At 66.1% G+C, this 55,352-nt stretch carries 59 protein-coding genes (1 of these 59 running past the window's edge); 40 read left to right on the top strand and 19 right to left on the bottom strand.

The window, feature by feature from the left end; all coding sequences use genetic code 11:
• The 6 genes from ftsY to BEMPMBAN_RS02645 all read left to right on the top strand — a co-directional run.
• Positions 1-995, top strand: a 995-nt coding sequence (ftsY, locus tag BEMPMBAN_RS02620; RefSeq protein WP_159228834.1) for a signal recognition particle-docking protein FtsY, incomplete at its 5' end; no start/stop codon positions are given.
• 240 nt (positions 996-1,235) lie between these two features.
• Positions 1,236-2,588, top strand: a complete 1,353-nt coding sequence (locus BEMPMBAN_RS02625; RefSeq protein ID WP_200845848.1) for an ammonium transporter — start codon at positions 1,236-1,238, stop codon at positions 2,586-2,588.
• A 33-nt stretch (positions 2,589-2,621) separates the two neighbouring features.
• The gene (locus tag BEMPMBAN_RS02630) at positions 2,622-2,960 is read left to right on the top strand and encodes a P-II family nitrogen regulator (protein WP_159228836.1); all 339 of its coding nucleotides are present in this window, start codon (positions 2,622-2,624) and stop codon (positions 2,958-2,960) included.
• Positions 2,961-3,041: 81 nt separating this feature from the next.
• The gene (locus BEMPMBAN_RS02635; RefSeq protein WP_159228837.1) at positions 3,042-5,516 is read left to right on the top strand and encodes a [protein-PII] uridylyltransferase; all 2,475 of its coding nucleotides are present in this window, start codon (positions 3,042-3,044) and stop codon (positions 5,514-5,516) included.
• A 69-nt stretch (positions 5,517-5,585) separates the two neighbouring features.
• Complete coding sequence (ffh, locus tag BEMPMBAN_RS02640) at positions 5,586-7,154, top strand: signal recognition particle protein (protein WP_159228838.1); 1,569 nt, start codon at positions 5,586-5,588, stop codon at positions 7,152-7,154.
• Positions 7,154-8,233: a metal-dependent hydrolase family protein gene (locus BEMPMBAN_RS02645; RefSeq protein WP_159228839.1), complete on the top strand. Its 1,080-nt coding sequence runs from the start codon at positions 7,154-7,156 to the stop codon at positions 8,231-8,233. The genes ffh and BEMPMBAN_RS02645 overlap by 1 nt, the downstream gene beginning before the upstream one ends.
• Before the next feature lie 76 nt (positions 8,234-8,309).
• On the opposite strand, the gene BEMPMBAN_RS02650 is transcribed toward BEMPMBAN_RS02645, so the two are convergent.
• Together BEMPMBAN_RS02650 and BEMPMBAN_RS02655 are read right to left on the bottom strand one after the other, a co-directional pair.
• Complete coding sequence (locus BEMPMBAN_RS02650) at positions 8,310-9,146, bottom strand: D-alanyl-D-alanine carboxypeptidase (RefSeq protein ID WP_159228840.1); 837 nt, start codon at positions 9,144-9,146, stop codon at positions 8,310-8,312.
• Between the two features lie 79 nt (positions 9,147-9,225).
• Positions 9,226-10,119: a D-alanyl-D-alanine carboxypeptidase family protein gene (locus tag BEMPMBAN_RS02655; protein ID WP_159228841.1), complete on the bottom strand. Its 894-nt coding sequence runs from the start codon at positions 10,117-10,119 to the stop codon at positions 9,226-9,228.
• Positions 10,120-10,164: 45 nt separating this feature from the next.
• Here BEMPMBAN_RS02655 and BEMPMBAN_RS02660 point away from each other — a divergent pair, with 45 nt between their 5' ends.
• Positions 10,165-10,584, top strand: a complete 420-nt coding sequence (locus BEMPMBAN_RS02660) for a nuclear transport factor 2 family protein (protein WP_159228842.1) — start codon at positions 10,165-10,167, stop codon at positions 10,582-10,584.
• A gap of 5 nt (positions 10,585-10,589) precedes the next feature.
• On the opposite strand, the gene BEMPMBAN_RS02665 is transcribed toward BEMPMBAN_RS02660, so the two are convergent.
• Entirely contained in the window at positions 10,590-11,081 is a 492-nt protein-coding gene (locus BEMPMBAN_RS02665; protein WP_159228843.1) for a nuclear transport factor 2 family protein, read from the bottom strand.
• 221 nt (positions 11,082-11,302) lie between these two features.
• Between BEMPMBAN_RS02665 and rpsP the strand changes: the two genes are divergently transcribed.
• The 4 genes from rpsP to trmD are packed head-to-tail and all read left to right on the top strand — an operon-like array spanning position 11,303 to position 13,304.
• Positions 11,303-11,818, top strand: a complete 516-nt coding sequence (rpsP, locus tag BEMPMBAN_RS02670; RefSeq protein ID WP_159228844.1) for a 30S ribosomal protein S16 — start codon at positions 11,303-11,305, stop codon at positions 11,816-11,818.
• Positions 11,819-11,826: 8 nt separating this feature from the next.
• A complete protein-coding gene (locus BEMPMBAN_RS02675) occupies positions 11,827-12,069 on the top strand; it encodes an RNA-binding protein (protein ID WP_005148848.1) in 243 nt (80 codons plus the stop codon).
• A gap of 10 nt (positions 12,070-12,079) precedes the next feature.
• A complete protein-coding gene (gene rimM, locus BEMPMBAN_RS02680) occupies positions 12,080-12,610 on the top strand; it encodes a ribosome maturation factor RimM (protein ID WP_159228845.1) in 531 nt (176 codons plus the stop codon).
• 7 nt (positions 12,611-12,617) lie between these two features.
• Positions 12,618-13,304 (top strand): tRNA (guanosine(37)-N1)-methyltransferase TrmD, encoded by a 687-nt coding sequence (trmD, locus tag BEMPMBAN_RS02685; protein ID WP_159228846.1) that lies wholly within the window; start codon positions 12,618-12,620, stop codon positions 13,302-13,304.
• Here the strand turns inward: trmD and BEMPMBAN_RS02690 are convergent.
• Positions 13,301-14,242, bottom strand: coding sequence for a serine hydrolase (locus BEMPMBAN_RS02690; protein ID WP_159228847.1), 942 nt, complete (start codon positions 14,240-14,242; stop codon positions 13,301-13,303). The two genes, trmD and BEMPMBAN_RS02690, sit on opposite strands and share 4 nt — an antisense overlap.
• 307 nt (positions 14,243-14,549) lie before the next feature.
• Between BEMPMBAN_RS02690 and rplS the strand changes: the two genes are divergently transcribed.
• The 4 genes from rplS to BEMPMBAN_RS02710 are packed head-to-tail and all read left to right on the top strand — an operon-like array spanning position 14,550 to position 16,886.
• The gene (gene rplS / locus BEMPMBAN_RS02695) at positions 14,550-14,891 is read left to right on the top strand and encodes a 50S ribosomal protein L19 (protein WP_159228848.1); all 342 of its coding nucleotides are present in this window, start codon (positions 14,550-14,552) and stop codon (positions 14,889-14,891) included.
• 48 nt (positions 14,892-14,939) lie between these two features.
• Positions 14,940-15,794, top strand: coding sequence for a signal peptidase I (gene lepB / locus BEMPMBAN_RS02700; protein ID WP_159228849.1), 855 nt, complete (start codon positions 14,940-14,942; stop codon positions 15,792-15,794).
• 19 nt (positions 15,795-15,813) lie between these two features.
• On the top strand, positions 15,814-16,581 hold the full coding sequence (locus BEMPMBAN_RS02705; RefSeq protein ID WP_159228850.1) for a ribonuclease HII: 768 nt from the start codon (positions 15,814-15,816) through the stop codon (positions 16,579-16,581).
• Positions 16,581-16,886 carry a DUF2469 domain-containing protein gene (locus tag BEMPMBAN_RS02710; RefSeq protein ID WP_137148053.1) on the top strand — a complete coding sequence of 102 codons (306 nt, stop codon included), beginning with the start codon at positions 16,581-16,583 and terminating at the stop codon, positions 16,884-16,886. Before BEMPMBAN_RS02705 ends, BEMPMBAN_RS02710 begins: the two co-directional genes overlap by 1 nt.
• 229 nt (positions 16,887-17,115) lie before the next feature.
• Here the strand turns inward: BEMPMBAN_RS02710 and BEMPMBAN_RS02715 are convergent, their stop codons facing one another.
• Positions 17,116-18,456 carry a TetR/AcrR family transcriptional regulator gene (locus BEMPMBAN_RS02715; RefSeq protein ID WP_159228851.1) on the bottom strand — a complete coding sequence of 447 codons (1,341 nt, stop codon included), beginning with the start codon at positions 18,454-18,456 and terminating at the stop codon, positions 17,116-17,118.
• A 9-nt stretch (positions 18,457-18,465) separates the two neighbouring features.
• Complete coding sequence (locus BEMPMBAN_RS02720) at positions 18,466-18,624, bottom strand: hypothetical protein (protein WP_159228852.1); 159 nt, start codon at positions 18,622-18,624, stop codon at positions 18,466-18,468.
• Positions 18,625-18,829: 205 nt separating this feature from the next.
• Here BEMPMBAN_RS02720 and BEMPMBAN_RS02725 point away from each other — a divergent pair, with 205 nt between their 5' ends.
• Genes BEMPMBAN_RS02725 through BEMPMBAN_RS02740 form a run of 4 tightly spaced genes read left to right on the top strand, consistent with a single transcriptional unit; the run spans position 18,830 to position 23,136 of the window.
• Positions 18,830-19,945: an ABC transporter substrate-binding protein gene (locus BEMPMBAN_RS02725; RefSeq protein ID WP_159228853.1), complete on the top strand. Its 1,116-nt coding sequence runs from the start codon at positions 18,830-18,832 to the stop codon at positions 19,943-19,945.
• Between the two features lie 5 nt (positions 19,946-19,950).
• Entirely contained in the window at positions 19,951-20,988 is a 1,038-nt protein-coding gene (locus tag BEMPMBAN_RS02730) for an SDR family NAD(P)-dependent oxidoreductase (RefSeq protein ID WP_159228854.1), read from the top strand.
• Positions 20,981-22,261 (top strand): cytochrome P450, encoded by a 1,281-nt coding sequence (locus BEMPMBAN_RS02735; RefSeq protein WP_159228855.1) that lies wholly within the window; start codon positions 20,981-20,983, stop codon positions 22,259-22,261. The genes BEMPMBAN_RS02730 and BEMPMBAN_RS02735 overlap by 8 nt, the downstream gene beginning before the upstream one ends.
• On the top strand, positions 22,258-23,136 hold the full coding sequence (locus tag BEMPMBAN_RS02740) for a mycofactocin-coupled SDR family oxidoreductase (RefSeq protein WP_159228856.1): 879 nt from the start codon (positions 22,258-22,260) through the stop codon (positions 23,134-23,136). Before BEMPMBAN_RS02735 ends, BEMPMBAN_RS02740 begins: the two co-directional genes overlap by 4 nt.
• A gap of 3 nt (positions 23,137-23,139) precedes the next feature.
• On the opposite strand, the gene BEMPMBAN_RS02745 is transcribed toward BEMPMBAN_RS02740, so the two are convergent.
• Positions 23,140-23,799, bottom strand: a complete 660-nt coding sequence (locus tag BEMPMBAN_RS02745) for a TetR/AcrR family transcriptional regulator (RefSeq protein ID WP_159228857.1) — start codon at positions 23,797-23,799, stop codon at positions 23,140-23,142.
• An 84-nt stretch (positions 23,800-23,883) separates the two neighbouring features.
• Between BEMPMBAN_RS02745 and BEMPMBAN_RS32895 the strand changes: the two genes are divergently transcribed.
• The 6 genes from BEMPMBAN_RS32895 to BEMPMBAN_RS02770 all read left to right on the top strand — a co-directional run bounded on the left by BEMPMBAN_RS32895 (position 23,884) and on the right by BEMPMBAN_RS02770 (position 28,881).
• On the top strand, positions 23,884-24,015 hold the full coding sequence (locus BEMPMBAN_RS32895) for a hypothetical protein (RefSeq protein WP_272952205.1): 132 nt from the start codon (positions 23,884-23,886) through the stop codon (positions 24,013-24,015).
• Positions 24,012-24,800 (top strand): spirocyclase AveC family protein, encoded by a 789-nt coding sequence (locus tag BEMPMBAN_RS02750; RefSeq protein WP_159228858.1) that lies wholly within the window; start codon positions 24,012-24,014, stop codon positions 24,798-24,800. Before BEMPMBAN_RS32895 ends, BEMPMBAN_RS02750 begins: the two co-directional genes overlap by 4 nt.
• Before the next feature lie 6 nt (positions 24,801-24,806).
• Entirely contained in the window at positions 24,807-26,003 is a 1,197-nt protein-coding gene (locus tag BEMPMBAN_RS02755) for a cytochrome P450 (protein ID WP_159228859.1), read from the top strand.
• Positions 26,004-26,075: 72 nt separating this feature from the next.
• Entirely contained in the window at positions 26,076-26,816 is a 741-nt protein-coding gene (locus BEMPMBAN_RS02760; protein WP_425294922.1) for an HAD-IIA family hydrolase, read from the top strand.
• 32 nt (positions 26,817-26,848) lie between these two features.
• Positions 26,849-28,063 carry a CoA transferase gene (locus BEMPMBAN_RS02765; protein ID WP_159228861.1) on the top strand — a complete coding sequence of 405 codons (1,215 nt, stop codon included), beginning with the start codon at positions 26,849-26,851 and terminating at the stop codon, positions 28,061-28,063.
• Positions 28,060-28,881, top strand: coding sequence for an acyl-CoA thioesterase (locus BEMPMBAN_RS02770; RefSeq protein WP_159228862.1), 822 nt, complete (start codon positions 28,060-28,062; stop codon positions 28,879-28,881). The genes BEMPMBAN_RS02765 and BEMPMBAN_RS02770 overlap by 4 nt, the downstream gene beginning before the upstream one ends.
• On the opposite strand, the gene BEMPMBAN_RS02775 is transcribed toward BEMPMBAN_RS02770, so the two are convergent.
• From BEMPMBAN_RS02775 to BEMPMBAN_RS02785, 3 genes are all read right to left on the bottom strand, one after another.
• Complete coding sequence (locus BEMPMBAN_RS02775; RefSeq protein WP_159228863.1) at positions 28,811-31,336, bottom strand: AMP-binding protein; 2,526 nt, start codon at positions 31,334-31,336, stop codon at positions 28,811-28,813. The genes BEMPMBAN_RS02770 and BEMPMBAN_RS02775 overlap by 71 nt on opposite strands.
• A 129-nt stretch (positions 31,337-31,465) precedes the next feature.
• Positions 31,466-32,296 (bottom strand): DUF1206 domain-containing protein, encoded by an 831-nt coding sequence (locus BEMPMBAN_RS02780; RefSeq protein WP_159228864.1) that lies wholly within the window; start codon positions 32,294-32,296, stop codon positions 31,466-31,468.
• A gap of 88 nt (positions 32,297-32,384) precedes the next feature.
• Positions 32,385-32,951, bottom strand: coding sequence for a TetR/AcrR family transcriptional regulator (locus tag BEMPMBAN_RS02785; protein WP_159228865.1), 567 nt, complete (start codon positions 32,949-32,951; stop codon positions 32,385-32,387).
• 48 nt (positions 32,952-32,999) lie between these two features.
• Between BEMPMBAN_RS02785 and BEMPMBAN_RS02790 the strand changes: the two genes are divergently transcribed.
• Positions 33,000-33,872: a lysophospholipid acyltransferase family protein gene (locus BEMPMBAN_RS02790; protein ID WP_159228866.1), complete on the top strand. Its 873-nt coding sequence runs from the start codon at positions 33,000-33,002 to the stop codon at positions 33,870-33,872.
• A gap of 63 nt (positions 33,873-33,935) precedes the next feature.
• Here the strand turns inward: BEMPMBAN_RS02790 and BEMPMBAN_RS02795 are convergent, their stop codons facing one another.
• Positions 33,936-34,319: a YybH family protein gene (locus tag BEMPMBAN_RS02795; RefSeq protein ID WP_159228867.1), complete on the bottom strand. Its 384-nt coding sequence runs from the start codon at positions 34,317-34,319 to the stop codon at positions 33,936-33,938.
• Between the two features lie 118 nt (positions 34,320-34,437).
• Here BEMPMBAN_RS02795 and BEMPMBAN_RS02800 point away from each other — a divergent pair, with 118 nt between their 5' ends.
• The 3 genes from BEMPMBAN_RS02800 (at position 34,438) to BEMPMBAN_RS02810 (ending at position 36,285) form a co-directional block, all read left to right on the top strand.
• Positions 34,438-34,890, top strand: a complete 453-nt coding sequence (locus BEMPMBAN_RS02800; protein WP_159228868.1) for a winged helix-turn-helix transcriptional regulator — start codon at positions 34,438-34,440, stop codon at positions 34,888-34,890.
• Positions 34,891-35,075: 185 nt separating this feature from the next.
• Positions 35,076-35,447: a YraN family protein gene (locus BEMPMBAN_RS02805; RefSeq protein ID WP_159228869.1), complete on the top strand. Its 372-nt coding sequence runs from the start codon at positions 35,076-35,078 to the stop codon at positions 35,445-35,447.
• Positions 35,448-35,526: 79 nt separating this feature from the next.
• Positions 35,527-36,285 (top strand): enoyl-CoA hydratase, encoded by a 759-nt coding sequence (locus tag BEMPMBAN_RS02810; protein WP_159228870.1) that lies wholly within the window; start codon positions 35,527-35,529, stop codon positions 36,283-36,285.
• Positions 36,286-36,317: 32 nt separating this feature from the next.
• On the opposite strand, the gene BEMPMBAN_RS02815 is transcribed toward BEMPMBAN_RS02810, so the two are convergent.
• Together BEMPMBAN_RS02815 and BEMPMBAN_RS02820 are read right to left on the bottom strand one after the other, a co-directional pair.
• Positions 36,318-37,421, bottom strand: coding sequence for an acyl-CoA dehydrogenase family protein (locus BEMPMBAN_RS02815; RefSeq protein ID WP_159228984.1), 1,104 nt, complete (start codon positions 37,419-37,421; stop codon positions 36,318-36,320).
• A gap of 34 nt (positions 37,422-37,455) precedes the next feature.
• Positions 37,456-38,658, bottom strand: a complete 1,203-nt coding sequence (locus tag BEMPMBAN_RS02820) for an acyl-CoA dehydrogenase family protein (protein ID WP_159228871.1) — start codon at positions 38,656-38,658, stop codon at positions 37,456-37,458.
• Between the two features lie 107 nt (positions 38,659-38,765).
• On the opposite strand from BEMPMBAN_RS02820, the gene BEMPMBAN_RS02825 reads away from it, so the two are divergent.
• Positions 38,766-40,010 carry an OB-fold domain-containing protein gene (locus BEMPMBAN_RS02825; protein ID WP_159228872.1) on the top strand — a complete coding sequence of 415 codons (1,245 nt, stop codon included), beginning with the start codon at positions 38,766-38,768 and terminating at the stop codon, positions 40,008-40,010.
• Positions 40,007-41,167, top strand: coding sequence for a thiolase C-terminal domain-containing protein (locus BEMPMBAN_RS02830; RefSeq protein ID WP_159228873.1), 1,161 nt, complete (start codon positions 40,007-40,009; stop codon positions 41,165-41,167). The genes BEMPMBAN_RS02825 and BEMPMBAN_RS02830 overlap by 4 nt, the downstream gene beginning before the upstream one ends.
• A gap of 108 nt (positions 41,168-41,275) precedes the next feature.
• On the opposite strand, the gene BEMPMBAN_RS02835 is transcribed toward BEMPMBAN_RS02830, so the two are convergent.
• The 4 genes from BEMPMBAN_RS02835 to BEMPMBAN_RS02850 form a co-directional block, all read right to left on the bottom strand.
• Complete coding sequence (locus BEMPMBAN_RS02835) at positions 41,276-42,274, bottom strand: acyl-CoA dehydrogenase family protein (RefSeq protein WP_234897266.1); 999 nt, start codon at positions 42,272-42,274, stop codon at positions 41,276-41,278.
• Between the two features lie 48 nt (positions 42,275-42,322).
• Complete coding sequence (locus BEMPMBAN_RS02840) at positions 42,323-43,234, bottom strand: SDR family NAD(P)-dependent oxidoreductase (protein ID WP_425294918.1); 912 nt, start codon at positions 43,232-43,234, stop codon at positions 42,323-42,325.
• A 26-nt stretch (positions 43,235-43,260) separates the two neighbouring features.
• Positions 43,261-44,409, bottom strand: coding sequence for an acyl-CoA dehydrogenase family protein (locus BEMPMBAN_RS02845; RefSeq protein WP_159228874.1), 1,149 nt, complete (start codon positions 44,407-44,409; stop codon positions 43,261-43,263).
• 74 nt (positions 44,410-44,483) lie between these two features.
• Entirely contained in the window at positions 44,484-45,758 is a 1,275-nt protein-coding gene (locus BEMPMBAN_RS02850) for an acyl-CoA dehydrogenase family protein (protein ID WP_159228875.1), read from the bottom strand.
• A 161-nt stretch (positions 45,759-45,919) separates the two neighbouring features.
• On the opposite strand from BEMPMBAN_RS02850, the gene BEMPMBAN_RS02855 reads away from it, so the two are divergent.
• The 6 genes from BEMPMBAN_RS02855 to BEMPMBAN_RS02880 all read left to right on the top strand — a co-directional run bounded on the left by BEMPMBAN_RS02855 (position 45,920) and on the right by BEMPMBAN_RS02880 (position 51,136).
• On the top strand, positions 45,920-46,783 hold the full coding sequence (locus BEMPMBAN_RS02855) for an SDR family oxidoreductase (protein ID WP_159228876.1): 864 nt from the start codon (positions 45,920-45,922) through the stop codon (positions 46,781-46,783).
• Between the two features lie 746 nt (positions 46,784-47,529).
• Complete coding sequence (locus tag BEMPMBAN_RS02860; RefSeq protein WP_159228877.1) at positions 47,530-48,285, top strand: IclR family transcriptional regulator; 756 nt, start codon at positions 47,530-47,532, stop codon at positions 48,283-48,285.
• A 108-nt stretch (positions 48,286-48,393) separates the two neighbouring features.
• Positions 48,394-48,615 carry a hypothetical protein gene (locus BEMPMBAN_RS02865; protein WP_159228878.1) on the top strand — a complete coding sequence of 74 codons (222 nt, stop codon included), beginning with the start codon at positions 48,394-48,396 and terminating at the stop codon, positions 48,613-48,615.
• Positions 48,616-48,661: 46 nt separating this feature from the next.
• Positions 48,662-48,958 carry a 2Fe-2S iron-sulfur cluster-binding protein gene (locus BEMPMBAN_RS33080; protein ID WP_425294919.1) on the top strand — a complete coding sequence of 99 codons (297 nt, stop codon included), beginning with the start codon at positions 48,662-48,664 and terminating at the stop codon, positions 48,956-48,958.
• Positions 48,951-49,481 carry a flavin reductase family protein gene (locus tag BEMPMBAN_RS02875; protein ID WP_159228880.1) on the top strand — a complete coding sequence of 177 codons (531 nt, stop codon included), beginning with the start codon at positions 48,951-48,953 and terminating at the stop codon, positions 49,479-49,481. The genes BEMPMBAN_RS33080 and BEMPMBAN_RS02875 overlap by 8 nt, the downstream gene beginning before the upstream one ends.
• 62 nt (positions 49,482-49,543) lie before the next feature.
• Positions 49,544-51,136, top strand: coding sequence for an AMP-binding protein (locus BEMPMBAN_RS02880; protein ID WP_159228881.1), 1,593 nt, complete (start codon positions 49,544-49,546; stop codon positions 51,134-51,136).
• A gap of 29 nt (positions 51,137-51,165) precedes the next feature.
• On the opposite strand, the gene BEMPMBAN_RS02885 is transcribed toward BEMPMBAN_RS02880, so the two are convergent.
• Both BEMPMBAN_RS02885 and BEMPMBAN_RS02890 read right to left on the bottom strand, forming a co-directional pair.
• Entirely contained in the window at positions 51,166-51,855 is a 690-nt protein-coding gene (locus tag BEMPMBAN_RS02885; RefSeq protein WP_159228882.1) for a PadR family transcriptional regulator, read from the bottom strand.
• Positions 51,856-52,001: 146 nt separating this feature from the next.
• A complete protein-coding gene (locus BEMPMBAN_RS02890) occupies positions 52,002-52,910 on the bottom strand; it encodes an alpha/beta fold hydrolase (RefSeq protein WP_234897268.1) in 909 nt (302 codons plus the stop codon).
• 154 nt (positions 52,911-53,064) lie between these two features.
• On the opposite strand from BEMPMBAN_RS02890, the gene BEMPMBAN_RS02895 reads away from it, so the two are divergent.
• The 3 genes in view from BEMPMBAN_RS02895 to BEMPMBAN_RS02905 are tightly spaced (at most 60 nt apart) and all read left to right on the top strand, a layout consistent with a single transcriptional unit that may run on beyond the window.
• Complete coding sequence (locus tag BEMPMBAN_RS02895; RefSeq protein WP_159228883.1) at positions 53,065-54,279, top strand: NADH:flavin oxidoreductase; 1,215 nt, start codon at positions 53,065-53,067, stop codon at positions 54,277-54,279.
• 40 nt (positions 54,280-54,319) lie between these two features.
• Positions 54,320-55,114 carry an enoyl-CoA hydratase/isomerase family protein gene (locus BEMPMBAN_RS02900; RefSeq protein ID WP_159228884.1) on the top strand — a complete coding sequence of 265 codons (795 nt, stop codon included), beginning with the start codon at positions 54,320-54,322 and terminating at the stop codon, positions 55,112-55,114.
• 60 nt (positions 55,115-55,174) lie between these two features.
• Positions 55,175-55,352, top strand: the 5' portion of a protein-coding gene (locus BEMPMBAN_RS02905; RefSeq protein WP_159228885.1) for a nuclear transport factor 2 family protein. It continues 245 nt past the right edge of the window; 178 of the gene's 423 nt are visible here — the first part of the coding sequence; it begins with the start codon at positions 55,175-55,177; the stop codon falls past the right edge of the window.

A 55,352-nucleotide genomic window follows, 5' to 3' on the forward strand; every position in this document is an offset into this window, starting at 1 on the left:
CCGCCGAAGCCCCCGAGGTTGCTGTCGACCAACCCGCCCCGCCGGCCGAGACCGCACCCGACGTCGATGACATCGCCCCCACCGAAGGACGGCTGGATCGTCTGCGGGGACGCCTGGCGAAGTCCCAGAACACCCTCGGCAAGAGCATGCTGGGCCTTCTGGGTGGCGGTGACCTCGACGAGGACTCGTGGGAGGAGGTCGAGGACACGTTGCTGATCGCCGACCTCGGCCCGGTGGTCACCGAGTCGGTCGTGACCGCGTTGCGGTCCAAGATGGCCAGCAGCAGGGTCCGCACCGAGGCCGACGCGAGGGCGGTGCTGCGCGAGGTGCTGATCTCGGCGCTGCAACCGGACCTGGACCGCTCGATCCGGGCGCTCCCGCACGATGACAAGCCCTCCGTGCTCTTGGTCGTCGGGGTCAACGGGACGGGCAAGACGACGACCGTCGGCAAGCTGGCCCGAGTGCTCGTCGCCGACGGCCGCCGCGTGGTGCTGGCCGCGGCAGACACGTTCCGCGCCGCGGCAGCCGACCAGCTGCAGGCGTGGGCCTCACGGGTCGGCGCGCAAGTGGTGCGTGGCCCCGAAGGGGCCGATCCGGCCTCGGTGGCCTTCGATGCCGTCGACACGGGAATCACCTCGGGCGCCGACGTGGTGGTGATCGACACCGCCGGTCGCCTGCACACCAAGACCGGGCTGATGGACGAACTGGGCAAGGTCAAACGGGTGGTCGGTCGTCGCGCGGTCGTCGACGAGGTCCTGCTCGTCCTGGATGCGACCATCGGGCAGAACAGCCTGCCGCAGGCGCGGGTCTTCGCGGAGGTGGTCGACATCACCGGCGTCGTCCTGACCAAGCTGGACGGCACCGCCAAGGGCGGCATCGTCTTCCGCGTCCAGCAGGAGCTCGGAGTCCCGGTCAAGCTCGTGGGTCTCGGCGAGGGCCCGGACGACCTCGCCCCGTTCGAGCCGGCGGCGTTCGTCGACGCGCTTCTGGGGTAGTGATCCGCCGCGATCGGCCGAGCAAGTGGCAAAAGAGTTGACAATTGTGTCACGGCCCGAGGCTTTCTGCTGATCTTGGCCGGTGAAACACGAGCGTAACCACTTACGTGTGTCCGTTCACGCAGCCGAAACACAACAGAATCACAGGTGAAACGCGGGCCGAACAGTCTCTTTTGCGAGGCCGATCCTGTCGGCTGTCATCCCCAAGGAGGTTCACACAAAGTGGTTGGCTTGCATGATGTGGCCCTAGCCATACCGGACGAAATGTTTCTGCCGTTCGGGCCTGAGGGCCTGAGCGCCGGTGACACGGCATGGGTGCTCACATCCGCCGCGCTGGTGTTGTTCATGACACCGGGCCTGGCGTTCTTCTACGGCGGTCTGTCCCGGCAGAAGTCCGTCCTCAACATGATGATGATGTCGTTCGGCTCCCTCGGAGTCGTCAGCGTCATCTACGTGTTGTGGGGCTATTCGATGTCGTTCGCCTCGGCGCATACCGGGAACAGCGACTATCTCGGAATCTTCGACAACCCGTTCTCACTCTTCGGGCTCAGTCAGCTGACGGAGGTGCGTGAGCTCGGCGGAGTCGACACCTTCGTGCTCGGTGGATTCGGGACGGTACCCGCCATCGTCTGGGTGGCCTTCCAGCTCACCTTCGCGGTGATCACCGTCGCCCTGATCAGCGGGGCGGTGGCCGAGCGGATGAAGTTCGGCACCTGGCTGCTGTTCGGTGGCATCTGGGTCACCCTGGTGTATTTCCCTCTGTCGCACATGGTCTGGGGCGGCGGCCTGCTGTCGGCCTCGGAGTCGGGCATCGCGGCCAAACTGTTCGGGGTGGATGACGAAGGTGCCGCCAACGTCGCACCCATCGACTTCGCCGGCGGCACCGTGGTGCATATCAACGCCGGTATGGCCGCTCTAGTGTTGGCGATCCTGCTCGGAAAGCGCGCCGGCTTCGGCAAGTCCGCTTTCCGCCCGCACAATGTGCCGTTCGTGTTGCTCGGCGCGGCCATCCTGTGGTTCGGCTGGTTCGGCTTCAACGTCGGCTCCGAAGGTGCGGCGGACATGCTCGCCGGCGCGGTGTGGGTCAACACCACTGCCGCCACCGCGGCCGCCATGCTGTCGTGGTTGCTGGTGGAACGTATCCGAGACGGCCACGCCACCAGCGTCGGCGCCGCCTCGGGTGTCGTCGCCGGTCTGGTCGCGATCACTCCCGCGTGCGGTTCGCTCAGTGCGATCGGCTCGTTGATCCTCGGCGCGATCGCCGGTGTGCTCTCCGCGCTCGCCATCGGGCTGAAGTACAAGTTCGGGTACGACGATTCGCTCGACGTCGTCGGCGTCCACCTGGTCGCCGGGCTGTGGGGCACCGTCGGCATCGGGTTCCTGGCCCTGGAAACCGGGCTGTTCTACGGTGGCGGTATCCAGCAGCTCGTGGTGCAGATCGTCATCGCTCTTGTGGCCGTGATCTTCACCGGCATCATGACCGCGATCATCGCGTTCATCGTCAAGCCTCTGGGCTGGCGGGTGTCCCAGGAGGACGAGGACACTGGTATCGATGAAACCGAACACGCCGAAACGGCTTACGAGCTCGCCTGATCGGCGACAATTTCATCGGAAGGGATCGACTACATGAAGCTGATTACTGCGATCGTCAAGCCGTTCACGCTGGAGGATGTGAAGACCGGCCTCGAACAGACGGGCATACTCGGGATGACGGTCAGCGAGGTTCAGGGTTACGGCCGCCAGAAGGGGCATACCGAGGTGTACCGGGGCGCTGAGTACTCGGTGGACTTCGTGCCCAAGGTCCGTGTGGAGGTCGTTGTCGACGACGCCGCCGTGGACAAGGTGGTGGATGTCATCGTCCAGGCTGCCCGCACCGGAAAGATCGGTGACGGGAAGGTGTGGGTCAGCCCGGTCGACACCGTGGTTCGGGTGCGCACGGGTGAGCGGGGGTCCGACGCCCTCTGACACACAGCGTGGAATGAGCCGTCGTTTCCCGGCATTGCACCGGAAGAGCGCTAGACCGGTCAGTGCCGGAGAGGACAACTCATGACAGAACACAAGCAAGACCCCGCCGCCGGCGCCCCTCGATGGGTGCGTCCGGCGGCGGGTTCTTTGCGCCCCGCAACCGATCTCGTCGCCGCCGCCAAACAGCTACTGGCCGGAGGGCCGCGTCAGCTCGATTCGGCTGCGCTGCGCAACGCGCTGTTGGATCTCTACGATTTCTGGCTGGCCTCCAAGGCCACCGAGATCGGCATCACCGCGACCAGTGGCTTCGCGATCGTCGCGACCGGAGGCCTGGGCAGGGGCGAGATCCTGCCGTACTCCGATCTGGATCTGATGTTGTTGCACGACGACATGCCCTCCGAGGTCGTCGGAGAAGTGGCCGAACTGTTGTGGTATCCGTTGTGGGACGCCAACATTCGCCTCGACCACAGTGTCCGGACGGTGCCGCAGGCACTCAAGGTCGGCGGCGAGGACATCTCGGCCGGGTTGGCGATGCTCGAGGCGCGCCACATCGCCGGGGACGCCGACCTGTCATCGCTGCTGATCAGCGGCGCCCGCCGCCAATGGCGCACCGGGATAGCGTCCCGCTTCGACGAACTGGTCGAGCACACCAGGGCGCGCTGGCAGCGCAGTGGCCAGATCGCCCACCGCGCAGAGCCGGACCTCAAGTGCGGTAGGGGCGGTCTGCGCGACGTGCAGTTGCTCAACGCGCTGGCGATCGCGCAGTTGGCCGATGTGTACCCGAGCCGGTCGCTGGCCTCGCCGACCGAAACCCTCGGCGAGGCGCACCTCTCGCTGCTCAACGTCCGCACCGAGTTGCACCGGGTCGCCGGACGCGGCCGTGAACTGCTGTTGGCCCAGCACGCCGACGAGATCGGCGCCCTGCTTCGTATCGGCGACCGGTTCGATCTGGCCCGGATGCTCTCCGACGCCGCGCGCACCGTCAGCTACTACGTCGACGCGGGCATCCGTACGGCCGGAAACTCATTGCCCCGCCGCGGGCTTGCCGCCCTGCGGCGTCCGGTGCGCCGTCCGATCGACGAAGGTGTCGTCGAGTTCAACGGCGAGGTGATCCTGGCCCGCGATGCCCGCCCGGAACGCGACCCCGGTCTGATACTGCGGGTGGCTGCCGCATCGGCGACCACCGGTCTGCCGATGGCGGCGTCCACCCTGAGTCGGCTGGTGGAGAATGCGCCCGAGCTGCGCACGCCCTGGCCGCGCCAGGCGCTCAAGGACCTGCTGGTGATGCTCGCGGCGGGTCCGTCCGTGGTGGGGACGATCGAAGCGCTCGACCGCACCGGGCTGTGGGGCCGGCTGTTCCCCGAATGGGGTGCAGTGCGCGACCTGCCGCCGCGCGATGTCGTCCACATCTGGACCGTGGACCGCCACCTGGTCGAGACCGTCTCCCGGGCAAGCGGTTTCACGACCCGAGTGGCGCGGCCCGACCTCCTCGTACTGGGCGCTCTGGTGCACGACATCGGCAAGGGCCGGGGCGGGGACCACAGCGTCATCGGGGCCGAGCTGGCCACCCAGATCGGAAACCGGCTCGGGCTGTGGCCTTCCGACGTCGACATCCTGTCGAAGGTCGTGCGGCATCATCTGCTGCTCCCGCAGACCGCGACCCGGCGGGATCTGCAGGATCCCAAGACCATCGCCGCGGTGGTCGACGCCCTCGGCGGCGATCCGGTGGTGCTGGAGCTGCTGCACGTGCTCGCCGAGGCCGACTCACTGGCCACCGGCCCGGGTGTCTGGGGCGACTGGAAGGCCTCGCTGCTCGGCGACCTGGTCCGGCGTTGCCGGTTGGTGATGGCGGGGGAGGGCCTGCCCGCACCCGATCCCGTTGATCCGCGGTTCCTTTCGATGGCTGCCGACGAGGGCGTTCATGTCGAGATGACACCCGCCGACACCCCGCACATCTACAGCGTCACGATGATCGTGCCGGATCGCCGTGGTCTGCTGAGCAAGGCGGCCGGCGTCCTGGCTCTCAACAAACTGAGAGTGCACTCCGCGTCGGTCAACTCGCACCAGGGCTCGGCGATCAACACCTTCGTCGTCTCCCCGCATTTCGGCACCCCGCCGGCGGCGGAGCTGCTGCGCCAGCAGCTGATCCTCGCCGTCGAAGGGGAGCTCGACGTTCTGGGAGCGCTGGAGCTACGCGGTGCCGACAGCTCGCAGGCGGGCCGGGCGGGCGAGGTCCGGGCGGCCGTGCCGGTCAACGCACCGGCAGCACCCCCGCGGGTGATCTGGCATGCCGGGGCCGGCCCGGGACAACTCCTCGCGGAGATCCGGGCCACCGACCGCGCGGGGCTGCTGGCGGTGCTGACGGCGGTGTTCGAACGCGCCGGGGTGGACATCGACTGGGCCAAGGTGACGACGCTGGGATCGTCGGTGGTGGACGTGTTCGGTGTGGTGCTGCCGTCGGGAAGCACGGACAACACGCTGCGTCAGGCGCTGGAGCGCGAGCTGTACGCGGTGCTGCCCGCACCCCCGCCCAAGCAGGTCGAGGAAGCCAGCTAGTGACGTTCGTCGTCCACATCGACGAGGGCGTCCTCGGTGGGTCGGGCCGACGCCAAGTAGTCTGGCCTCGTGTTTGAATCCCTGTCCGACCGGTTGACCGGCGCGCTCACTGGCCTGCGCGGGAAGGGTCGGCTCACCGACGCCGATATCGATGCCACCAGCCGCGAGATCCGGCTGGCGCTGCTGGAAGCCGACGTCTCGCTGCCAGTGGTGCGCGAGTTCGTCGCCCGGATCAAGGACCGTGCCAAGGGCGCGGAGGTCTCGGCGGCGCTGAACCCGGCACAGCAGGTCGTCAAGATCGTCAACGAGGAACTCGTCGGGATCCTCGGCGGCCAGACCCGGCAGCTGTCCTTCGCCAAGACTCCTCCGACGGTGATCATGCTGGCGGGCCTGCAAGGCTCGGGTAAGACCACCCTGGCTGGAAAGCTGGCGAAATGGCTTAAGGGTCAAGGGCATACACCCCTATTGGTGGCCTGTGACCTGCAGCGGCCCGGTGCGGTCAACCAGCTTCAGATCGTCGGCGAGCGGGCCGGCGTACACGTCTTCGCCCCGCATCCCGGCGTGTCGCCGGACGGCGCGACGATCGAGCAGATGAAATCGGGCGACCCGGTGGCCGTGGCGTCGGCGGGTCTGGCCGAAGCGCGCGCCAAGTACTACGACGTCGTCATCGTCGACACCGCGGGTCGCCTCGGTATCGACGAGGAACTGATGGGGCAGGCCGCGGCCATCCGCGATGCCGTCACCCCCGATGAAACCCTGTTCGTCCTCGACGCGATGATCGGCCAGGACGCCGTGACCACGGCCGACGCGTTCCGCGAGGGCGTCGGGTTCACCGGCGTCGTGCTGACCAAACTCGACGGTGACGCGCGCGGCGGCGCCGCGCTGTCGGTGCGCGAGGTCACCGGCGTGCCGATCCTGTTCGCGTCGAGCGGTGAGAAACTCGAGGACTTCGACGTCTTCCATCCCGACCGGATGGCCGGCCGGATTCTCGGCATGGGTGACGTGCTGTCGCTCATCGAGCAGGCCGAACAGCACTTCGACGCCGAGCAGGCGGAGGCGACCGCCGCCAAGATCGGCAGCGGTGAGCTCACGCTCGAGGATTTTCTCGAGCAGATGCTGGCGATCCGCAAGATGGGGCCGATCGGCAACCTGCTGGGCATGCTGCCGGGCGCAGGGCAGATGAAGGACGCGCTGGCCGCCGTCGATGACAACCAACTCGACCGGGTGCAGGCCATTATCCGCGGGATGACACCGGCCGAGCGTGCCGACCCGAAGATCATCAACGCCTCGCGTCGGTTGCGTATCGCCAACGGCTCCGGTGTGACGGTCTCGGAGGTCAATCAGCTCGTCGACCGCTTCTTCGAAGCCCGCAAGATGATGTCCCAGATGGCCGGCCAGATGGGGATGCCGTTCGGCCGCAAGAACACCCGCAAGGCCGCCAAGGGCAAGAACAAGCAGAAGGGCAAGAAGGGGCGCAAGTCGGGCGCAGGTCCGACGCCGCCGAAGGCCCGCAACCCGCTCGGCGCAGGCATGCCCGCCGGTTTCCCCGACCTGTCGAACATGCCCAAAGGACTCGACGAGCTCCCGCCGGGACTCGCCGACATCGACCTGTCGAAACTGAAGTTCCCCAAGAACTGATGCCCCTGCACCTCCGGGGACGTGGGTTGCCCGACGGTGAACCCGTCGAGTGGTGGATCGTCGACGGCCGGCTCAGCGCCGAGCCGGTGACCGGCGCCGAGACGGTGTTCGGAGCTGACGGGGACGGCGGTTGGATCCTTCCCGGTCTGGTCGACGCCCACTGCCACGTCGGCCTGGGCCAGCATGGCCCCATCGAGATGGACGAGGCCGTCGCGCAGGCCGAGACCGAGCGCGGCGCCGGGGCGCTGTTGCTGCGGGATGCGGGGTCGCCCACCGACACCCGTAGCTTCGACGACCGGGCCGACCTGCCGCGCATCATCCGCGCCGGGCGCCATCTGGCGCGGCCCAAGCGCTACCAGCGCGGGTTCGCGATCGAGCTGGAGGACGAATGGCAGTTGCCCGACGCGGTGGCGCAGCAGGCCCGGTGGGGTGACGGCTGGGTCAAGCTGGTCGGCGACTGGATCGACCGCGACATCGGTGACCTGGCGCCGCTGTGGTCCGACGACGTGCTCAAGGCCGCCATCGAGGCGGCCCACGCCAATGGCGCACGGGTGACGGCCCACGTGTTCAGCGAGGACGCGCTGCCCGGGCTGATCACGGCAGGCATCGACTGCATCGAGCACGGCACCGGGCTCACGGACGACACCGTGGATCTGATGGTCGAGCACGGCACCGCGCTGGTGCCCACGCTGATCAACATCGAGAACTTCCCCGACATCGCGTCGGCCGCCAGCAAGTACCCGCGCTACGAACGCCACATGCGCGCGCTGCACCAGAGTTGTGCGGCCAGGATCGGTGCGGCGCGCGAGGCCGGGGTGCCCATCTACGCCGGCACCGACGCCGGCAGTGCCGTCGCCCACGGCCGAATCGGCGACGAGATCGACGCGCTCAAGGGCATCGGTATGACCCCGACCGAAGCTCTGGGGGCCGCCTGCTGGGACGCCCGGCAGTGGCTGGGCCGGCCCGGCCTCGAACACGGCGCGTCCGCCGACCTGGTGTGCTACGCCGACGACCCGCGCGGTGGTGCGGGCGTGCTGGCCGAGCCGTCACGGGTGATCCTGCGCGGCGCCGTCTACTGAGCGCCAGGTGTGAAGCCAGGGCCGTGATCGGGCCGCGATCACGACCCGGAGTGCTATTCCGCGGGGGGTGAGCGCGCTAGGGCTGAGCGAAGCCCCAGTCCAGCAGCCTGGTCGCCTGCCCGTAGAGGTCTCCGTCGCCGTACATCTGCACCACCACCAGGCGCCGGCTGCCGCGCTGAGCGGCGCCGACGTAGGTCTTGCGGGCGAGGTTGGTGTACCCGGTCTTGCCGCCGAGGTCACCCGGGTAGCGGGTGAGCAGCTCGTTCTGGTTGGTGATGGTCTTGCCGGGGAACTGCGCCGAGGGTTGGCGCATGATCTGCGCGATCAACGGATACTGCAGGGCCGCGCGCATGATGACCGCGAGGTCGTGTGGCGTGGTCACCGACTCCCAACCGGGGCCGTCAAGTCCCGACGGGGACGACGCCTTGGTGCTGCGCGCACCGGCGAGGGCGGCCTTGCGGTTCATCGCGGCAAGCGCCACCGGTTTCCCGCCGAGCATGTCGGCGAGCATGTTGGCCGCATCGTTGCCCGACACCATCAGTATCGCCTCGAGGAGTTGGCGGGTGGTGTAGGCCTGCCCGGGTTCGAGCCCCACGCAGGAGCACTCGACCTGGGTGTGCGAGGCGTTGGCCCGGGCGAAGTTGTCGGGCCGAAGGTGATCGAGCACCACCATGGCGAGCAGCACCTTGATCGTGCTGGCCGGGGCGTAGGTGCCGTAGGGATCCCTGCTGGCCAGCACCCGGCCGGTGTCGAGGTCGGCGACCAGCCAGGCCTTGGCGGGACCGTCCGGAAGCGCTTGCGCGGCGGCCGGTGCTGCGTCGGGTTGGGCCGCCGCGGTGGGTGCGCCGACCGCCGTCGCGGCAGCCAGTACCACACTGAGGGCGAGCGCCAGCCCCGCGAAACTTCGTCGCACAGCAGGCGACGCTAATGACGCCAGGACTCGCCGAGCGCGCGATCAGGTCTCCATCGGGTCTCGAGTGTGCCGCCCGGGTTCAGAGTTGGCTGACACCGGCGTTCGGTTCGAGCGCGAATCCCCAGTCGAGCAGGCTGGCTGCCTGATCCCAGTAGCTGGGCGCGCCCTCCTTGTCCAGGCCGAACATCAGCGCCACCACAAGACGCTTGCCGTGGCGCTCGGCGCCGCCGACGAATGTCTTGCGGGCGAGGTCGGTGTAGCCGGTCTTTCCGCCGAAGGTGCCCGGATAACGCTGCAGCAACTTGTCCTGGTTGACCAGTACCTTGTCGCCGGTCTTGGTCGGGAAGACGGCTGTGGGCATGGCGGTGATCTGGGCGAAGACGGGGTTGGCCATCGCCGCGCGGAAGATCACCGCCAGATCGTGCGGCGAGGACCACATGTCGATGCCGGGCCCGTCGATCCCCGACGGTGAGCCGGCGTTGGTGCCGTAGGCCCCCACCAGTGCGGCCTTGCCGTTCATCTTCATCACCGCGACGTCGTGACCGCCGAGCATTCTGGCCAGCGTGTTGGCGGCGTCGTTGCCCGACACCAGCAGCGCGGCCTCCAGCAGTTGCCGGGTGGTGTACGTCATCCCGGGGGTCACACCTGCGCAGTTGCACTCGACCTCGGTATCGGCCTCGTTGGCGACGATCGTCGCGTCCAGCGGTAGCTCGTCGAGCACCGTCAGCGCGAGCAGCACCTTGATGGTGCTGGCCGGGGCGTACTGGCCGTGTTCGTCGCGGGCGGCGAGCACCGCGCCGGTGTCCATGTCCGCGACCAGCCAGGCCTGCGCGGGCCCGTCGGGGATCGGGGTCGAGCCCACCGGCTGGAGGACGCCGGTCACGGGCACGGCGGCAGCGGTCGGTCCGAAGACACCGAGCGTTCCCGCGATCAGACCCAGGGTGAGCGCCAGGGACGCGAGAAGCCTCGTCATGTCGGGTGAGCCTAATCCCGGTCGACGATCGTGTTCAATCGATCCATGTTGAGCATCGAGGAGATCTCGGATCGTTTGGAAATCCAGCAGCTGCTGATCGACTACTCCACGGCGATCGACCAGCGGCGCTTCGACGACCTCGACGCGGTGTTCACCTCCGACGCCTATATCGATTACCGGGCCGCCGGGGGCATCGCCGGGCAGTTCCCCGAGGTCAAGGCGTGGCTCTCGGAGGTGCTGCCGAACTTTCCGGCGTACTACCACATGCTGGGCAACGTCGACGTGCGTGTCACCGGCGACACCGCGACCTCGCGGGCGATCTGCTTCAACCCGATGGTGATGGGGGGCGACCAGGAGCAGATCTATTTTGTCGGCATCTGGTACCTGGACGAGTTCGTCAGGACCCCGCAGGGGTGGCGGATGAGCAGGCGTGTCGAGGAGAAGTGTTTCGACAAGATCCTCTGACCCGCTCAGCGGACCAGCCGACGCGCCACCCTCGCCGTCAATTTCTTGATCCGGTCTGAGATGTACAGGGAGAAGACGACGTTGAAGATGTCCTCCCGCAGCCTGGTCAGCGTGGAGCTGGTGATCAACCACCGGCCGTCGATCTTCTCGTACGTCTCGTCGTAGTGGCCGTACCCGCGCAGGTTCACCCCGGGCGCCAGTCGAACGACGTCTTCCAGAGCCCAGACGGCGCGCGCGGTCGTCGCCGAGGTCAGTTCGATCTCCGGAGCATGCACCTGGTGCACCGTGGCCCGGTCGCCGAGGCTGCTGCGGGTGAAGGCGACAAAAGGATCGGCACCGACGATGACCTTGCCGCCCGCGCCGGCGGTGTCGCTGCGGAAGCCGTCGGTGAACAGGGTGCGCCAGGAGTCCCAGTCCTTGGTGTCCAGGTGCCGGCAGTAGCGGGCCTTCAGCTGCTTGATCGACTCGATCTCCAAGAGAAGGGCGGCGTCATCCATGCGAGCGAGGGTGACACCGGCCGCCTCGATTGTAAAGGTTCAGCGGAGCCGGCCGGCGCTGGATTTCGTCCTGCGGAGCGGGCTCTGGCACAATGAGCGGCTGTCTGCCTCGGGACTCCGGCCCCGCGGCGGTCACACACGTAAGGCAAAACCGGACCGGGCAGCCCGCCCGCGTCGCTCGAATTGCCAACGTGGCAATCAACAGGAGAATCCGCACCACCATGGCTGTCAAGATCAAGCTCGCCCGTTTCGGGAAGATCCGCAATCCCCAGTACCGCATCTCCGTCGCCGACGCACGCAACCGTCGCGACGGTCGCGCCATCGAGGTCATCGGCCGGTACCACCCCAAGGAGAATCCGAGCCTCATCGAGATCGATTCGGAGCGCGCCCAGTACTGGCTCGGCGTGGGCGCCCAGCCCACCGAGCCCGTCCTGCAGCTGCTCAAGATCACCGGTGACTGGCAGAAGTTCAAGGGTCTGCCCGGCGCCGAGGGCACGCTGAAGGTCAAGGAGCCCAAGCCCAGCAAGCTCGACCTGTTCAACGCCGCGCTCGCCGAGGCCGATGGCGGTCCGACCGGCGAGGCCACCCAGCCCAAGAAGAAGAAGGCGCCCGCCAAGAAGGCCGAGCAGGCCGACGAGAAGGCTGAGCCTGCCGCCGAGAAGGCTGAGCCTGCCGCCGAGGACAAGGCCGAGACCGAGACCGCCGCCGAGAGCGCCGACGCTCCCAGCGAGAGCTGAGCACGCCGGTGAGTTCAGTCGTCGTCGACGCCGTCGAGCATCTGGTCCGCGGGATCGTCGACAACCCCGATGACGTCCGGGTCGACATGGTGACCAACCGCCGCGGGCGCACCGTCGAGGTGCACGTCCATCCCGAAGATCTCGGCAAGGTCATCGGGCGTGGCGGGCGCACTGCGACCGCGTTGCGCACCCTGGTGGCCGGTATCGGTGGCCGGGGTATCCGCGTCGACGTGGTGGACACCGACCAGTAGGAATCCGCCCATGGAGCTGGTCGTCGGGCGCGTGGCGAAGGCGCACGGCGTCACTGGTGAGATCGTCGTCGATGTCCGCACCGACGATCCGGACGGTCGGTTCGCGCCCGGGGAGACGCTGCGGGGCCGCGCTTCTCGCGGCGGTTCCGAACGCGACTACACCATCGAATCCGTTCGCGAACACTCCGGCCGGCTGCTCGTGCGGCTGGCCGGAGTCCGCAGCCGTGACGCCGCCGAGGCGATGCGGGGCACGCTGTTCCTCGTCGACTCCGACGATCTGCCGCCGATCACCGAAACCGACGAGTTCTACGACCATCAGCTCGAGGGACTGCGGGTGCGGACCGTGGCCGGCGAGGATGTCGGCACCATTGCCGAGGTGTTGCACACCGCCGCCGGTGAGCTGCTCAGTGTCAGATCCGCGCAGGGAGCCGAGATCCTGATCCCGTTCGTCCAGGCGATCGTCACGGCGGTGTCGCTGGCTGATGGTCTGGTGGAGATCGATCCGCCCGACGGACTGCTCAATCTCGACGACCTCGCGTGAGGGTGTCGTGAGAATAGACGTCGTCACGATCTTTCCGGCCTACCTCGAACCACTGCGGCAGTCCCTGCCGGGCAGGGCGATCGAGGCCGGCACGGTTGAACTCGGTGTGCACGACCTGCGGAACTGGACCCATGACGTCCATCGGTCGGTGGACGACTCACCCTACGGCGGCGGCCCGGGGATGGTGATGAAGGCGCCGGTGTGGGGTGCGGCGCTCGACGAGATGTGTTCGGAGGAAACGCTTCTGGTGATTCCGACCCCGGCGGGGCGGTTATTCACCCAGGCCGATGCCGCGCGCTGGAGTGGTGAACGACATCTGGTTTTCGCGTGTGGCCGCTACGAAGGGATCGACCAGCGAGTCGCGCAGGACGCTTCGCGCCGGATGCGGGTCGAAGAGGTCTCGATCGGCGATTACGTCCTGCCCGGTGGAGAGTCGGCGGCACTGGTGATGATCGAGGCGGTGGTGCGCCTGCTGCCCGATGTGCTCGGCAATCCTGAGTCCCACCGCGACGATTCACATTCTGAACTGGTCGGGGGACTGCTGGAGGGCCCCAGCTACACCAGGCCGGCGAGTTGGCGCGGACTCGATGTGCCGGAGGTGCTGCTCTCGGGCGATCACGCGCGGATCGCCGCGTGGCGGCACCAGCAGGGTCTCGAGCGCACCTGGGAACGTCGGCCGGACCTGCTGGACTAGATCCGCCCGCTGGGGAACATCGTCTGCACGGCCTCGGTGATGGTCTGCCGGGCGGTGTCGTCGTCGGCAGCCTGCATCGACGCGATGACCATCACATAGCGCCGGTCGGGTCCGACGACGCCGGTGGACAAATGCATCCAGTCGGCGCCGATGCAGCACATCCAACCCTGCTTGACGGCCACCGGTTCGGCGAAGATCCCCTCGGGGATGCCGAACCGCTGCGGGTAGATGCCACCGGGGACCATCCCGTCGGGTGCCGTGGGCGTCGATGCCGCGAGATCGGACAGGATCACCTCGGCCTGCTCCGGCGGCAGTCCGCCGGTGCCCGCCAGCAGCATGTCGTAGTAGCGCACCAGATCGGTGGCGGTGCTGACGGTGTTGAACCACCGGTCGTTGCCGGGCGGACGTGTCGCCCCCAGCCGGTAGCGGGCCACCACCCGATTGATGATCGCGCTGCCGCCGGAGCGGTTCCAGAAGACCTCGGCGGCGCTGTCGTCGGACGACCGCAGCATGACGTCGAGCGACCGCCGGTCCTCCGGCGACAGCGTGGTCTCACCCCGCGAGACCTGCAGGAGCAGGTCGTCGGCGATGAACAGCTTGACCACCGAGGCGATGGCGATCGTCATGCTGTTGCCGTTGGTCACCAACTGCCCGGTGTTGCGGTCGAGAACCGCCGCGGTGACGTCGGCGCCGGCCGCGGCGGCCTGGTCGGTGGCCTGCCGCTGGCGATCTGCGAGTCCCACGAACCCGGCGCTGGGCGCGTCCGGCGGCACCTCGGGCAGCGGAGCCAAGGCGCCCAGGGGGGCGACCACCGTCCGCGGCGGGCCCGACGGTGCCGGGGGTGAGCCGTGCACCTGGGCCCCGCACCCGGCGATGACAACGACAGCCAACGCTGCCGCAGTCATCGTGGTGACCAGCCGCAAAGGCCGCCTTCGCATCCGTGTCCTCCGTGAATTCTGCGGCGAATGTGCCGAGCCCGATGCCGAATGGTCGAGTCGGTATACCCGTTTTCCCAGGGTAACCTCATCAAACCCACCCCGCCTGCGCACGGACGTGGGCCCGCGCACCGGGGGGATGGGCGCACTCCGATTTCGGGTAATCGGAGTTCGTCTGGCACAATTGGGCAGTTGTCTGTGCACGGCCGGAACCGCCGCACGACTGCCCCAGACGTCCGAATCACCCATCGGCTCTGCGCGCGTCCCCGCGACGTCCGCCAGCGGCCCGAACAGCAAGGAAGTGTCTCCGATGAACACCCTGGATTTCGTCGACCAGTCGTCGTTGCGCGACGACGTCCCGGACTTCGGCCCCGGTGACACCATCAACGTCCACGTGAAGGTCATCGAGGGCTCCAAGGAGCGCATTCAGGTCTTCAAGGGCGTCGTGCTGCGCCGCCAGGGCGGCGGGATCCGCGAGACCTTCACCGTGCGCAAGGAAAGCTATGGCGTCGGTGTCGAGCGGACCTTCCCGGTGCATTCGCCCAACATCGACCACATCGACATCGTCACCCGCGGTGACGTCCGTCGCGCCAAGCTGTACTACCTGCGTGAGCTCCGTGGCAAGAAGGCCAAGATCAAGGAAAAGCGCTGACCTGCCGGGCGGCGTCGGAACCCGCGGCGCCCTGGCTACGCTGATCTCGTGACCGGACCCTCAGACGGCCGACCCGAACCCGACGACCTGTCGGCCGAGCGCACGCTCGGCACCGCAGACCCCGACGCTCCGGCGGCAGGCGCCGACGGGGAGCAGGAGCCGGCGAAGAAGAAGCGCGGCGCGGTGCGTGAGGCCGCCCTGCTGATCACCATCGCGGTGGTTCTCTACTACGTGATGCTGACGTTCATCGCCCGCCCGTACCTCATCCCATCCGAGTCGATGGAACCCACGTTGCACGGGTGCCCCGGTTGCGTGGGTGACCGCATCATGGTCGACAAGCTGACCTACCGGTTCACCGAACCCGAGCCCGGCGACGTCGTCGTCTTCAAGGGCCCGCCGAACTGGAGCATCGGCTACCAGTCGATCCGGTCGGACAACCCCGCGATCCGGTGGTTGCAGAATGCGCTCGCGGTTGTCGGGTTTGTCCCGCCCGACGAGAACAACCTGGTGAAACGGATCATCGCGGTCGGCGGTCAGACGGTCGAATGCCGGGCCGACACCGGGCTCACCGTCGACGGCGAACGGCTCGACGAGCCGTACCTCAGTCCGGACACCATGATGGCCGATCCCGCGGTGTACCCATGCCTGGGCAACGAGTTCGGACCCGTCACCGTGCCGGAGGACCGGGTGTGGGTGATGGGGGACAACCGCACCCATTCCGCGGACTCCCGGACACATTGCAGTAACCGACCCGAGGACGCCCAAGATGGGTTGCTGTGCACCGGAGACCCGGTCGCCGGAACGATCCCGGTGGAGAACATCGTCGGAAAGGCGCGGTTCATCGCCTGGCCGCCGTCGCGATGGGGCGGCGTGAGCTCGGTGGACCCGCAAGAACCCAGTTGAGCGCTGACAGGAGGCCCAGTTGCGTGCTGCCTGGCCACCGAGGGTGGTGATCCGTAAATCGTCGGGCCTGCGCACCCTGGAATCCGCGCTCTACCGTGCCGGTCTGGGCCCGGTGGCCGGGGTCGACGAGGTCGGCCGGGGTGCGTGTGCTGGTCCGCTGGTGGTGGCGGCGTGTGTGCTCGGCCCCAACCGGCTGGAGAGCCTGGCGGCGCTCGACGATTCCAAGCGACTCAACGAGACCGAACGGGAGCGGTTGTTCCCGCTGATCCGTCGCTATGCGTTGGCCTACCACGTGGTCTTCATTCCTTCGGTCGAGGTGGACCGCCGAGGGGTGCACGTCGCCAACATCGAAGGGATGCGACGTGCGGTGGCGGGCCTGCCGGTGCGACCGGGGTATGTGCTCTCCGATGGATTCCGGGTGCCCGGCCTGCCGACACCGTCGCTGCCGGTGGTGGGCGGCGACGCCGCCGCGGCATGCATCGCGGCGGCGAGCGTGCTGGCCAAGGTCAGCCGGGACCGGCTGATGGTGGCCATGGAACAGGAACACCCCGGCTACGGCTTCGCTGAGCACAAGGGCTACAGCACCCGCGCCCACTCCGCCGCGCTGGCCAGTCTCGGCCCGTCCAGACAGCATCGGTATTCGTTCGTCAACGTGCGGCGTCTGTCGGCGCGGGAACCGGGGGGGCACGCCGAACTCGCGTGCGGGAAGATGAGCACAATGGGTTCCAGGATGGGTTCCAGGATGGGTCCGAGGGACTCCGATCGACATGAAGGACAGCTGAGCTGATGAGTGCCGAAGATCTCGAGAAGTACGAAACCGAGATGGAGCTCTCGCTCTACCGCGAGTACAAGGACATCGTCGGACAGTTCAGCTATGTCGTGGAGACCGAGCGGCGGTTCTATCTGGCCAACAGCGTCGAAATGGTGCCGCACAACGCCGACGGCGAGGTCTACTTCGAACTGCGACTGGCCGACGCCTGGGTGTGGGACATGTACCGCCCCGCGCGGTTCGTCAAGCAGGTCCGGGTGATCACCTTCAAAGACGTCAACATCGAAGAGGTCGAAAAGCCCGAGTTGCGGCTGCCCGAATAACTTGCCTCGGGTAGCTTTCCCGGGTTCGGCTCCGATGAGTTGCCCTGCTGCCGGCGACCGACCGAATATTTGGTCAACATTGTCGAGAGGCGGGCAGACGTTGACCGGCGCGCAGTCGGACCGGATGCGCGAATGCCCGATGATCGCCAACAGGGTTCTGCCACCGTCGGCGCTGCACCACACGGTACGCATCATGATGGGCGTCCCCGGTTCGGTTCGGCGCGTGCGGTCACGAGGGACGGACGGCGACTCCCCGCAGGACGGTGTCACGAGCGAGGACCAGCGCGTTTCGGGTGCCGATCTCGGCAAGGATGTTCTCCGGGATCCACTGTTCGCCGATGATGCAGCGAGTGAGCATGTCCGCGCCGGCGCCCTCGATGTGAATCTCCCCGTCACGGATCCCGTCGGACAACAGGGCCTTCATCTGGCGGATCCGCTTCGTGAACGACCATGTGGGGTTCGCCGAGTCTGGTGGGGTGTGGCGCAGCCAGGCCAGCTGGATGCGGAACTCGTCGGGGAACTGGTCGAGCGCATTGATATTCAGCCAGCTCAACGCATCCAGCTTCTCGATCGCTGTGGAGTCCGACCGGACGATGTCCGCCCATGCGCCGCCGACCTTGTGGCCGAACTCGAGCATGATCGACATCAGTAGTTCGTCCTTGGAGCCGATGACCCGGTACACGGTTCCGGTGCCCAGCCCCGCGGCCGAAGCGATGTCGCGGATGGTCGTCATCTCGTAACCGCGCCTACCGAATTCCGCCCGCGCCACCGCGCGCACGTGCGCGGCCTTGAGGTCGGTGTCGTCCTCGGCGTCGACCCAACTCTTGATGACGTCTTCGGCGACGGCGAACGCGTTCGACCGGTCCAGGTCCGAATCGGAGGGGGGCTCGGCGGCGAGGCCCTCCAGCGCGATCCGGCACTTCAGGGTGGCCAGCCGATCGGTGTCGGCGTTGTGCCGGATGACGTCGAGGCCGACGTGCAACATGCTCTGACACAGACGGTCGGCCAGCGTCGGTAGGTCGACGTCCGAACGGATGTCGCCGCTCCACCGGCCGGCCCGCAACGCCTGCAGCATGGCCTCCTGGATCTTCTTCGGCTGCCGGGCAGTCAGCTCCATGAGCTCGGGGTCGTTGCTCGGCCCTTCGTAGAACGACATCTGCAGGGCGGCTCGATGTTCGACGGCGCATCGGGCGACCTCACGTCCGAGGTCGGTGATCCGGTCGGTGACGCTGCGCTCGTCGGGCTGGTCGAGCCGTTCCAGCGTGACCTCGCCGATGCGATCGAGGTCGGCGTGGTAGAGCCGGATCAGCTCGACGAGGATGGCTTCCTTGGACTCGAAGTGGTGGTAGAGACTGCCCGCCAGGATGCCCGCGGCGTCTGCGATCTGCTGAAGCGAGCTGCGCAGGCCGGTGGTGGCGATCACGGTGTTGGCGGTCTTGAGAATCTCGGTGCGTCGCGTCGCATCGACTGACGACGTCGGCACTGCGGTGAGTTTTGCGGCGCCCGGACTCTTCTCGGGCGTGCGACCGCCGCGTTTCGAGACCCGCCCTGCGGGGTCGGCACCTGCCATTTCTTGATCCTACTGACCGCGCAATGCGACGAGGGGACGGTCGTAGGGCGGATCCGAGGCGTCGTGCGAGGCAACTCTCATCGAGCCAGCCATCATCGCGATCACGTCGTCGGTGATCTGGGAAACCGACTCCGCGTTCCACGCGATGACACAGACGCGGTCGATCATCTCTCACAGACGCTGTCGCGCCGCTCGAGACGGTCGACCCATCGTCCGCCGGACGGCGTCATGTGGTCGGCTGCGGGTCGATGTGTACCTCGGCCTGGCGGCGGGATCCGATGATTGACGCTGACGGGCGGCAAGGTTATGGTCTGAACAAATATTAGGTTCGGGAAGCTGCCGGCGATGCCGAAGGTCTTGCGCAGGAGGTCGGATGTCATACGAGAGCACCGCGGAGCCCATCAAGGTCGGCTATCTGATGGATTTCACGCTGCCACCGGGTTTCCCGGAGGAGCTGTTCGCGTCGTTCACCCAGACCTTCGACCTCGTCTTCGCCGAGGCGGTCGAGCAAGGACTGATGGATCGGCCGGTGCAGATGATCTACCGCGAGGTGGAGGGCCTGCCGAAGGGGTCGGTGAAGGCGGTCATCGACGCCTACGGTGAGCTCGTCGACGAGGGTTGCCTGGTGGTCTTCGGGCCCAACATCACCGACAACTGCGTGCCACTGCGGGAGGCGATCGAGGAGCGCTTCAAAGTCCCCGCGATCAGCGTCACCGGCACCGACGACTGGCTTGGTGAGTGGACCTTCGCCTTCCCCCAAGGTTCGATGACCGACGAGCCGATCTTCATCGTCGACCTGGTGGCCAAGCGGGGATTCGAAAAGATCGGCGTACTCGTCGAGCAGAGTCTCATCGGCGAGAGCTACGTGAGGAATTTGCGGAAGGCTGCTCAGCGCAAGGGTATCCGCATTGTCGCCGAGGTCGTCGTCGCGCAGACGGCGCAGCACATCAACGGCGCGGTGCGGACACTGCACGACTCGGGGGCCGAAGCGATCGTGCATCTCGGTTTCGGCTTCGGGATCGTCTTCATCAATCCTGCGCTCGAGGCCGTCGAATGGGATCCACCCCGCTTCACCACCACCGCATTCCAGAACGCGTGGGTGAACCCGGTCATGTGGCAGGCGTTCATGGGGTGGGTTGGGGTCGACCAGTACGACGAGGGAAACCATGTCGGGCAGGACTTCCTGGACCGCTACGCGAAGAAGTACGACGGCAGCCGGCCGGAATTCTGTGTGACGGTGGTCAATCACGACGTCGCGGCCACGCTGGTGCGTGCCTTCACCGACTCGCATCCGCTGAGCCCTCGCGGAGTCAAGGAGGCACTCGAGCGAGTGAAGATGCTGCCCGCAGCCTCCGGAGCTCCCGGAACCCGGGTCTCCCTTGGTAAGTGGACGCGGCGTGCGTGGATGGGTTCGGGATATCTGGTGGCTCGCCGCCTGGACGCGGACGGCGTCACTTCGCATCTCGTCGATCGCTTCGGTGAGGAGTGACGACAATGCGGAGGGATGAGTGCTCGGGCGAGGAGCGTCGCTCCATCGTCATCACCGGTGCGGCCCGCGGACTCGGCTTCGCATCGTCCGTGCGCCTTTATCGCGAGGGGTGGCGCGTGGTTGCCGCGATGCGCACGCCCGACGCGGGAATGGCGCTACTGCGGGAGGCGACGGGCGCCGGTGAGCACGACGACAGGCTGATCGGAGTGCAGCTAGATCTCACGGACGGCGCGTCGATCGCCGCGGCGGCCAAGGCGATCGAAGAAGCCGTCGGCGCACCGAACGCGGTCGTCCACAACGCCGGCATCTCCGCCGCGGGCATGGTGGAGGAGGCGGACCTCGACCTATGGCAGCGAATGTTTGCCACTCACGTGATGGGCCCCGTCGCGCTGACCAAGGCGTTGCTGCCGTCAATGCGGGCGGCGGGCCGTGGCCGCATCGTGCTGGTGTGCAGTTCGGCGGGGGTGCGCGGCCAGCCGGGTACCGCACCCTACTCAGCCAGCAAGGGCGCCATGGAACGCTGGGGCGAGTCGTTGGCCGCGGAGATCTCCCCGTTCGGTCTCGGCGTCACGAGCCTGATTGCCGGTACCTACGACACCGACATCATCACCGATGTCGGCACCACCGACGACCGTGATCTTGCGGGACCGTATGCACGACTACACCAGACGATGAACAGCCGCGGCCGGTTCGCGATCAAGTTCGCCCGGCCACCGGAGCGCTTCGCCGACGGCCTCGTGAAGGCGCTGGAGGACAACGGATCGTTTCGCCGCCACGGAGTGGGCCCCGATGCATCGATGTTGCTGGTGTTCAGCAGGATTCTGTCGTCTCCAGGGATGCACCACCTGTCACGCCTGGCGCTGGGGATTCCCCGCCAGGGCTCGATGCGCGGTGGAGCCTTCCCCCTGACGGGTGCGCAGAAGGCAATGGTACTGGCTGCGAAGGTCCTTCCGCAGCCTGCCATGAAACGTCTTGTCGAGGTGGCGATGCGCCGCGCGGCCACCAAAGAGGCTGCCGATCAAGGGACCCAGAACCATGCCTGACCAGACCAACTACGAGACCGTCGACTACTTCACCGACGAGTCCCTAATTCCCGACCCGTACCCGTATTTCGACCATCTCCGGTCGAAATGCCCAGTGACAAAGGCGACTCCGTTCGGGGTGCTGGCTGTCACCGGATATGCAGAGGCGCTGTCGGTCTACAAGAATCCGGCATTCTCGTCGTGCGTGTCGGTGGCCGGACCGTTCTCCGGCCTGCCGTTCGGACCGGGGGAAAGCGACGACGTGACCGAACTGATCGAACAGCACCGTGACGCGGTGCCGATGGCCGAGCACATCACCTCCCAGGATCCGCCGCTGCACACGCGTACCCGGGGGTTGTTGAGCAGGTTGATCACGCCGAAGCGCCTCAAGGAGAACGAGGAGTTCATGTGGCGCCTGGCCGATAAGCAACTCGACACGTTCATCGACCGCGGACGAAGCGAATTTCTCGGGGACTACGCGAAGCCGTTCTCGCTGCTCGTGATCGCCGACCTGCTCGGGGTTCCGGCAGAGGACCATGAGGAGTTCAAGGCGGTGTTCGCGGGGGAGACGGTCGGAGAGCTGGGTAAGGACGCACCGACCTCCCATAACCCGTTGGAATGGCTCAACGACAAGTTCCACGGTTACATCGCCGACCGCAGACGTGAACCCCGCGAGGACGTGCTGACCGAACTCGCGCAGGCCAAGCATGAAGACGGGTCGACCCCCGACATCGACGATGTCATGAACCTGTCGACGTTCCTGTTCGCCGCGGGGACCGAGACGACGACGAAGCTCGTCAGTTCCGCGGTGCGGTTCATCGCGGCCAATCCCGGGTTCGAAGTGATGCTCCGCGAGGATCGCAGTAAGATTCCCGCCTTCCTCGAAGAGACGCTGCGCCTGGAGAGTCCGGTGAAGTCACACTTCCGGATGGCGCGGATGTCGACGACCATCGCAGATGTGGACGTGCCTGCGGGCACGACCGTGATGCTGCTCCCCGGAGCGTGCAACCGGGACCAACGAAAGTTTGCCGATCCGAATGAGTTCCAGGCCGATCGACCGAACGTGCGGGAGCAGATCGCCTTCATCCGGGGAGCACACTCGTGCCCGGGCGCGCCGCTGGCCCGGGCCGAGGGCCGGATCTCGCTGGAGCGAATCCTCGATCGCATGAAGGACATCACGATCTCCGAGGAGCACCACGGTCCTCCCGGGGATCGCCGGTTTGCCTACGAGCCGACCTTCATCATGCGCGGACTCAGCGAGTTGCACATCACCTTCGAAGAGGCGCACCAATGACCGGAAAACTCGAAGGCAAGGTTGCTTTCATCACCGGCGCGGCACGAGGGCAGGGGCGGGCGCATGCGATCGCGATGGCCAGGGAGGGCGCGGACGTCATCGCGGTCGACATCTGCCGCGACATCCCCTCCAACCCGTACCCGTTGGCGACTCCCGAGGACCTGGCCGAGACCGAGCGTTCGGTCAAGGAAACCGGACGCAGGGTCGTCGCCAGGGTCGCTGACGTTCGCGAGCGCCATGAACTGCGTGACGCGGTCGAGGCGGGAGTGGCGGACCTGGGCAAGGTCGACATCGTCGTCGCGAATGCAGGAATCCTGCCGATGGCGATGGGCGACCCGGATCCCATGGGGTTCGTCGACGCCAGCGACATCGATCTGGTGGGCGTGATGAACACTGTGGCAGTAGCAATTCCGCATCTGCTGGATGGTGCGTCGATCATCGTCACCGGGTCGACGGCCGGCATGATCCGTGGCACCACCACGAGCCCCGACATGGGTCCCGGCGGTGCCGGGTATGGGTGGAGCAAGCGCATCGTGATGGAGTACGTCGACGAGATGTGTCTTCACTTGGCACCACGGATGATTCGCGTCAACGCGATCCATCCGACGAACTGCAACACCCACCTGCTGCAGAACGAGGGCATGTACGGCGTATTTCGCCCCGACCTGAAGGCCGAAGGCAAGACGCCCACCCGCGAAGACGCCGAGCCGTTGTTCAGCCTGTTCCAGGCCATGCCGATCGCGTACATCGAACCCGAGGACACGGCGAACCTCGGCGTGTTCCTGGCCAGTGACGACAGCCGGTACATCACCGGTCAGCACATCCGCGTCGACGCCGGCTCGTTGCTCAAGTGGCCCAACGGACCCGGGGGCTAGGGCTCATTCGGGTCGGTGGAGGAAGCCGTGAAGGATCGCCTGGACGAGCTCGTCGACGATCGCCTCGCGCGATGGCGGCGTGCTGCCGAAAAACGTGGAGTGCAGCGCGACCATCCCGACGATCATCGCGACGGTCGAGTGTGCGGGCAGATCCGGCTGGTTAGATCGCATGCCGCGCAACCGCATCCCCTCGGCGCTGATCTGCCCAAGGACGCTGAGCGCTCTGCGGATATCCGCGATCCCCGAGGCCTCGATGTCGTCCTCGCTCAATCCGTCCGCCGCGACCAGGGTGAGCAGCAGACCTCGGTGTTCGACGAGGACGTCGTAGAGCGGCCCGACGAACTGTCGGGAGAGTTCTTGTTCGTCGGTCTCCTCGGGGATGACGGACTGCCAGGTGGTACGGAACTCGTCGAGGAAGGTGGTGAACGGCACGACGAGGGCCTCACGGAAAAGGCCTGCCTTGGAGCTGAAATGGCGGAACAGCAGGTACTCACTGACACCCGCTGCCTCGGCGATCTCCCGGGTTGTGGTGGCACGGTAGTCCCGACGCGCGAACAGTTCGCGGGCCGCGTCGAGCAGCAGCCGCCGCGCCTCCCCGCGCGGTCGACGGACCGCCGCGACCTCGACGGCGGTCTGCTTCTTGGACGAATTTCGCTGGGGCACCGGGTTTCACCATAGTCGGATCTTGACCACGTCGTTGTAATAGTGTGCACTATTACAAGGCTTCGGCGAGGGAGAGGGACAGATATGGGAGCGCTCATCATGGTCGGCGCTCTGGCCGGCCTGGCCGTGCTCATCGTCGGTCTGATCGTCTATCTCGATCCGGAAGCACGGGATCGGCCAGTGAGCGCTCGCGCGAAGAGCAGACAGCGCCAGTGAGTACCGAGCTGACGCCGGCGCTGATCGCCGGTCTCACGTTTGCCTACGTCGGCGGAGTCCTGTTCCTGGCGTTCGGTGTGTACCTGAGCATCCGGCGCGGTCGCCTACATCCGCTGCTGCTGGTGTCCATCTCAGCGATCTCGTTTTCGTGGATCGAGGCGCCGTATGACTGGGCGGTCTACGCTCAGTTCGCTCCAGCGCTTCCACGGATGCCGCCGTGGTGGCCGATGAACTACACCTGGGGTGGTGGGCTGCCGTCGGCAGTACCCGTTGGGTACATCCCCTATTTCGTGTTGCCAGCGGTGATCGGCGCGGCGCTGGGCCGGCGGGCGGTCAAGCGATTCGGCTGGCGCAGACCACAGACACTGCTCGGCGTCGGCTTCCTGGTCGGCTTCTGTTGGGCGCTGCTGTTCAACGGATTCTTCGGACCCCGGCTGGGCGTCTTCTACTACGGCTACGTGATCGATGGGCTGGCGATCTTCGCGGGAAGCAGGTTCCAGTATCCGATCTACGACGCGGTCGCGATGGGTCTGCAGATGATGGTGCTCACCTACCTGCTCGGGCGCACCGATGAGCGGGGCCGCAACGTCATCGAGATCTGGTCTGACAGAAGGTCGTCGGGCAAGGTCGGATCATCACTGCTGTCCATCGCGGTGATGGTGGTGGCCGGCCATCTCATGTACCTGGCAGTGTTCGCGCCGCACCTGGCGACGAAGCTCGGCGGTCACGTCACCGTGGGCCCCACGGAGCAATTGTTTCCCGGCATCGAGAACCAACCGAGGTAGGCGACTGTGTCAGTGAACAACATCGGCGACGTGTACTACGACCCGTTCGACCACGCCATCGACGATGACCCGTATCCGGTGTGGCGCCGGATGCGGAAAGAAGCGCCGCTGTATCACAACGACAAGTACGGGTTCTACGCACTCAGCCGCTACGACGATGTCGTCAGGGCGCTGCCGGACTGGGAGACCTACCGGTCCGGTAGGGGCACCACTGCCGACATCCTGTTCAGCGGGATCGAGGTGCCGCCGGGGATTCTGCTGTTCGAGGACCCGCCGCTGCACGACCTGCATCGGCGCCTGCTGTCGCGGGTGTTCACTCCGCGGCGCATGCTCGCCGTCGAGGACCTGGTGCGCGGGTTTTGTTCTCGCGCACTGGATCCTCTGGTCGGCCGGGATGGTTTCGACTTCGTTGTCGACCTCGGCGCGATCATGCCGATGCAGACGATCGGCTACCTGCTCGGTATCCCCGAGGACGGGCAGAAGCAGATCCGTGACCGCACGGATGAGAACATCTCGGTCGGGGACGCGGAGGTTGATGTCAGCGCGACGGTCTTCGCGGAGTCGCTGGCGCTGTTCGCCGAGTACATCGAATGGCGGGCGACGCACCCGTCGGACGACCTGATGACCGAACTGCTCAATGCCGAGGTGGACGAACCCGACGGGACGCGGCGGAAGCTGGAACGTACCGAGGTGCTCGCCTATACGGCGATGATCGCCGGTGCCGGCGGCGAGACCACGGCGCGCCTGATCGGCTTCATGGGGCAGCTGCTCGGGGAACACCCCGATCAGCGCCGTGAACTCGTCGCCGATCCCGCGTTGATCCCGTCGGCGATCGAGGAATCTCTGCGCTTCGAGCCGCCATCACCGGTACAGGCGCGTTATGTGGCACGCGACGTCGAACTCTACGACCATACCGTTCCCGAGGGGTCCTACATGTTGCTGCTCAACGGTTCAGCGAACCGCGACGACACGAAGTTCAGCGATCCCGACCGCTTCGACATCCACCGCACCGGCGGGCATCTGAGCTTCGGGCAGGGCCTGCATTTCTGCCTTGGTTCGGCGCTGGCCAGGCTGGAGGCCCGGGTGGCGTTCGAGGAGGTTCTCAAGCGGTGGAGGGACTGGGATGTTGACTACGGCAACGCGAGCAGGGCGCGGACGTCCAGTGTGCGGGGCTGGGCACGGTTGCCGGTCAGGATGGGCTGACAGCGGTCGGGCACTTGCCACTACTGACACACTGGTGTCGTGCCCTCGACACCGCAATGCTGGCTCACCGATATGGACGGTGTGCTCGTCCGTGAGGAACACGCGCTACCCGGGGCCGCGGAGTTCCTGCAGCGCCTCGTCGATAGGGAACGACCCTTCCTGGTGCTGACCAACAACTCCATCTTCACCCCCCGCGACCTCGCGGCGCGGCTGCTGCGCGCCGGACTGTCCGTGCCGGAGGAATCGATCTGGACCTCCGCGCTGGCGACCGCGACGTTCCTGGGCGACCAACTGCCCGGCGGCTCCGCCTACGTCATCGGGGAGGCCGGGCTGACCACGGCGCTGCACGAGGCCGGCTACACCCTGACCGACGTCGCGCCCGACTTCGTGGTGCTCGGCGAGACCCGCACCTACTCGTTCGAGGCGATCACCAAGGCCGTGCGGCTGATCCTCGGCGGCGCGCGGTTCATCGCGACGAACCCCGATGTCACCGGACCGTCGGCCGAGGGGCCGTTACCGGCGACCGGTTCGGTCGCAGCGATGATCACCAAGGCCACCGGAGGCGAGCCCTACTTCGTCGGCAAGCCGAACCCGATGATGTTCCGCAGCGCGATGAACCGGATCGAGGCGCACTCGGAGAGCACCGTGATGGTGGGTGACCGGATGGACACCGATATCGTCGCCGGCATCGAGGCGGGTTTGGAGACCATCCTGGTACTCACCGGGTCCACCACCGTCGACGACGTGGCGCGTTATCCGTTCCGGCCGGGTCGGGTGCTGGACTCCATCGCCGACGCAGTCGAGCTGATCTGAGCGTGCTGTCTGGGGCTTGATAGCTTGACCCGATGACCGCTGCACCTGACCCGGCCCGCCCGCTCGCCGGGGTGCGGATCGTCGAGATCTCCAGTTTCGTCGCGGTGCCCCTGGCCGGGATGACACTGACCCAGCTCGGCGCCGAGGTGATCCGCGTGGACCCGATCGGTGGTGCGGCCGACTACCGTCGCTGGCCGCTCTCCGAAGGCGGCGAGAGCATCTACTGGGCGGGGCTGAACAAGGGCAAGCGCTCCCTGGCAGTCGACATGCGCTCCGAAAAAGGGCAGCGGCTGGTTGCCGGGCTGATCGCCGACAGCGACGTCTTCATCACCAATATTGCTGGCCGGCAATGGCATTCCTACGAAACATTGACGGAGTTACGGCCGGATCTGATTCACGTGGAGGTGTCCGGACGTGCCGACGGCGGCACCGGCGTCGATTACACGGTCAATGCCGCGATCGGTTTTCCACTGGTCACCGGGCCGGCTGACCTGGCAACGCCCGTCAACCATGTGCTGCCGGCATGGGACGTCACCTGCGGGCTGTACGTGGCGTTGTCAGTGGTCACCGCACTGCGCCACCGGGATGCGACCGGGCACGGTCAGCGTATCGGCATCCCGTTGGAGAACGTGGCGCTGGCGACGGCGGGCAATCTCAGTCTGCTCACCGAGGTGATGGTCAACGGCACGGCGCGGCAACGCATCGGCAACGCGGTGTACGGAACGTATGGGCAGGACTTCATCAGCAGCGACGGGGCGGCCTTCATGGTCGTCGCGTTGACGGGCCGGCACTTCCGCGACCTGACTGTGCTGACCGAAACCACCGAAGCCGTTGCGGCACTGGCACAGTCTCTGGGTGCGGACTTCTCCGACGAGGGGGAGAGATACCGGCACCGCGGTGCGCTGAGTGCGCTGTTCGGTGAATGGTTCGCCGCCCGCACCGGAGAGGACATCAGCGCCGCACTCGCGACGACGTCGGTGTTGTGGGAGCGGTACCGGACATTCGCTGAGACCGCCACGGACGACAGGGTCACCGCCAACCCGATGTTCACCGAGGTCGATCAGCCCCGGGTGGGTCGCTATCTCGCGCCCGGACTGCCGATATCGATCGACGGTGCCTACCCGGTGGCGGTGCCCGCGCCCGCGCTCGGCGACGACACCGCCGCGGTGCTGGCTGATCGCCTGGCACTGTCCGTCGAGGAGATCGACGGGCTCGTCCGGTCCGGCACCGTGGCCGGGCCGCGATGAGCACCCTGTTGAATCTGTTGGATGTGACCGCCGGATCCGAGGACACCTGGCGGGGCCAGGGCAGTGGCCCCGCGGGAAAACGGGCGTACGGCGGTCAGTTGGTGGCCCAGGCCCTGGCTGCGGCGTCCCGGACGGTGGACGCGGAGAAGTCGCCGACGAGCCTGCATCTGCAATTCCTGCGTGGGGGAGACGCGGGGGAGCCCATCGACTATCGGGTCGAGCGCGTTTTCGACGGCCGCACGGCGGCCTCCAGGAGGGTCGACGCGGTGCAGGACGGGCGGTTGCTCGCCACGGCGACACTGTCTTTCGCGGAAGCGCTACCCGGTCCCGAGCATGGTCTTCGCGGGGCGGCGCCGGAGGATCCGGAAACGCTGGCCCGCACCGGCCCTGCTGGTCCCGCGCCGTCGATGCCGCTGGACGAGCTCGACATCAGGGTCATCGACGACACTTCCGGCGGCGAGTTCGTGCGCAGGTTGTGGTGGCGGGCGACGGTGGAGCTTCCCGCCGAGCCCCTGGTGCACACCCTGGTCGCGGTGTATGTCACCGATGTCTACCTGATCGACCCTGCTTTGCAGGTGCATGGTCACTCCATGCGATCGAGGAGCCACCGAAGTGGGACCACCGATTCCTCCGCGTGGTTTCACCGCGGGGTCAGGGCGGACCAGTGGAATCTCTTGGAATGCCGCTCGCCCGCCGCCGGCCGCGGTCGCGGTGTTGTCACCGCGAGCCTGATCGGTCGCGACGGCGTCATCGCGGCGACCCTGGTTCAGGAGGGCCTGATCGCAGCGCGGGAACCTGCGTTGAATTCAGGGGCCTGATCCGGCGTTCGGGCAGCCGTCTGCGCAGCCGGGTCACCGCCGCGGTGATCGCGATGCCGACGGTGATCGAGGCGACGACACCAAGAGCTCGGTAGCTGCCGAACAACGGATAGACCTGGTAGTGGGTCAGGTAGGTGTACAGCGAAGCCTCCGCGACGACGCCTGCGACGGCCGCCAGCACGGACGGGCAGCGCACTACGGGCAGCCAGATCAGCAGAGCGAGGCCGGAAAGCACCAGGGTCTCGCGCAAGGTGTCGCCGAAGTACCCATGCACACCGACCGCCAGCACCACTGACACCAGGACGCGCTGTGGGATCGTCGTCGCCTTCGCGACCGCCCAGCCCGCCGCGAAGAACCAGAAAGCCAACACCGTGAACCACGCGTCCCGACCGATGCCCAGACTCAGGACGTCGAACCGCAGCAGCGCGATGCCGCCCACCAGGAATGCGGTGGCAAGTGCGAACGAATGCCGACGCTCGAGGCGATCCATCGCCGGTAGCCAGAACAGCACCGTCAGTGCGACCAGGGTCCACACCAGCACCTCGACGAACCACAGCCGTCCCGCGGTCATGCTGTCGAACGGGCCGAGGAACTTGTTGGCCAGCAACAGGTTCGTCGGGTGGTAGTCATCGGTGATCACCAGCGCGATCGCGATCCACAGCACGGAGGGAACGGCGACCCACGCGATCGTGGTGCCCAGGTGCCGGATCCGATCCGTCCTCGGTACCGGCGTCAGGCAGAAGCGGCCGAAGTTGTAACCGGCGACTCCCAGCAGGATGTGGGCGCCGCCCCATAGTTCGAACAGTTCGGCGTGTGATCCGACGATGAGGACGATCGCGACCGCCCGCAGCGCGACGCTGGTCTCCAATGTGCTGCTCCACGATCGCCACCATCGGTGCGGCGGCGCGGGCTGTGCTTCGAGTTCACGAAGCGACAACCGCTGCCACTGCGCCGGGAGCCGGCCGAGTGCTCGTTCCAGCCGCACCGACATGGCCACGTAGGACAGCGAGTTGCCGCCGAGGTCGACAAAACTGGCATCGGGGTCGATGTCGTCGGGATCGAGGTGCAGCACGTCGGCGAAAAGCGCGCGTAGGTCCGTGTGCTGCTGGACGCCGGTGTCGGAAACCAGGGCACGTGCCGCCGGGTAGTCCGGCTTGCCCGACGTCAGCATCGGCAGCTCCCGCACCGCAGCGGCGGCCACGGCGCCGGCGGGAATGCCCGCCGCGTCGGCGGCCAGCTGCTGCAGGTCGCGCGGATGGTGGTCACCGGCGGCCACCACCGCGAGCTGCTCACCGTTGTCGGTGCACAGCGCACGTACCCCGTTCTCGCCCAACGTGGCCTCGACCTGAGCGAGATCGATACGCAGGCCGTACATCTTCACGAAACGGCTTCTGCGGCCGACGACTTCGTACAACCCGTCGTCGGCGCGGCGGGCGATGTCGCCGGTGCGCAGTGCGTCCACGCTGGACCCCAGGGACAGATCCTGCGGGCCATGGGCGTAGCCCATCATCACGTTGGGTCCGCGATACACCAACTCGCCGGTGCCGTCTTCGGCCCAACCGTCGACAGGCTCGATGGAAAACGACCCCCCCGGGATCGGCCGACCGATCGCCGAGGCCCGGCTGTGAGTGAGATCCGGTGGCAGATAAGCCATTCGGGCGGTCGCCTCAGTGGCCCCGTACATCACGAAGAGCTGCCAGCCCTGCTGTTCGGCAAGCGTGGCGAAGCGGCGAACCCGCTCGGCGGGCATCCGCCCACCGGCCTGGGTCAGATACCGGAGGTGCGGCAGGTGCATCGAGGCGAAGTCGGCCCTCTCGAGCAGTTCAAAGGTGTAGGGAACACCGGCGAACGTGGTGCCGCGGTGGCGTCGGAACAGTTCCCAGAACTCCTCATCGGCCACCGAGCGTTCGGTCAGGATGAGTGCGGCGCCCACCAGGAGATGGCTGTGGACAACCGACAGCCCGTAGCAGTAGGACATCGACAATGTCGTTGCCGCCCTGTCGGTGCCCTGGATCCCGAGGTACTTCGCGATGGCCGCCGCATTGGCGAGCAGGTTGGCCCGGGAGAGTCTGACCAGTTTCGGGGAACCGGTGCTCCCGGAGGTGGACATCAGCAGGGCGAGGTCTTCGTGCATCTCGTGGCCGGTGCCGGAGCGCAGGTGGGTGCCTGTCGCGTCGATCACGACATCGGGTTGGTAGGTGGTGATGACCGCGTTGTGGTCCCTCCCGGGAGGCCCGGGGATCACGACATGACCACCGGCCAATGCGCCGAGGTATCGGACCAGCGTGTCGACGTCGTTCCTGGTCTCGAGCAGGATAAGGCGGCGGTGCTCGCCCAGGTCGCGGGCGGCGGCGTCGACGTGGTCGGCGAGGTCGGCGTAGCTGAGTCGTTGCGACTCGGTCAGCACTGCGACGTTCTCGCCGTGTCGGCGCAGATGGTCGACCAGTGGGCTCATCGCAGACGCCGGGGCACCCGTTCGGGCGCTGGTCGCATCCAGGCAGTCCTTTCGGCGACAGGTGCCGAGCACCTGAGCTGAGGCTTACCGAAGTAAGGATACCGTCAGCTCAGTATCTGCCCAAAACGATCACATGCGGCCGAAGCGGCTCCTGATGAAGCTGTACCCGCCGAACGCGGCAATCCCCAACGCTGCGGCGATCAGCAGGAACTTGCCGAACGGCGCCTGACCCAGGGTCTTGATCGCGGCGTCGAGACCACTCGCCTTGGCCGGATCGGCCTGCAGGGTGGCGATGATGACGAGCAGTCCGGCGCCCGCGAGCACCAGGCCCTTGGCGACGAATCCGGTGACGCCGGTGGCGACGATCGCGGTGCCGCCGGAGACTCGAAGATCGTCGAGGAACTTCTGCGTCACGCCCTTGTAGACGTGATACCCGCCCACGGCCACCACCGCCAGACCGACCACGATCAGCACAGCCTTGCCCCACCCTGACTGCATCAGCTGAGCAGACATCCCTGCGTTCTGCTGGCCGCTGGACTCGCCGCTGCCCATCGCGAACCGCGCGGCGGACAGCGCGATGGCGAAGTTCGTGACGGCAACACCGAGAGATTGCACACTTCTCCACGCCGGGTTGTCGTCGTCTGAGCCGGAACGTTCCCCGGGCCTGGAGCCGACGACGGCCTCGGCGACGCGCCACAGGCCCAACGCGACCAGACCGGCTGCCGCGGCCCACAGCATGACCTTGCCGCCGGTCTGGCTGCCGAGGGTGGCCAGCGCGCCGGACTGATCGGCGTTCCCGCCGCCGCCGGTGAGCGCGAGCTGCAAGATGATGTAGCCGATCAGCAGATGCAGCACACCGCTGGCGGCGAAGCCCGCCCGCGCGATGTACTCGAAGGCGTCGCTGTCGGTGGCCCGGTCGGCGGCGCCTTGAACGGACTGGGATGCGGATCTGTTGCCCATGAGGCCCTCCTGGTCGGCGGATGGCGCTGTATACCCCGGTTTTTACGCGGACGAAACTGACCGCCCCGGCGCCCGGTCTCGTGCCGGCTCAGCGGGGGGAGGCGATGATCCGGGCGGCGGCCTCCACGGCGCTGTGCCGGTGGTGCGCTGTGGCGGGGCCGGTCAACGCCGGTCGTGGTCCCGGCCAGTGCGTCCACGCCATCGCGATCCCGAAGAGCAGGACCAGCAGTTCCTCCGGGTCCCATGTGGGATCGACGTGGCCGCTGTCCTGGGCGGTCCGAATCGCGGCAAACGTTTGGTCGGGTACGGTCGCGTCCGCCCCAGGGGGGTGGTCGAAGCCGATGCCTTCCAGCCGTGCCCAGGTCAGCATGCGCAGATGTTCCGGGTGTCGGTGGGCCACGTCGTGTAGGTCGCCGACGAACTCGGGCACCGCCTCGGGATTCAGGATCACCGCCCGGAACAGTTCGGCTCCATCGGCGGCAGCGACCTCACGGAAGAGGGCCTCTTTGTCGCCGAAGTGGGCGTAGAGGCGTTCCTTGCTGGCCTTGGCGGCACGAGCGATGCGGTCCACGCGGGCGCCTGCGAGTCCGTGGGCGGCGAACTCGGCACGCGCGGCGCGCAGGATCTGCCGGCGCAACTCGACACTGTTTCTCACAGCTGGAGCATAGCCAAACGAACTGGTTCGTTCGGTACTGTGGGGGTCATGAACCCGACCCCGGTGATCGACGCCATCATGAACCCGCCCTCGCGCGTCCGCGCGGTACGCCGGGCGGTCGACACCGTCATGGAGCGGATCGGTCCGCTGATGGATCTGTCCCGTCCGTACGTGGACGGTTTGGAGAACCTCCCGCGAGAAGGCCGGTTCCTGTTGGTAGGCAACCACACTCAAGGTGGTGGCGAGGTACTGCTGATTCCCTACTTCGTCCGGCGCGAGATCGGCGCCAGGGTCCGCCCGCTGGCGGAGCGCCGGATGGGTGACCTTCCTGCCCCCATGGCGGACCTCATCGCCGCGTACGGAGCGGTCATTGGTTCGCCGGAGACGGCACGCGAACTGATGCGGCACGACGAGACGATTCTGGTCTTTCCCGGTGGTGGTCGGGAAATCGCCAAGTTCAAGGGCGAGGAGAACACGCTGCGCTGGCACGGCCGCGCCGGATTCGCCCGGGTCTCGGTGGAGAACAACTACCCGATCGTCCCGGTGGCCCTGATCGGGGGAGATGATGTGTACCGCAGCCTGATCACCCGGACAAGCCGACTGGGTCGCCTGAGTCTGGCTGCAGCCCAGAGGTTCTCGGGTACCAGTGATATGGCGCCCCCGCTGATGCGTGGCATCGGACCCACGCTGATCCCTCGGCCGCAGCGAATGTATCTGCGATTCGGCGCTCCCATCGACACCACAAGGCCAGCGCGGATCGCCACAGACGAGTGGGTGAGCGCCGTCAAGGACAGGACCCAGCAGTCGTTGGAGGCGGCGATGGCAGACCTGCTGGACCTGCGTAGTGGCGATCCCTATCGCGAGCTGAACCCGTTGGCCTGGCGGCATGCGACTCGTCCTGCGGGCGCGCATTCGAGCTGAACCGCTCTTGACCTAGTTCCGTCAACGGCCGATGTCAGATATCTGGAACGCGCTCGGCTGTGGTCAGGGAATGAGTCGGCCGCCGAATGGGTTGTCCAGTGTGATCTTCCAGCTGTCGTCGGGCTGCTGGCGCAGCGTGGCCACCGACAGTCCGCTCTCTGCGATGGGTGAACCGTCGGGGGCGGTTCCGCGCATGGTCCACGGGGCGATGTGCACGGCGGTATCGCCGGTAATCATGACCTCGTGTCCGTTGTCGTAACGGAAGTCGGGTCGGACCGCGGCGAAGTCGGCGAACCCATCCCGCAGCTGCTGCTCACCTCGGGTCGGTTCACCTGGCGCGAAGGCCACCACCGCGTCCTCGACGTAGTAGGACAGCACGGCGTCGATATCGCCGCGTTCCAGGGCCGCGGTCATCGCCGAGACGGTGTCGATCACGTTCTGTTCCATCAGGATTCCTCGTGTGGGGGCTTCGTCGTGCAGATTTCGCCGGGGATGTGCTGGTGCCGACGGACAGAACCTAGCCCGAACATTTGGATAATGCAAATATTAAGGCTAAGCTCGGATTATGAGACGTCCAGTGGGCAAGTCGACGTGTCCGATGAACATGTTTCTGGAGGTGTTCGGGGACCCGTGGACACTATTGCTGCTGCGGGACATGCTGCTGGTCGGCAAACGACGGCCGGCGCAGTTCCTCGACTCCGCCGAGCAGATCTCCACCAGCGTGCTGTCGGACCGGCTCAAACGACTGGAAGCCGCGGACATGGTGCGCCGCGTCGGCGGCGGTGAGCGCAACCAGGTCCACTACGTGCCGACTGTGAAAGCGGTTGACACGCTACCGGTGCTGTTCGAGATGGCCCTGTGGAGCATGGAACATGAACCGCTGGCCGCGCCGCTGCAACGAGTGATCACCCGCATCCGCGAGGACCCCGCCGACTACATCGCTGAGATCCGCGCCGAGCTCGCGCACGAGACCGATCTCCACGGCTGCGTCCCGGTCGAATCATCCTGTACCAGATGAGGATCGAGCACCGAACCGGACAGAAGTAACTTGCGCCGCCGGGTAGTCGTCCTGTCGTCCCTGTTGATGCCGGATGCGTGCGCAGCATGAGCCGTTGCGTCGAGTCACTGTGGATGAAGTCTTGGTTGGGGATAACTGGGTGGTAGGGCGGCGGATCTGTCGTCGGTGCGCTGCAGGGTGGCGGCATGACGAGAACAGAGAGCCGCAGGGAGATCGGGGCGATGGGCGAGCAGTTTGCCGTCGACCATGTGCAGCAGCTCGGGTGGCGGGTGCTCGCCCGCAACTGGCGGTGTCGTTATGGAGAGTTGGACGTCATCGCTGTTGACGACACCGCGCACGCGGTCGTATTCGTCGAGGTGAAGACGCGCACCGGGGAGCAGTTCGGCGGCGTCGAGCAGGCGGTGACCCCGGCCAAGGTTCGCCGTCTGCGCCGGCTGGCCGGCCTGTGGTTGGCCCAGCAGCGTGGCAGTTGGTCGTCGGTGCGCATCGATGTCATCACGATCCGGATCGGCCGGTGCCGCACCCCGGAACTCACCCACATCCAGGGGGTGGGGTGATCCAGTTCCGGGAGCATGAATGACCGCTCAACGGAATCCCAGAGGCCAACTGGGAGCAGAGCCGCTAGCGTCCTGAACCGTGGGTGACGTCGAGCTCGTTCAGTACCAGGTGGCCGACCGGGTAGCGCTGATCACCCTCAACGACCCCGATCGGCGCAACGCGGTTAATCACACGATGTCGGCACTGCTGAAATCGGCGGTTGAACGCGCCGAATCCGACCCAGGTGTGCACGCGGTAGTACTGACGGGTGCAGGTAAGGCCTTCTGCGCAGGTGCGGACCTGAGCGTTCTCGGTGGTGCTGCCGAGGACGGCCTGCGGCGCATCTACGCCGGGTTCATGGCGGTCAGTCACTGTTGTCTACCGACCATTGCGGCGGTCAACGGTCCCGCGGTTGGTGCAGGCCTGAACCTTGCGTTGGCGGCAGATGTGCGCATCGCGGGTCCACACGCGATGTTCGACCCCCGCTTTCAGCAACTCGGCGTCCACCCCGGCGGCGGCGCGACCTGGATGCTGCAGCGTGCGATCGGGCCCCAGGCCGCGCGGGCGGCCCTGTTGTTCGGTGTCCGATTCGACGCGGAAACCGCTGTGCGGCAAGGGCTGGCGTTTGCGGCCGCCGACGACCCCGTCGCAACGGCGCTGCAGCTGGCCCAACAGCCGGGATCCGCGCCCCGCGACGTCGTCGTGGCAACAAAGGCGACGATGCGCGCCACCGCCGTTCCGGGGTTCGTGGATTCCGATCATCACGAGGCCGCCAAGGAATTGGAGCTCGGGCCGCAGGTCAGATCGATCCAATCGCCGGGGTTTGCGGCTCGTCTCACTCGCGCCCGCCGTCGGTGAAACACCGTCCGTTGTGACGCCGGTTGCGCCGGCTACTCCCAGGCGTCAAAGCGGCTGCCGAACAGGACATCCCATGGAGTGTCGGCCTTGCGGCTGGCTGCCAACGCGACTCGTCCCAGCCGGATTGCATGGTGGGTTGCGCTGCCGAATTCATCGATCCAGCTGCGCGCCCGCATGGTGGACATCCACAGATCGTGTTCGAGCGTCACCCCGATCGCGCCGTGCAGCTGATGAGCGATGGTTGTCACAGTGGGTACTACCTGACCCAACGTGACCTTGGCGAGAGTCACAGCGTAGTCGGCTTCGACGCTGCCGTAGCCGTGGTCAGCCGCGGCGGCAACGGCAAGAGTTGTTGCTGCTCTGGCGCGTTCGACTTCTCCGGCCAGAAGGGCCAGTGAGTGCTGGACTGATTGGAACTTCGTCAATGGCTGGCCGAACTGACTCCGGCCACGAGTATGGGCCACCGTCAGCGCAGCGGTCGTATCCAGGGCGCCGACGATCTGCACACAGCGCGCCCAGGCCCCGCGCCGATTCAGTTCCTCGGCCGCAGCCATGTCGAGCGCGGTGAATCGCGCGCGGGGCAGATCGAACGCCAGCGAGCCACGTGGCTCGCCTGCAAGGTTGTATCCGCTGAGAATGGGGACATCGGCAACGGTGACCATGAGTTGGCCCCCCGCGGGTACGGCCAGCAGCACCGTTGCATCGGAGGCCCATGGCACGCCGGTCGCAGTCCCGGCGAGCGAGTTCCCGCCATGCTGGTCGCCGGCGCACTCGGCGATTGCGACAGTCAGCGGTGCGTCGTCGGGAACACTGAGCCCGGCAGTGCGCGCCAACCAGGCGCCGAGCACATCTGTTTCGGCAATCGGTACCGGGGCGCTGTGGCGCGCCAGCCCGTGCAGCACCACAGCCGATTCGGTCGGTCCGGCTGCCAGTTCGGCAGCGCTGGTGAGCCGGTGCAGCCCGGTGCTGACGAGGTGGCGCCACAGCTCAGCGTCGAAGCGTTGCTCGACGGATCGAGATGCCCCACGAGCGAGCGCCATGCGCCGGCCGAGGTCGTCGACAAGACCTCGCAGTTCGGCCTGGTCATCAGTAGTGGACTCAGTGGCGGTGAAGACACCGCCGACAAGACAATTCAGAGTCATGAAGCCTGCTGTCCCTTGCGCTCGACGTTCATCGCAGCCCCATCCCGCGCGCCACGATCCCTCTCAGCACCTCATTGGTCCCACCTCGGAGGGTGAACATCGGTGCGTGGAGTCGGGCGGCGGCCAGTAACCCGACCACCGCGGTCCTGTGCGCGCCGGCGCCTTCGGCGAACTCCAACAGGTCGGCGCTCGTTTCCACCGACTGCTGTTCGAACTTGGTGCCGAGGTCCTTGACCAGGGCCGCGCGACTCGTTGCGTCGCGCCCGTCCGCCAGTGCATTGGCCACCGACACCGATAACTGTCGCAGGGAGGCCATCTGAGCCACCAGATTGCCGACTGCTGCGGCCAGTGGCGCACCAACGTCGTTGTCCGACAGTTCTTGCAGTACGCCGGTGATCAGTGGTGCTGTTGACAAGATCCGCTCGGGTCCGCTGCGCTCGAACGACAGCTCGGTGGTGATCTGTTGCCAGCCGTTGCCGATCTCGCCGAGCACATCGGCGTCGGCGACGAAGACGTCGGCGAACACGACCTCGTTGAAATGGTGTTCACCCGACATCTGTGTGATGGGGCTGACGGTGACGCCTGGTGCGTCGGGAGCAACCAGGAACTGGCTGAAGCCGGTGTGGCGTCGTGCCGGGTCCCGCGGACTGGTCCTAGCCAGCACGACGATCAGATGTGCGCGGTGCGCGCCGCTGGTCCACAACTTGCGGCCGTTGAGCAGCCAGCCACCATCAGTCCGGGTTGCCCGCGAAGCTGCCGCGGCCAGGTCGGAACCCGCACCGTCCTCGCTCATTCCGATGGCGCAGTACAGCCGTCCCGCCGCCATCTGCGGTAGCAGCGAGCGCCGTTGCTCCTCGCTGCCGTATGCCATTAGCGCGGGCGCGACTTGACGGTCGGCGAACCAGTGCGCGGCAACCGGAGCGCCGTGCAGCAGCAACTCCTCATTGACCACGTAGCGGTGCAGGTGGCCGAGTCCGCGGCCACCGTATTGGGACGGAATCGTCAGACCCAGTAAACCGGCATCACCGAGGCGCGCGCTGAATGCCTCATCCCAGGAGGCCAGCCAGCCATCGACCGCGGGCACCCACCCGTACTCGGCGCTGTCCCTGGAGAGAAAATCACGTGCACAACCCCGCAATTCGGCCAGTTCTGGGTTGCCGGCGCAGAGCATCTCAAACTGCGTACTCAATGGTGTCCTTCGTGCGTGTCTGGGCGGGTTGGTTCGACACATAGCTGTTATTACTAGTAGTAATATATCCTAGCGCGCATCGGGGTGCCGGAGAATCGACAATGCACTGCGGAGCGCTTATATACACGAGATAAGTGAGGTTGACCGCCGTGACAGCTATATGTTCTGCAGGAACATATCTACCCCCGTGGCAACACCATGACGGCGGCAGCCGCCGCGTCGGTGGGCCCGATGAGGATGCGCTGACGATGGCTGTGGCCGCCGGACGCTCCGCCGACCCCGGGGCAACTGCGCAGCGGGTGGTCGTGGTGTCCCGCGACCTACCGTTGCTCGAGGGTGGCAACGGTGCGGTGTTGTTGGCGGGTTTGTCACTGGCTGCCGATATCGCAGTCACCGAGGTGCTCGGGGGTGCGCCGGCAACCCTCGATGAAATCCTCGCTGCCGCGCCCGGCACGATGGTGATCGGGGTGGATGACAGCGCGGGCAGCGGTGGCGCAGGCGCGACGCTGATCGGGGACGACGGCGCCAACGTAACGTTGACGGGCCGGCAGAATCGCAGCCTGCCTGTAGTTGTCCGCCGACAGGACGGCGCCCGCCACGACTACGGTGATGCGCGTCTGCAGCGTGAGGTCGGTGTCCGCGCGACGCTTGCCCGTCTCGGACTGCAGGCGGCGACCGACGTGGTGGCGCTCGCCGGGCTGACGGCCAAACAGCTCACCGGTGACAGTGCTGGGGTCGCGGAATTGCCGACAGCGTCGGCGGGGAGCCTGATGCGGGTGTTGATCGCAGCCATCGAACACAGCAGCAGCGGCACGGTGCTCGGCGTGGAGCAGTCCAGCGCCACCGCGGCGCAGCTGTCGCCTGGCCAGACGCGCATCCGTCGAGACGAAGCGCAGGCGCGTGCGCTTCCACCGATGACGTTGACAAAGGGCACCGGTATCCCGATCTCGCTGGCGGCGTATGCGCGCGCGTTCGACGCCAAGTTACGTTGGGAGGGAGCCATTTTTGATGAGAAGCCTGGAATCGACAGCGAGCCGCAGTTCCCGCCGCGGCTCCGTGTCGGCTCCGATGGAGTGCTCGCGGCCAGCTATCGAATGCAACCTCTGCCGAGAACGGGCACCGTGTACACCCACACCACCATCGCGCTTCCGGTTCCGGACTTGCACAGCCCGTACTCGTTGGCAGTCGTGCAACTCGATGACAGTCCGGTGCGGGTACTGCTGAAGGTGACCGGGGTGGCCGCGGGCGAAGTCAAGATGGGCCAGTCTGGATCAATCGTGTTGCGCAGGATAGCGACTCGAGGTGGAGTCCCGGACTATGGGCACGCGTTCCTGCCGTCTCCACGTCGACCTTCCCCGGGCGTCACCACCGACGAGGTCAGGAACATCGCATGAGAAACGTCGCAATCGTCGGAGCGGGGATGACGGAGTTCGGCGAGCACTTCGAGCTGGGCATCAAGGACCTCATCCCGATGGCATACGCAGAGTGTGCCGCCCACGTCGACAAGGGAATTGACAAGACGGACATCGAGGCTGCATGGATCGGCGAGTTGTCGACGACCGACGGCTTCCCCGCCGGGATCCTCGCCGACACTCTCGACCTCACCGACGTTCCCGTCAGCAGGGTGGAAAATGCCTGCGCCACAGGTAATGACGCGATCCGCAACGGAGTCCTCGCAGTCGCTTCCGGCCACTACGACGTCGTGCTCGTCGTCGGAGCCGACAAGGTCAGGGAGACGGCGTCGAACGCGACGTTCTGGGAATGGTCGGCCATGACGCGTGATGGAGCGTGGGACTATCCGCTCGGCCTGGTCGCACCGGCCAACTTCGCGCTGCATGTGAACCGGTATCTGCACGAGTCCGGCGCTACCAAAGAGCACATGGCGATGATCGCGGTGAAGAATCACCATCACGCGGTCACCAACCCCAAGGCGCAGCTTCGATACGAAATCACCGTGGCGCAGGTGCTCAACTCTCCGATGGTGGTCGACCCCTTCGGACTGTACGACTGCACGCCGCAAAGCGACGGCGCCGCCGCGGTGATTCTGGCTGCCGAGGAGGTCGTGCAACGGTTCACCGACCGGCCGGTGTGGGTGCGGGGGGTGGGGCTGGGCATGGACCGAGTCATGCATCAGCACAAAGCTGACATGACGACCTTCCCACCGACGGTCAAGGCGGCAAGGGTGGCCCTGACAATGGCCGGTCTGACCCCACGTGACGTCGATGTCGCCGAAGTCCATGACTGTTTCACCGGGGTGGAGCTCATCAGTTATGAGGATCTCGGCTTCGCCGACCGGTTCGAGGGGCGCAAGCTGGTCGAACGGGGCGAGCACTATGTCGGCGGTGCGATTCCCATCAATCCTAGCGGTGGACTGAAGGCCAAAGGGCATCCGCCGGGGGCAACCGGGATCGGGCAGTGCTACGAGCTGTTCAAACAACTGCGCGGAGAGGCCGAGAATCAGGTCGATCGCGCACGAGTGGCGTTGGCGCACAACATCGGGGGACCGACGGCGGTTGCCGCGGTGACTGTATTGTCCAACCACAGGAGCTGAAGCGACGCAGGTATCCGACCGGACCGTCGACAATTGTCCGCTTCAGGTGGCAGATGGGGTAAGCCGCCGTGGCGGCCTACGGCTGCGGGCGATTCGCACCGGCCGCCATCATCCGCAGGACACGACGTCGGGCAGCGAGGAATCGGGGTGGTCGGTGTCCAAGAGCCGGGCGGCGATCTCCGCCTCCAGCTGCAGATGCGAGCCCAGTAGCGCGTCGATCTGGACACCGCGCGCGACGTAGCGATGTAGATCGTGTTCGATCGTCAGTCCGATCGCTCCGCACAGCTGCATCGCCACGTCAGCGACTACCCGGTGCGTGCGTCCGGCCGCGGCTTTGGCAACCAGGGCCGAGAACTCTCCGCCGCACTGCCACGACTCTGCCAACAGTGCACGCGCACCTTCCAGTTCGGAATACGCCCCGGCCAGCGCATGGCGCGGTGCCTGGAACGAACCGATCGGGGAGCCGAACTGTGTGCGCGTGCTCGTGTGGGTGATGGCCAGCTCCAGCATCGCATCGCTCAACGCCGCGAGTTCGGTACCCAGCGCCCGCCGGCCGGCGGCCAAGGCGCGCGTCCACTGGGCCGAGGCGTCGGGGGGCGCACAGTTCAGGACGCCGCTGACGCGTGTCCACGTCGAGGCCCGGTCGAAGGTGTCAGCGGGCTCGTATCGCAACTGCTGCGCGCTCACGGTGCCGACGCCCACCACACCATGGGGTTGGGCCACGGCCACCGCCAGCCGCCCGTGCGGGTTCCCGACGACGACACCGCTGAAGGGGATGTCTCTGCAGTCTGGGGCGGCAGCATCCGACCGCCCTTTCTGGCTGATGAGAGGCAGGATCACGGCGGTGGCGGAACCGTCAACTGCAGCACCGAGTTCGGCGAGCATGACACGATCCAGGCAATCGGTGTTCGCCAGCGTGCGTGCGCGGGCGCGGAAAAGCAGTTGCCCGGCTTCGGTCGGGTATTCGGCCTCGATCTCGGACCAGCCCAGTTCGGCCAAGTGCTCGCCCAACCGCACATGTCGGCTGCCGTTTTCGGCGGTTGCGTCAGCGAACAACCGGAACACTGCCTCTTCGATCATCGACCACGAGTCGTCTGGCGGGTTCATCACTTGTGCTCCTGGAAAGTTCAGCCTGTAAATCTGCGGGTCGTGCCTTCATCGGTGCGGCAGTGGGCCCGCCAGTCCGCGCGGCAAGGTGTCCCACAGCCATCGTGCCGCACTGCCGATCTCGGAAAACTGCAGCGCCACACCGTCCGCGGCGCGATAGCGCGGCGGTGCCTCGGTGAAGCCGTGGATCCGGGTGAGCGTGTCGCCGTTGATCCGTAGGATCTGACCGGTCAGCCAGGCGGACTCCACCGATTGCAGCCACGCGACCACTGCAGAGCTGCGACCGGGGTCCAGCGCGGGATCGTCGGCTCGGTCGGCCAAGAGCTGCTCGCTCATCCGCGACATTGCCAGCGGCGAGATCGCGTTGGCGGTGACACCGTAGCGGTCCGCCTCCAGCGCGACCGCTGTGGTGAAGTTGGCGACCGCGGCCTTCGCCGCACCGTAGGCACTCTGCCCGATGTTGCCCCAGAGCCCGGACCCCGACACCGTATTGACGACGCGGGCCTCGATTCGGTTGCCCGCCTTGAACTGGTTGCGCCAATAGTTGCAAGCGTGGTGGGTCACGGCCACCGTTCCTTTGAGATGGACGGCAATCACTGCATCCCAATCAGATTCAGTAGTGCTGACAACGGTCGCGTCGCGCAGGATCCCCGCATTGTTGACTACTCCGGTCAGGGTGCCGAACGTGTCGATGGCGGTGTGCACCATGTCGGCGGCGTCATCCCAGATAGCCACCGAGCCGGTGTGTGCGATGGCAGTGCCCCCGGCTCGTTCGATCTCGTCGACGACTGTCCCTGCCAGCCTGGCGCCCTCGGAGCGTCCTTCGCCGTCGCGACCGACTCCGGGATCGTTGACTACGACTGCGGCGCCGAGTTGCGCCAGCGCATGGCAGTGGCTTCGGCCGATCCCACGGCCGCCACCGGTGACCAGGACGACGCGACCGTTCAGTGGTGCGGGCACGACCATCTCCTTTGTGGGCAACGAGCTCATCGTGGTTCTTTCGGTAGCCCGAGCACCCGCTCACCGAGAATGTTGCGTTGAATCTCGCTGGTGCCGCCGAGGATGGTCTGCGCCCGCCCCACCAGCATCGCGTGCACGATACGAGCGTCGCCGGTGCTCGCAGGCGCGGTGCAGGCATCAGTGCCCAGCACCTCGGTGGCCAGGTCGGCCAAATCACGATCGGTTTCAGATGTCATCAACTTGAGTACCGAGAACGCCGGCGAGGCAAGGTCACCGGCATCGATCGCACGCTCCCAGGTAAAGCGCAGCAGCCACATTCGGGACCAGATCCTTGCCATCGCGCGGGCCAGCACGGGGTCGAAGAGGCCGCGCTCGCGCGCCGCGTCCACCATTTGTTCGCGCAGCCGAAACATCGCCACCGCCTGACAGCCGAGCGTGAGGCGTTCCCGGCCCAGGGTCATCATCGCGATCGGCCACCCCTGACCGGCCTCGCCGATGAGGGCGTCGGGGCGAAGTTCCACGTCGTCTAGGAAGACTTCGTTGAACTTGCTTTCGCCGTCGATCTGTTTGATGGGGCGGACGGCGACTCCGACGGCGTCCATCGGCACGATGAACATGCTGAGACCACGGTGTCCCTCAGCTCCGGTGCGGGCCAGCAGTATTCCGTACTGAGCGGACTTCGCCGCCGAACTCCATACCTTCTGACCGTTGACGCGCCAGCCCGACTGGGTCCGCACCGCGGTAGTTCGCACGGCGGCCAGGTCGGACCCTGCGTCGGGCTCGGAGAACAGTTGGGTCCAGATATCGTCACCGAGGCGGATCCGTTCCAGATAGCGCTGCTGCTGGTGGTCGCTGCCGAAGGCGATCAGTACCGGACCCACCAGGTCGATCGCCGTGATCGCGAGCTGGCGTGGAACGTCGGCGCGCGCGCATTCTTCGGCGAAGATGGCCTGGTGCAACACAGATGCGTCGGCGCCACCGTGTTCGGTCGGCCAGTGCAGGCCGGCGTAGCCGTGCTCGGCGAGGTACTTGTGCCAGCTGCGCCCCGGCTCGATATCTGCCTCGGTCGGCGTCGGTCCGTAGTTGCGCAGACCGTCGGGACGCGGTGCGGAACTGAGGAATTCGCGGATCTGGGCACGTAGCGAATCGATGTCCACGTCATTGGCTACCGACATCTTTGTCTCCTCGTCGTTTTCGGACCGTGCTCGCCGAACGTGTGGGGGGCACGTCGTGGTGATGCCGACGTCACCTAGGACAGCCCGGCCTCGGCGGCGAACCTGTCCCAATGGACGGCCGGGGAGCCGAAGATGACTTCGTCGGTGCGTGCCCGCTTGAGGTACAGGTGTGCGGAGCCCTCCCAGGTGAAACCGATCCCACCGTGAATCTGCAGGTTCGCGTGACTTGCTGCACGCAGGGATTCCGAGCACACCGCCTTGGCCATGCTCGAGCGCCAGCCCAGCTCGGCTACTGAGCCGGTGGGCTGGTCGTCGGCGGCCTGCAGCGCCGCCTGGGATGCTGACCGGGACCACTCGAGGTCGACCAGCATGTCCGCGCAACGATGTTTGACAGCCTGGAAACTGCCGATGTGCCGGCCGAACTGGCGGCGGGTGGCCGCGTAGTCGACGGCCAGTTCGAGAACCCGCTCATTGGCTCCCGCCTGCTCGGCCGACAGCACTGCCATGGCCTTGCGGATACGGTTGTTGATCAGTTGTTCCACCGGCTTGCTGGTATTGAGGGGAACTGCACGCACCCCGTCGAATCGAATGGTCGACATCGGTCTGGTCGCATCGAGAACGGGTTCGGCCTCACGGGTGAGGCCGTCGGAGTCTGCGTCGAGCCAGAAGACGGCTGTATTGTTGCCCTCGGTCGCTGCGACGACAAGGTCGTCGGCTGCCGTGCCGTGCAGAACGTGTCGGGCCGAGCCGGACAGCACGTAGTCTCCGCGGCGACCGGGCGCCGCGGAGACCGAATTCTCGCCCGGGCGACGAGCACCACCATCGCGACTGAGTACGGCTGCAGCTGTGCGTTCGCCGGTTGCCAGCGCCGCGAGTCGTTGTGCGTCCGGTGGTGGGTCGCTGCCTATGCAGTCCAGAACCAACCCGGTGGCCAACACCACAGACGCCAAGAACGGCACCGGCGCCAATGTCCTGCCGAGCTCATGGCCCACGACTCCCAGGGCGCCGACGCCGAATCCCGCGCCGCCGAGGTGTTCGGGCACCGCGATGGTGCCGACACCGATCTGCGTGCACAACACTTCCCACAGCTCAGTGTCGAACCCCTGTAGGGCGGATCCGGTTCGGCCGTAAGCCACCTCACGGACACGGTGCTCGGGCATCAAACGCTGGCAGACCGCCCTGGTGGCACTGGCGAGGTCGGCGGCTTCCTCGCGGCCCAACGTGTTCAGGGGCGCCTCCCGGCCGGTCGTCCCTGGCGAAATCGTCTGAGTGGCGCACGCATCAGGCGGGACAGCGGCGTCGTTGGCAACCCTGGCCGCAGGGCGAATGCTGTGTACCTGCTGAGTCATAGGCAGAGATAAACACGTATCTGTTTGGGCAGCAAGCGTAGTCGCGCTACTGGCGGAAAGTCTCCCGCCAGCCGGTCGGTGCCTTGCTCACGGATGCAGATGGCTATAAGCATGTCGAGTGCGCCCAACCGGGTTCAGGAGAGAGAAAGGTGAAGGCGCGTATGGACAGATCGCCGTACCGGACCGACCGTTCGTTGCGCGGCCGCGTTGTCGTGGTGTCGGGTGCTAGTCGCGGAATCGGGCGCGATATCGCGATCCGGGCCGGGGCTGATGGCGCCAACGTGGCGCTGCTCGCCAAGACGGACACTCCGAATCCGAAGATCGCGGGCACTCTCGCCGAGACTGCAAGCGCAGTGCGCAGTGCCGGCGGCCAGCCGTTGGCGATCACCTGTGACGTTCGCGATCCTGACAGCGTCGCCGGCGCCGTCCAAGAGATCGTCGCCGCCTTCGGCGCCGTCGACGTCCTGGTCAACAACGCCGGGGCGCTAGATCTGCGGTTGACATCCGCGCTACCACCGAAGAGCTTCCGCCGCCTGCTGGCCGTCAACGTCGAGGGTCCATATGCGCTGGTGCACAGCGCGTTACCGCACCTGAGAAGGTCTTCCAACGCGCACATCGTCAACGTCTCGCCGCCCTTGAACCTCTCGCCTGCGTGGCTGTCTCCTCATGTCGCCCACACCGTGGGCAAGTACGCGGAGAGCCTGCTCACGCTGGGTTGGGCGGCTGAGTTCGCGTCAATCCCGATCGCCGTGAACTCCTTGTGGCCGGAGACCACCGTGGCGAGCACCGGGATGATGGCTGCGATGGGCGAGGACGTGGTGCGTTCTCAGGCCCGTAGCACCCAGATCATGGCCGACGCCGCACACGCGCTGGTGACGCGGCCAGCTGCCGAGCACACGGGACAGTTCCTGACTGATGCCGAAGTCCTACGGGCCGAGGGTATCGAGGATCTTTGTGCCTACCGGTTAGCAGCCTGCGACGAAGACCTGACCCCCAACTTCTACCTCGCCGCGGCGCCGTTGTAACTCCGGGCGGAAAGTCTCGCTCCGTGATGGGCTGGCGCAGTCGGACTGCTGGGTTTCCCGGCTTTCCTGGTAGTCGAATTGGGCCTGTCGGCGGCCGGCCAGTGGGTGACGGGTCGCGGTGGCCGGCTCCCAGCGCCACGCCTGCTGTGCCACAGCGTTGTCCATGCTTGTGCCCAGGGGCAGTGCAACGGTAGGTCCGGGGCTGGTCGTCGGTGTGGGCGATCGCTGCGCACAAGACGCCGGGGTGAGCGAAGCGACGGGGGATGCCCAGGCTCAGTTCGCGCTGGGGCGGCCTTCGGGACCACGTGATCTCCGGGAAGCGTGCCCGCGGGCTGTTGTGAACACCCTCAAGTCTGTCAGTTCATCGATGGATCGAGGCTGAGGCGGTGGCGTGGCCTGCACCCGGCGTCTTTCGGACCTGCAACGCCGTAGGTGTTCTGGCAAACAACGTTGTGGAACTCAGTAGCTGGCCGATACACGTCGGGGCGCCCACGGGTGCGCTCTGGCAGGTGAGGTCCAGCATCGGCCACTCGCCCCCCTCGGTCGCCACGATCGGCCACTGAGATATCCCTGGACAGAACGAAATCACCAGCATCGCCCGGTCGTCTTGCGGATCGTCATAGCAGTTCATCGCGCTCTAACTGTACCTAGTGTGATTTAGACCGCACCGTTGTGATATTACTAGCAGTAATGTATTTTCGGTAGACGCCGCGGTGGTCAGGCGGTGATGTGAGACGGAGGTAAGGATGTCTGCACAACTTCAGGACTGCCCCCCGGCGGCCGGGATCGACCGAGTCGATCTCATCCTCAACGCCTTCACGGGCCCAGGTCAGCTAACATTGGCGCAGATCGCACGCCGGACCGGGGTGCCGCGCTCTTCGGTGCACAGGATGCTGGAACGGCTTGTTCACCTGGGCTGGCTGAGTCGTAGCGGCCACCAGTACAGGCTGGGGCTGCGACTATTCGAGCTGGGAACCCTGGCGGTCCAGCAGGACCGCCTACATGCCGCGGCCCTTCCGTATCTACGAGAGTTGCGACGGCTGACCGGTCACACTGTTCATCTTGCGATCCTGGATGGCGACCAGGTCATCTACCTGGAGAAGATGGACGGGTCGTTCGGTGTTGACATTGACACTCGAACGGGCGGTCGCCGGTCTGCGGCGACAACCAGCGTTGGAAAGGTGCTGGTAGCCAACGCAGTCGGAGCAGCAAGCGGACTGGGGGCGCCGCCGGACGGGCGACTGCCCGACGCCGAGAGCGCTCGGAGCCGCCGCGAGCATGCGGCAATACGCCTGCACGGCATCGCCTTCGACCGCGAGGAGACGATGCCGCGAATGGGCTGTGTCGGTGCGCCCGTGGGGTTCAAACGCGATGTCGTCGCGGCGATTTCGATCTCTGGACCGGTAGAAAGACTTGCGATGGACGGCAAGACGATCAACCTGGTCCGCCTCACGGGCTCACAGATCTACAGCAAGCTGGGGCGCCGGCAGCTTGCGATCTGATTCCACGCTGTGCCGGCACGCGATCGACCGCGGCGGCGATCAGGTCCTGAAATCGAACGGTCAGTAATGCAAAGGGTCTCATGTCAGCTATGTCAGAACATGGTTCTTGTGGAACGACACACCGAGCATCAGATCAGTATCCAGTGGCTGGAGGACGCCGAGACTGTATGCCTGGAATTCGCGCGGCGAGCCGGCTGCGGCGAGCACAGTCCGAATGTCGTCGCCTGCGCGGCCCTGCGGCTCACGATCGCGCAGGAGGTCACGCGCAATGCCATCGGCATCACCCCCAGGACACATCCGCCCACGCCCACCGCTGGAGGGGCGTCGTGATCGGACTCCAGCATTGGGGCGTGATGGCGGTGCGCCAGAGCGGAGGATGTCGACTGTGACGGATGCTGAGTGCAGCGTTACCGTCCGACTGGCGGGTGCAGAGTCGACCGCACCATGGCCCAGGGACACAGTGCTTTTGGACGCGCTGACACAGGCGGGTATTGATGTACCGTTCTCCTGCCGCGAAGGTTCTTGCTGTGTCTGCGTGTGTCGTGTCCTGGATGGGCGTGTCACGATGCCTGGCGAGAACGCGCTTGAACAATCCGACATCGCGGACGGCTATATCCTCGCCTGTCAATCGCTTCCAGATTCCGACACGATATCCGTCACCTACGATGACTAGCGGCCAGCAGGGGGCGGAATCGGTGCCCCGTCGCTTCTCGAGTGCGGAGATCAAGTCGGCCTTCGGTCACTTCAGCACCGGAGTGACCATCATTACAGGCCAATCAGACGGCATGCCACAGGGGTTCACCTGTCAGTCGTTCGTGGCGCTGTCCATGGATCCCACCTACATCGGGTTCTGTCCGGGACGCTCGTCGACGAGTTGGCCCCGGATCCGGCCGTCCGGCGCGGTCTGCATCAACATCCTCGCCAGTGATCAGGAGCCATTGTGCCGCACATTCGCCGATCGGCGTCAGGACCGGTTTGCGCACGTGCTCTGGCGACCCGGGCGTAACGGGGCACCCGCGTTCGATGGTGTGCTGGCGCGGATCGAGGCGAATGTGGTCAACGAGATAGAAGCCGGTGACCACACCATCGTGGTCGCGGAACCGACCGAGTTCTGGGTGAGCCCGGCGCGTTCGCCGTTGCTCTACTACCGCGGCGCCTTCGGGTGTCCACACGATGCGACCGGCGTCGGCGCCTGACGTTCCGCCGGTCCGCCCGTCGTGATACCGACGAACACCTTATGAGTTGCGAAGGAGCAATAATGCTGGTCCCGACAAGACCATCAGACGCCGACCACCGTCGTGCCGGGTTCTGGGAGGACCGGACGTTGTCGTCGTTCCTCGCCGAGGCCGCTGACCTGCACCCGGATGCCATCGCTGTCAGCGACGGCGTGCGTCCTTTCAGCTACCGGGAGTTGCGCGATCGTGCTGCTGGGCTGGCATCTGCGCTACCGGAGTACAGGGTGCGGGCCCACGACGTGGTGACGGTATTTCTGCCGAACTGGCCCGAGGCCGTCGAGGTGATCCACGGCGCCACCTGGGCCGGTTGCGTCATCAATCCAGTGGTGACCACATATCGGCACGCCGAACTGTCGTTCATTCTCCAACAATCCGGAACCCGTGCCATCTTCATTCCGCATGTGTTCCGCGGATTCGACTACGTCGCGATGCTCGACGAGATGGTGACCGGGATGGTCGACCCGCCGACGGTGATTGTGGTTCGTCCGCAAGGCGAATTGCCGCCAGGGTTTGTCAGCTTCGACGAACTCTTGGGGCGGCAACCGATTGCGGCGCCGATCGGCAGCCCTTCGGACATCTGCCTCCTGCTGTACACGTCGGGTACTACGTCGGAGCCCAAAGGTGTTCTGCACAGCCATCAGACTGTGATCTGGGAGATGCGGTCGATAATCCGCGAGTTGGGGCTTCGTCATGAGGGTGACCGCACGTTCATGGCGTCACCGGTCGGCCATCTGACCGGAATCGTCTACGGTGTCTACCTTCCCACGCTGCTGCAGCAAAGCGTATCCCTGCTCGATGTGTGGGAACCGGACGCCGCGGTCGACATCATCGAGCGTGACGCATGCCGGATCAGCCTCGGCGCCACACCATTCCTGCGCGGCCTGACCGTCGCTTACACCCGGCGAGGGATGCCCTCGAGCCTGCGCATCTTCCTGTGCGGCGGCGCCGATGTCCCGCCCGACCTCGTGGTCGAGGCTTCCGGGGTCCTAGACGCGGTGGTGACGCGGACCTATGGCTCCAGTGAGTTGCCGACCTACAGCGTCTCAGGGGCTGCGGCCCCGATCGATCGCAGGGCCTGCACCGACGGGCTACCCATCTACCCGGCGGAGGGCTACCTGATCAATGAGCGCGATGGTGTCGGCGAACTAGCCGTGCGGGGTCCCGAGCTATTCCTCGGCTATCTCAACAGTGCCTTGAACGAGGCGGCGTTCACCGTCGACGGATATTTCAGAACGGGCGATCTCGTGGAGATCGACGACGCCGGTGCGCTGACGGTTCGCGGCAGAGTGAAGGACATCATTGTCCGAGGCGGTGAGAACATCAGCGCACTCGAGGTCGAGACCCACTTGAGGGAGCACGACGCGATCGAGGACGTGGCAGTAGTCGGCTATCCCGATGACACGATGGGTGAACGTGTCGGGGCGTTCCTGGTGCTCCGGCCGGGTACGGCGCCGGCAGGTGCACCCTCGACCGAGAACATCGGCGCATTCCTTCGGGTTCGCGGTCTAGCCGCGCACAAGCGCCCGGAGACGATCGAGATCGTCGCGGAGCTGCCCCGCACCGCCAGCGGCAAAGTGCAGAAGCAACTGCTGAGACAGCGGTTATCAAGCCAATAGCGGGATACGGCCCGGACATCGAGTTGCCACTAGCGGATCCGGCCGGCGTTCGGCGGCACGTCCGAGTCGTCATCGACTCTGTCGGAGAACATCGGTGCCTCAAACCACTCGGGGAGAGCCGTTGGCTTCGAATACCGTTCGGCTGCGAGATCGATGTCCTTCAACAGTTCGATCGCCAACGTGCGTTCGGCGGCGTAGTAGCGCTCCGACCAGCGCAGCGCGACCCATACATAGGCGAAATACGGGTCATTCGCTGCGAATTGGGCGTAGTGCGCAGCCTGGCGCGATTGCAGGTCGGCCCTCTCGATGTGCTCGACCAACATGGACTTCAGGATCTCCGGCTGATTGAAATGACCAAGCATGACCCGCATCAGCATCGGGTGTTTCAGCACCGGTCGCTCGACGGGAGCGTTCTGCGACCAGCCGGCCAACGCCCGTTCACCGGCGGCGGTGATGCGGTACAGCCGCCTGTTGCGCGCATTTGTCTCGTCAGGCAAAGCATCGCGTGAACTGACGAGCCCCAGTTTCTCGAGACGCTTGAGCTCTGTGTAGACCTGGCTGAAGGATGGGCTGAGATTGAAGAATCCCGGGCCGAAGTCGGCCCATTTTTTCACCTGATACCCGGAAAGCTCCTTGCTGTAGGACACAATACCGAGAACGGTCCACCCATTGGGGTTCAGTGACGGGTGGTCATCAGCTTCGGGGGCCGCTTCACTCATTATCGGAATAATACACCAGTACCTGATCACCAGAGTTGACAGTGCCTTGGAACGGATCCTTCATTCGCCTGTGGATTCGACCAAACCCGCCGTGTGACCAGTGCTGAGAAAAGGCGATTCTTCCTCGCTGAGGCTTAGTGAAGCACTCACTCCACCGGTCGTGACAAGAACTCGATCACCAGCCTTTCGAAGGCCTCCTTGCGTTCGATCTGTGCCCAATGGCCGCATCGGGAGAAGACATGCAACTCGGCGTTCGGCAGCTGGCGGAATGGAAACAGGCCCCCTTCGAATGGGAGCATCCGGTCATCGCGGCCCCAGACGATGAGGGTGGAGGTGTGCAGGTCTTTCGCTCGTGCCCACAATGGGGGCAGGGTGTTGAGGTCGGGGTCGTTGAAGGTGGCGAATATCGCCGCCGTGTTCTCGATCGCACCCGGGCGCAATGCGTTGGTCATCCGCTCATCAAGGAGCTCGTCGGTGATCAGGGCTGGGTCGCTGACCATGGTGTCGACCCAGGCCGCCATCCGCGGCCGGGTGGGATCGGCAAGGAATTCGAACAACCGTCGAGCGCCCTCACTGACCGCGGGCGAGAACGTGTTGACTGCTAGGCCGCCGGGTCCCATGAGAACCAGGCGCCGCACCCGCTCGGGGTGGGCGAGCGCGAACTCGGTCGCGACATTGCCCCCCATCGAGTTTCCGATGATATCGATTGCGGGAATCTGCAGCTCGTCGAGAAACCAGCGCACCGCATCTGCTGCGACTCGGGAATACGCGTCCTCCCAGACAACAGCCGGACTCGCCCCAAATCCGGGCATGTCCGGGCACAGCGTGCGAAAAGTCCGCGCAAATACCGGAATGTTTCCGGAGAAATTGGACCAGGCGCTGACACCGGGTCCTGATCCGTGCAGAAAAAGAATCGGCGCGCCATTTCCGGCGTCGTGATAGTGCAGGTCGTATTCGCCACTTATTCGGCGACTGCTGTTCGCGTGAGTAATCGTATCTTGCATATCCACTGGTGCGCTCCAGAGATCGTTCGCTGTCGAGTAAAAGCTACCCATTCTGACACCACAGGGAAAGGGGTTCCCGTTCAGCGGATGAGTCGTTCCGCCCACCGGGAACAGCATTGTTCTTGGTGGGCGGCCCACCGCACGCTACGAAGCCAGGCCTGTGCGCGGCTCGCCTCGGTCCGGAGAAAAAGAAGGAATCCAGCAAATGACGGTGTCCCATCCAGATGTTCTGGCACCGGCGCAGTTGGGTCCACTGCGGCTTCGCAACCGGGTCATCAAAGCGGCCACTTTCGAGGGCATGACCGCCGGTGGGGTCGTCAGCGAGAACCTCATCGACTATCACCGGCGGGTCAGTGTGGGTGGCGTTGGCATGACGACCGTCGCGTATCTGGCGGTGGCGCCCGAGGGGCGCACCGAGGAGGGCCAGATATGGATGCGCCCGGAAGCACTGCCCGGGCTAGCCCGCCTGGTCGAGGCCGTCCGCGCCGGCGGAGCGGCGGTGTCAGCGCAGCTGGGTCACGCGGGCGCAGTGGGCAATCAAGCGCTGACCGGCTACCGGGCGTTGGCGCCCTCCGTCTTCGTCAACCCACTGAGTCTGCGGGCGGTAAGCAGCGCGTCGAAAGCCGACATCGAGCGAATTCGGCTTGCCCATGCGGATGCGGCACGGATGGCGGTCGGCGTGGGATTTGATGCCGTTGAACTCCACTTCGGCCACAACTACTTCACAAGCTCGTTCCTGAGCCCGGTTCTCAACCGTCGCCGCGACGAATTCGGTGGTTCATTGGCCAACCGCGCACGCGTCGCCCGGGAGACGGCGAGATCGGTTCGAGAAGCAGTCGGCCCGGACTGCGCGGTGCTGGCGAAGTTCAACATGGACGACGGTGTTCCCGGCGGCCTGCGCACCTCGGAGGCCCTCGAGGTGGCCAAGTGGCTAGAAGAGGACGGGGCTCTCGACGCGTTGGAACTCACCGTTGGGAGTTCACTGCTCAACCCGATGTATCTGTTCCGCGGCGACGCGCCAATTCGCGAGTGGGGCGAGGCCATGTCGCCGATTGTGCGGCTCGGCCTCAAACTCTTCGGCAGGGCATTTCTCAAAAGCTATCCATACAGCGACCTCTATCTGCTCGAGCAGGCGCGCACGTTCCGGTCGGAGATCGCCATGCCGCTGATCTTGTTGGGTGGGGTAACGGATTTGGTGTCGATGAGGACCGCCATGCAGGAAGGATTCGAATTCGTCGCGATGGCGCGGGCGCTACTACGCGAGCCCGAACTCATCAACCACATCGCGGTTGATGCGGACAGCGCGTCGCCGTGCATCCACTGCAACAAATGCATGGCGACCATCTACTCCGGAACTCGGTGCGTTCTCACGACGCCGCCGCTGCCCGGCCAGAGAAACACAGAAAGGTCGAACAGATGACCTTGAAGAACACCCGATCGGCAATACCGTGGCGTCGTTGATGGCCGGGGGTCCAGTCCTTCTGGACCTCGAGGACAACGGGGTCGCAACCATCCGGTTGAATCGGCCCGAGGCAGCCAACGCCATGGACGTGCCTCTGCTCAGCGCCCTACACGCCGCACTGCTGCGGTGCCACGCCGAACCTGGTGTGCGTGTGGTGGTTCTCACCGGTTCGGGAAACAATTTCTGCTCCGGTGGTGATGTCGGCGACTTTCTGGCCCACGCTGATCGGTTGCCGAGTCACATCAAGGAAGTGTCGAGCTGGTTCCAAACTGTGTCGTCGATGCTGATCGGGCTCGACGTTCCCGTGGTGGCGGCGGTCCAGGGTTATGCAGCCGGCGGGGGCGGTCTCGGCCTGGTCGGCAGCTGCGACTTCGTCATCGCCGGAGAGTCAGCAAGATTCATGTCAGGTGCGGTGCGGGTGGGAATGATCCCGGACGGTGGTCTGACCACGGTGCTCACTCAACTTGTCGGTCTGCGGAAAGCCTTCGAGCTCACGCTCACCAACGTCACGATCGACGCCGACGAGGCGTTGCGCATCGGTTTGATCACCAGGGTCGTCCCCGACGATGCACTGATGGACGAGGCTTTGGCTCTGGCCCGCTCGCTGCTGGCGATGGCGCCGATGGCGCTGGCTGAGTGTAAACACCTGTTGTGGAACGGGATCGGATCGACCATCGCGCACGCACTGACCGAGGAGGCACGCGCGGTGATACGGCTGGCAGGTACCCGTGACTGTATCGAGGGGCTGCACGCGGTGGCAGACCGTCGCCGTCCGGCGTTTGGCGGAAGATAGCCGGCAGAAACAGCGGAACTCAGCCTTGCCCACGGCAGCAGCGTGACACAGGAGAGACCCATGACCGATGGCGCCGCAGAACTCGCCAAGCGTTTCCTTGGTAGCGGTCCGGCCCCGACCGTTGACCCCGCAGCGCTGGTCAAGCGCTACCTCGAGCGGATCGCAGCTGGGAACATTGAGGAGGTGGCCGCCCTCTACGCCGAGGACGCCACTGTGGAAGACCCCGTCGGTGGAGGGA

Origin of the sequence: Mycolicibacterium austroafricanum (assembly GCF_902705885.1) — a bacterium.
Classification (GTDB): domain Bacteria; phylum Actinomycetota; class Actinomycetes; order Mycobacteriales; family Mycobacteriaceae; genus Mycobacterium; species Mycobacterium vanbaalenii_A.

Coding starts and splice junctions, on each gene's coding strand:
- BEMPMBAN_RS02630 (WP_159228836.1), top strand. CDS start 2,622: ATGAAGCTGATTACTGCGATCGTCAAGCCGTTCACGCTGGAGGATGTG.
- BEMPMBAN_RS02635 (WP_159228837.1), top strand. CDS start 3,042: ATGACAGAACACAAGCAAGACCCCGCCGCCGGCGCCCCTCGATGGGTG.
- BEMPMBAN_RS02645 (WP_159228839.1), top strand. CDS start 7,154: ATGCCCCTGCACCTCCGGGGACGTGGGTTGCCCGACGGTGAACCCGTC.
- BEMPMBAN_RS02655 (WP_159228841.1), bottom strand. CDS start 10,119: ATGACGAGGCTTCTCGCGTCCCTGGCGCTCACCCTGGGTCTGATCGCG.
- BEMPMBAN_RS02660 (WP_159228842.1), top strand. CDS start 10,165: ATGTTGAGCATCGAGGAGATCTCGGATCGTTTGGAAATCCAGCAGCTG.
- BEMPMBAN_RS02665 (WP_159228843.1), bottom strand. CDS start 11,081: ATGGATGACGCCGCCCTTCTCTTGGAGATCGAGTCGATCAAGCAGCTG.
- rpsP (WP_159228844.1), top strand. CDS start 11,303: ATGGCTGTCAAGATCAAGCTCGCCCGTTTCGGGAAGATCCGCAATCCC.
- rimM (WP_159228845.1), top strand. CDS start 12,080: ATGGAGCTGGTCGTCGGGCGCGTGGCGAAGGCGCACGGCGTCACTGGT.
- BEMPMBAN_RS02690 (WP_159228847.1), bottom strand. CDS start 14,242: ATGCGAAGGCGGCCTTTGCGGCTGGTCACCACGATGACTGCGGCAGCG.
- rplS (WP_159228848.1), top strand. CDS start 14,550: ATGAACACCCTGGATTTCGTCGACCAGTCGTCGTTGCGCGACGACGTC.
- BEMPMBAN_RS02710 (WP_137148053.1), top strand. CDS start 16,581: ATGAGTGCCGAAGATCTCGAGAAGTACGAAACCGAGATGGAGCTCTCG.
- BEMPMBAN_RS02715 (WP_159228851.1), bottom strand. CDS start 18,456: ATGGCAGGTGCCGACCCCGCAGGGCGGGTCTCGAAACGCGGCGGTCGC.
- BEMPMBAN_RS02720 (WP_159228852.1), bottom strand. CDS start 18,624: ATGATCGACCGCGTCTGTGTCATCGCGTGGAACGCGGAGTCGGTTTCC.
- BEMPMBAN_RS02725 (WP_159228853.1), top strand. CDS start 18,830: ATGTCATACGAGAGCACCGCGGAGCCCATCAAGGTCGGCTATCTGATG.
- BEMPMBAN_RS02730 (WP_159228854.1), top strand. CDS start 19,951: ATGCGGAGGGATGAGTGCTCGGGCGAGGAGCGTCGCTCCATCGTCATC.
- BEMPMBAN_RS02735 (WP_159228855.1), top strand. CDS start 20,981: ATGCCTGACCAGACCAACTACGAGACCGTCGACTACTTCACCGACGAG.
- BEMPMBAN_RS02740 (WP_159228856.1), top strand. CDS start 22,258: ATGACCGGAAAACTCGAAGGCAAGGTTGCTTTCATCACCGGCGCGGCA.
- BEMPMBAN_RS32895 (WP_272952205.1), top strand. CDS start 23,884: ATGGGAGCGCTCATCATGGTCGGCGCTCTGGCCGGCCTGGCCGTGCTC.
- BEMPMBAN_RS02760 (WP_425294922.1), top strand. CDS start 26,076: ATGGACGGTGTGCTCGTCCGTGAGGAACACGCGCTACCCGGGGCCGCG.
- BEMPMBAN_RS02765 (WP_159228861.1), top strand. CDS start 26,849: ATGACCGCTGCACCTGACCCGGCCCGCCCGCTCGCCGGGGTGCGGATC.
- BEMPMBAN_RS02770 (WP_159228862.1), top strand. CDS start 28,060: ATGAGCACCCTGTTGAATCTGTTGGATGTGACCGCCGGATCCGAGGAC.
- BEMPMBAN_RS02775 (WP_159228863.1), bottom strand. CDS start 31,336: ATGAGCCCACTGGTCGACCATCTGCGCCGACACGGCGAGAACGTCGCA.
- BEMPMBAN_RS02780 (WP_159228864.1), bottom strand. CDS start 32,296: ATGGGCAACAGATCCGCATCCCAGTCCGTTCAAGGCGCCGCCGACCGG.
- BEMPMBAN_RS02790 (WP_159228866.1), top strand. CDS start 33,000: ATGAACCCGACCCCGGTGATCGACGCCATCATGAACCCGCCCTCGCGC.
- BEMPMBAN_RS02795 (WP_159228867.1), bottom strand. CDS start 34,319: ATGGAACAGAACGTGATCGACACCGTCTCGGCGATGACCGCGGCCCTG.
- BEMPMBAN_RS02800 (WP_159228868.1), top strand. CDS start 34,438: ATGAGACGTCCAGTGGGCAAGTCGACGTGTCCGATGAACATGTTTCTG.
- BEMPMBAN_RS02805 (WP_159228869.1), top strand. CDS start 35,076: ATGACGAGAACAGAGAGCCGCAGGGAGATCGGGGCGATGGGCGAGCAG.
- BEMPMBAN_RS02820 (WP_159228871.1), bottom strand. CDS start 38,658: ATGTGTCGAACCAACCCGCCCAGACACGCACGAAGGACACCATTGAGT.
- BEMPMBAN_RS02830 (WP_159228873.1), top strand. CDS start 40,007: ATGAGAAACGTCGCAATCGTCGGAGCGGGGATGACGGAGTTCGGCGAG.
- BEMPMBAN_RS02835 (WP_234897266.1), bottom strand. CDS start 42,274: ATGAACCCGCCAGACGACTCGTGGTCGATGATCGAAGAGGCAGTGTTC.
- BEMPMBAN_RS02845 (WP_159228874.1), bottom strand. CDS start 44,409: ATGTCGGTAGCCAATGACGTGGACATCGATTCGCTACGTGCCCAGATC.
- BEMPMBAN_RS02850 (WP_159228875.1), bottom strand. CDS start 45,758: ATGACTCAGCAGGTACACAGCATTCGCCCTGCGGCCAGGGTTGCCAAC.
- BEMPMBAN_RS02855 (WP_159228876.1), top strand. CDS start 45,920: ATGGACAGATCGCCGTACCGGACCGACCGTTCGTTGCGCGGCCGCGTT.
- BEMPMBAN_RS02860 (WP_159228877.1), top strand. CDS start 47,530: ATGTCTGCACAACTTCAGGACTGCCCCCCGGCGGCCGGGATCGACCGA.
- BEMPMBAN_RS33080 (WP_425294919.1), top strand. CDS start 48,662: ATGTCGACTGTGACGGATGCTGAGTGCAGCGTTACCGTCCGACTGGCG.
- BEMPMBAN_RS02875 (WP_159228880.1), top strand. CDS start 48,951: ATGACTAGCGGCCAGCAGGGGGCGGAATCGGTGCCCCGTCGCTTCTCG.
- BEMPMBAN_RS02880 (WP_159228881.1), top strand. CDS start 49,544: ATGCTGGTCCCGACAAGACCATCAGACGCCGACCACCGTCGTGCCGGG.
- BEMPMBAN_RS02885 (WP_159228882.1), bottom strand. CDS start 51,855: ATGAGTGAAGCGGCCCCCGAAGCTGATGACCACCCGTCACTGAACCCC.
- BEMPMBAN_RS02890 (WP_234897268.1), bottom strand. CDS start 52,910: ATGGGTAGCTTTTACTCGACAGCGAACGATCTCTGGAGCGCACCAGTG.
- BEMPMBAN_RS02895 (WP_159228883.1), top strand. CDS start 53,065: ATGACGGTGTCCCATCCAGATGTTCTGGCACCGGCGCAGTTGGGTCCA.
- BEMPMBAN_RS02900 (WP_159228884.1), top strand. CDS start 54,320: ATGGCCGGGGGTCCAGTCCTTCTGGACCTCGAGGACAACGGGGTCGCA.